The following is a 55,586-nucleotide window of genomic DNA, read 5'->3' as shown; positions in this document are numbered from 1 at the left end:
CCACCAGGTTCTTCCCGCCGATGGCCTGCACGACCTCGTCCCGGAAGGCGCGGATGGAGAGGTCCGGCGCCGAAGCCCGGTACTGCGTGGTGGGACGCTGGGGCAGGTCCTTGGTGTACGGCCGGGCGTCGAGCTCCCACTTCTTGCGGCCGCCGTCGAGCAGCTTCACGTCGCCGTGGCCGTAGAGCTTGAAGTACCAGTACGCGTACGCGGCGAACCAGTTGTTGTTGCCGCCGTAGAGGACGACGGTGTCGTCGTTGGCGATGCCCCGCTCGGAGAGCAGCGCGGAGAACTGTTCCTGGTTCACGAAGTCCCGGCGCACCGGGTCCTGTAGGTCCTTCTTCCAGTCGAGCTTGACGGCGCCGGGGATGTGCCCGCCGTCGTAGGCGGTGGTGTCCTCGTCGACCTCGACGAAGACCACCCCCGAGGTGTCCAGGTTCTTCTCGGCCCAGTCGGCAGAGACGAGTGCGGTGTCGCGACTCATCGCATTACTCCCTTGTCAGGTGAGAGATGGGGGGTGAGTCAGCGCGCGGAAGCAAGGAAAAGAGGTCGCACGCGCGCCGACCCGACGAAACGGATCACGGTTTGCGTACGGCGCCACTGCCGGGCGAGGGAAAGGCGAGTGGCCCCGTCAGCGGACGGGGCAACACAGGCAGGCGGCCACGCGGCACAGGTCGACCGCGCGCCTCTTGGTGAGCAACAGGCTCATGGGAACCGACCCTACCAGCGGTTCCAGGAGCCGGAACACCACCGACCACCATCCGGGAAGGAGTCGGCGGTCACAGTCCTCCGGAGCTCAGCGGCACATCGCTTGCCCCGGTGGTGACGACCAGGCCCTCGGAACGGGGTTCCACCTTCTGCACCTGGAGCCCCATCGGCAGGGCGGGCACCTTGAGATCGAGCGCCAGGTTCTTGGCGTAGTCGTCGATGAGGTTGCGCACCAGCGGCACGTCGGGCAGTCCCTGCGCGGTGACGTCGGTGAACCGCACCTGCACGACGCCGTCCCTGACCTCGAGTGTCGCCGTACCCGAGACGTTGAAGGTCTGGCCGAGCGCCTCGACCGGCGCCGAGCCGACCAGCTTGCCGTCCTTCTCGCTGATCGTGATCCCCTCGCGGCCGATCAGCTCGGCGAGGTCGGCGTAGCCGATCGTGCCGGTGCCGGTGACCGTGCCCGCCACGATGTCGCCCTTGCCGGAGCGGATGGTGTCCAGCGGCGCGGTCACGTCCTTCGCCCGGATGTCGAGCTCCGGCATCTTGACGGTCTTGCCGTTGCCGGCCGGGCCGGAGTAGTTCTTCAGCAGGATCTTGATCTCCTGATACTCACCCGCGAGCACCTGGGTCAGGAACGGCACCCCGGCCACCGTCACGTCCGGCTTCTCCGACGTCGCCCCCCGGTCGCTGACCTGCCGGGCGACACGATCGCCGATCTCCTTCTCCGCGTACGAGGCCGCGACCCGGTCCGCCACCACGAAGGCCGCGGCGAGGATGGCCAGCAGCACCAGGAAGGTGATCAACAGCCGCCGGCCCCAGCGCTTGCGCGGCCGTGTCGACTCGTGCACGTCTGCCACTGGTCCTCCTGGGGCCGGCTAGGAAAGGAAGAAGTAGGTCAGCGCATACGTGGCCGGCAACGACAGCGCGAACGCGCCCAGCGGCCCCTGCATGTGCCGCGCCACCCAGAACGTCGGCGCGTCGCCGGCCATGCTGCGGCCGGCCTCGGAGTAGTTCACGGCGAGGTCGACGAGCCCGGCGATGCCCGCGGCGGCGAAGCCCAGCACCGCGCCCTTGCCGGGGGTGAGCGGCAGCACCAGCACGCTGCCCAGCCCGGCGGCGGCCAGCGTGCCGAGCATCGCACCGAGCACGATGCCGGCCGCACCCCGCGGCACCTGGGCGGCGATCCGCGGCTTGGGCCAGACCGCATCGGTGAGATGCGCGACCAGCAGCGCGATGCCGGCCGCGGTGAGGCAGACGAGGATGGCCTGGGTGCCTACCGGCCGCCGGGTCAGCACGATGAGCAGCGCGAACGACACCACGCCGAAGACGATGAGGAAGGTGCCGCCGAGCGCGTCGCGCAGCCGCATCCGGTCCCGGGCGCGGATCGCCTGCCCGACCAGGGCCACGACGAAGGCGCCCCCGGTCACGTACAGCAGGGGCAGCATGCTCGCCGGCTCGCTTCGGACCGCGAGCCAGTCGGCGAACCCGCCGGCCGCCGCGCAGACGCCCGCCACCACGCCGGCGGCCGGCGGGCGGACCGCCATGGTGAAGGCCAGGACGTAGAGGAGCTGCACCCCGAAGACCACGATCGCGTACGACAGCCGCGCGTCCGGACCCGACGACTGCGCGCCGAGGATCAGGCCGACGCCGAGCAGGGCGGCGAACCCGGCGATGGCCACCGAGAGCTTCCGGCGCACCGGAGCGACGGGGATCTCCTCGTCGAACTCCTCGTCCTCGTGTTCCTCCCGCTTGCCGAATTCGGGCTCCTTCTCCGGGGCGCCCGCATAGAAGCCGGACGAGGAGCGGCCGGGCGCGGACCGCGCGATCTCCCGGGAGACGTCGTCGTCCCAGGGGTCGCTGTCGCGCGGAGTGGTGGGGAGCACGCCTGCGATGGTGCCAGACCGGGGCTCGATAGTCCCCATCGCGGGCCCGGTCACGCCCGGCCGTCGAGGGCATTCGTCACATCATTCGCCCGGCTCGGACGCCGAGGTCGGGGCCCCGGATCGGTTAAGGTGATCCCAGCCCACCCGTCGGTGACGCCGGGACGAGACCCTTCCGGTCGCGCGCGTCCTGCTGCTGCGAGACCGGGTCACCCGAAGCGGCCTGGCGCCGCGAGGATCGAGGTGAGTGTGGAAATCCTCCTGTTGGTGACGGCCCGCGCGGGTGAGCCCTCCGCCGTGCTCCCCGCCCTGGACCTGCTGCCCCACTCCGTGCGCACCGCGCCCCGCGACGTGCGCACGCTGGTGTCGGGTCCCAGCCCCGACGCCGTGCTGATCGACGCGCGGACGGAGCTCTCCGAGGCCCGTGCCACCTGCCGGATGCTGCACGCGACCGGCAGCGGTGTGCCACTGTTCGCGGTGGTCACCGAGGCGGGCCTGATCGCCCTGAACGCGGACTGGGGCGTCGACGACGTCATCCTGGCCGGTGCCGGGCCGGCCGAGGTCGAGGCCCGGCTGCGCCTGGGCGTCGGCCGGCTGAACAACGCCACCGCCGCCGGCGGCGGTTCGATCCGGGCCGGCGAGCTCACCATCGACCCCGACACGTACGCCGCGAAGCTCAAGGGCCGCCCGCTCGATCTCACCTACAAGGAGTTCGAGCTGCTCAAGTTCCTGGCGCAGCACCCCGGCCGGGTCTTCACCCGCGACCAGTTGCTGCGCGAGGTCTGGGGCTACGACTACTTCGGCGGCACCCGCACGGTCGACGTGCACGTGCGGCGGCTGCGCGCCAAGCTCGGCTCGGAGTACGAGTCGATGATCGGCACCGTGCGCCAGGTCGGCTACAAGTTCGTGGCGCCGCCCACCGGCCGCCAACTGCCCGACAACGAGCCCGTCTCCCTGCCGGTCTAAGCTCGCGCACCATGACGCACGTCCGGTCCACGAACCGGCTCACCCCCGCCGAGGTGGCCGACGTGCTCGCGCTGGCCACCGCGGCCGAGGAAGCCGACGGGGTCAGCCCGCTCTCCGAGGAGGGCGTGCTCGGCCTTCGTAGTACGACGCACCGGCACCTGCTCGCCCTCGCCGAGGACGGTGATCTCACGGGGTACGCGTACCTCGCCGGAACGGCCGGCGAGCTGGTCGTGCACCCGAAGCACCGGCTGCGCGGGACCGGCACCGCCCTGCTCGCCGCGGCCGGACCGGGCGAGCGGCAGTTCTGGGCGCACGGCGACGAGCCGGCAGCCCGCGCGTTCGCCGAGAAGGCGGGCTTCACCCGTTCCCGGGTCCTGTGGCAGATGCGCCGCCCGCTCACCGACCTGCCCGAAGTGCCCCTCCCCGAGGACGTCCGAGTACGCGCCTTCGTGCCGGGCACCGACGACACCGCGTGGCTGGGCGTCAACGCCCGGGCCTTCGCGCACCACCCGGAGCAGGGCCGCTGGACGCAGGAGGACCTGCGGCTGCGGTTGGCCGAGCCGTGGTTCGACCCGGAGGGCTTCCTGCTCGCGGTCGACCCCGCCGACGGCCGCCTGCTCGGCTTCCACTGGACCAAGGTGCATCCGGCGTCGGCCGGCGAACCGGCGATCGGCGAGATCTACATCATCGGGGTGGACCCCGGCGGTGGGCATCGGCGCGGGCTCGGCGCGGCCCTGAGCGTGGCCGGCCTGCGCCACCTCGCGGGACGCGGCCTGAGCGACGTCCTGCTCTACGTCGACGAGTCGAATCCGGCCGCGGTCGCCCTCTACCGCCGTCTCGGCTTCGAGATCCACACCACCGACGTGCAGTACCACCGTTCCTGACCGACAGTGGTGCACGCCACGCAAAGGCGCGCTAGGTTAACGGAAATGGTCGGACATAGCGGTCAGCCGCCCCGTCGTTCACGTAACGGACAACCGCTCCTCAGTCAAAGGCAACGAACCCGGGCTCAACCGTTCACCCTTCGTTCACTTAGCTCCGGGAAGCCGGTCACCTGGCCCTCCTAACTTTCCGGGTGTGCCGATGAGACCTCGGCCGGCCGGGACTACGGAGCCCGGAGCAAGCTCATCCGAAGGGAACCCCGTGAAGCTCCAGCGGTACTACGTTGCCGGCATTGCCTTGACGACCACTCTCGCGCTCGCCGCGTGCGGTTCCGACAACACCGACACGTCCGCCGCCCCGGGCGCCTCCGCGGCCAAGGGCAACTGCACCGCGGGTCAGTTGACGGCCCAGGGCTCGTCCGCGCAGAAGAACGCGATGGATGAGTGGATCAAGACCTACCAGGGTCAGTGCGGCGCCGACACCAAGATCGGCTACGAGAGCACCGGCTCCGGCGCCGGCATCCAGGCCTTCATCGCGGGCACCGCCGACTTCGTCGGCTCGGACTCCGCCCTCAAGCCGGAGGAGCAGCCGCAGGCCGACGCCAAGTGCCCCGGCGGCCAGGCGCTGCACCTGCCGATGGTGACCGGCCCCATCGCGGTCGTCTACAACGTCGACGGCGTCGAGAACCTCCAGCTCTCCGCCTCGACCCTGGCGAAGATCTTCAGCAACAAGATCACCAAGTGGAACGACCCGGCCATCGCCGCCGAGAACTCCGGCGCGGAGCTCCCGGCCACCACGATCCAGGCGGTGCACCGGTCGGACGAGTCGGGCACCACCGACAACTTCACCAAGTACCTGAGCAAGACCGCCGAGGCGGACTGGACGTTCGGCAACGCCAAGGCCTGGAAGGCGCCGGGCGGCACCGGCGCCCCCAAGTCCGACGGCGTCGCGGCGCTGGTCAAGAGCACTGCCGGCACCATCTCCTACGTCGAGCTGTCCTTCGCCGAGAACAGCGACCTGAAGAAGGCGAAGATCAAGAACGGCGCGGGCGAGTACACCGAGCTGACCGGCGACAGCGCCGGCAAGACCATCGCGGGCGCCAAGATCGCCGGCACCGGCGACGACCTCAAGCTCGACATCGACTACGCCACCAAGGAGGCCGGCGCCTACCCGATCGTCCTGGTCACCTACGAGATCGCGTGCAGCAAGGGCAGCCCGAAGGCCGCCGCCATCAAGGGCTTCCTGAGCTACACCGCCAGCTCGGGCGGCCAGTCGGCGCTCGCCGAGCTGGGCTACGCCCCGCTGCCGGAGTCGGTCCGCGCCAAGGTCGAGGCCTCGGTCGCGAAGATCTCCTGACCCGCAGAACCCCCTTCTAGACGACAGCGAGCGAGCGAATGGGTGACTATCCCTCCCGCTCGGCGGACTCCAGCGCCGGCGTATCGGGTGTGACACACACCCGATACGCCGGCAACGGCGTATCGCCGATCCCTCCCAACGACCGCCCACCGCTGGGTGGCGGGGGTGGCCTGCCCACGAAGGCGCGGTTCTCCATGGAGAGCGGCTTCCGGGGTATCAGCACCGCCGCCGGTGCAATGGTGCTCGTCATCATCGTGGCCATCGCGATCTTCCTGGTCAGCAAGGCGGTGCCCGCGCTCAGCGCGAACACCGAGAACTTCCTGACCTACAAGGCCTGGTTCCCCAACGAGACCGCGCCCCGGTTCGGCATCGCCGCGCTCGCGTTCGGCACCTTGCTGTCGTCCGTCATCGCGCTGATCGTCGCCGTGCCGATCGCCCTGGGCATCGCGCTCTTCCTGTCGCACTACGCGCCGAAGCGGCTGGCAACGCCGCTCGGCTTCACCATCGACCTGCTCGCGGCCGTGCCGAGCGTCGTGTTCGGCCTGTGGGGACGCGACGTCTTCTCCCAGCCGGTGGAGGACCTCTCGGTCTGGCTGAACAAGTACTTCGGCTGGCTGCCCATCTTCGGTGGCGACGGCCCGTTCGGCCGCTCGATCCTGCTGGGCGGCCTGGTGCTGGCGATCATGGTGCTGCCGATCGTCACGTCGCTGTCGCGCGAGGTCTTTCAGCAGACGCCCGGCATGAACGAGGAGGCGGCGCTCGCACTCGGCGCCACCAAGTGGGAGATGATCCGCACGGCGGTGCTGCCGTACGGCAAGCCCGGCGTCATCGCGGCGGTCATGCTCGGCCTGGGCCGCGCGCTCGGCGAGACCATCGCCCTGGCGCTGACCCTCGGCACCACCTTCACCATCTCGTTCAACCTGATCGAGAGCGGCGGCAACTCGATCGCCGCGAACATCGCCAACACCTTCGGCGAGGCCACCGGCACCGGCCGCGGCGCACTGATCGCTTCCGGCCTGATCCTCTTCGCCATTACGCTGGTGGTCAACATGGCCGCGCGGGCGATCATCTACCGCCGCCGCGAGTTCCGGGACAGTGCCGCATGAGCCTGCTTGAGCGTGAGACGCCGGGCGTCGTCATGACGCCGGACAACATCCGGTCGCGGAAACTGCCGGTCGCCGCCGACCTCGGCATCGCGGTCCTGGCCCTGATGCTGTCGGCGGCGGTCGTCCTCGGCCTGGGCATCGGCAACTGGGTGCTCGTCGTCGTCCTCGGCGTCGTCTTCTACCTGACCGGCCTCTTCTTCGGGGCGAGCCGGGTCGAGGGCCGCCGCTCCGCGCGCAACCGCATGTGGCGGGCCGCGATCTACGTCGCCTGCATGCTCGCGATCCTGCCGCTGGCCTCGGTGGTGTGGACGCTGGTCTCCAAGGGCGCCGCCCGGCTGGACGCCAACTTCTTCGGCACGTCGATGAACAACATCGGCGCCCGGGACCCCAACGGCGGCGCATACCACGCGATCATCGGCACGCTGGAGCAGGTCGGCCTCGCCACCCTGATGGCCGTGCCGCTGGGTGTGCTCGGCGCGATCTACCTGGTCGAGTACGGCCGCGGCCGGTTCGCCCTGACGGTCCGCTTCTTCGTCGACGTCATGACCGGCATCCCGTCGATCGTCGCCGGCCTGTTCGTCCTGGCGTTCTGGGTGCTCATCGTCAGCCCGTGGTTCAACAACGGCACACCGCGGTTCTCCGGCTTCGCCGCCTCGCTGGCGCTGACGGTGCTGATGCTGCCCACGATCGTGCGGTCCACCGAGGAGATGCTGCGGCTCGTGCCCGGGCCGCTGCGCGAGGGTGCGTACGCGCTGGGCGTGCCCCAGTGGAAGACGATCGTGAAGGTCGTCCTCCCCACCGCCCTGCCCGGCATCGTCACCGGCATCATGCTCGCGGTCGCCCGCGCCGCCGGCGAGACCGCGCCGGTGCTGCTCGTCGCCGGCGGCGCGGCGGCGATCAACTTCGACCCGTTCGGCGGCAACCAGTCGTCGCTGTCGCTCTTCGTCTACCAGCAGGCCGGCGACGCCTCGAAGTACGCGCCGGACCGCGCCTGGACGGCAGCGCTGACGCTGGTCGCCCTGGTCCTCGTCCTGACCATCGCAGCGAAGCTGCTCGCCCGCCGCAACCGGCTGACCTGAGGTAAAGGTGTCCCCCATGGCCAAGCGCATCACGGCGAGCAACGTCTCGTCCTACTACGGCTCGTTCAAGGCGATCGACAGCATCTCGATGACCGTCGAGCCCAAGACGATCACCGCCCTGATCGGCCCATCCGGCTGCGGCAAGTCGACGTTCCTGCGGTCCATCAACCGCATGCACGAGGTGCTCCCGGGCGCCCGCATCGAGGGCCGGTTGACCATCGACGACCAGAACATCTACGACCCGGACGTCGACGTCACCGCCGTACGCCGCATGATCGGCATGGTCTTCCAGCGCCCCAACCCGTTCCCCACGATGTCGATCTACGAGAACGTGATCGCGGGCCTCAAGCTCAACGGCGTCAAGAAGAAGGCGGTGCTGGACGAGGCCGCCGAGAAGTCGCTGAAGTCGGCGAACCTCTGGGATGAGGTCAAGGACCGGCTGAACCGTCCGGGCGCCGGCCTCTCCGGCGGCCAGCAGCAGCGGCTGTGCATCGCCCGTACCATCGCGGTCGAGCCGCAGGTCGTGCTCATGGACGAGCCCTGCTCGGCGCTCGACCCGATCTCGACGCTGGCGATCGAGGACCTGATGTTCAAGCTGAAGGACCGCTTCACGATCATCATCGTCACGCACAACATGCAGCAGGCCGCCCGGGTCAGCGACAAGACCGGCTTCTTCTCGATCGACAAGACCGGCGATCCGGGCCGCCTCATCGAGTACGACGACACCCAGAAGATCTTCAGCAACCCGTCGGAGCGCAAGACCGAGGACTACATCACCGGCCGCTTCGGCTAGGTCCGCTAGATCCGGACCACCGCGCCGCCGTCGTCGGTCAGCTCCACCCGGGGCATGACCGGCACGGCGGCGTTTCTGCTCGCGGTCGCCGCGACCAGATCCTGCACATTTCCGTACGCGGAAAGCTGGTCCAGTGTCACCCGCGTCGGCGGCAGCATGGCCAGGTCGTCGGCGGCCGCCGGGCTGATCCAGGTGGTCGCCTCGGCCTCGCCGGACACGTCCCGCGCCGTCTGGGCCTCCGGCAGCAGGGCGACGAAGAACCAGGTGTCGAAGCGCTTGGGCTCGAACTCCGGGGTGATCCAGCGCGCCCACGGGAACAGCAGGTCGTCGCGCAGCCGCAGCCCGCGCCGGGCCAGCAGGTCCGTCATGGTGAGCTCCCGGGCCGCCACGGCGCGGCGGTCCGCCTCCCAGTCGTCGCCGGTCACGTCGCCGACCGTGCGGTCCGGTTCGCCGACCGGGCCGGCCAGCAGCACGCCCGCCTCCTCGAACAGCTCGCGCGCGGCGGCGCCGACGACGGCCCGCGCCTGCTCCCCGGGCACGCCGAGGCGGTCCGCCCAGTCCTTGCGTACGGTGTCGGGGCGGTCGCCGGGATCGACGCGGCCACCGGGGAACGCGTGGACCCCGCCGAAGACCATCGTGGCGGCGCGCCTGAGGACGTACACCTCGAAGGTCTCGGGGTGCACGAGCACGACGGTGGCCGCGGCGCGGGCCTCAGCGGGTGTGCCGCGGAAGTCGCGGGCCTTCTGGACCATGGCAGGGGGCAAAGGGATCACACGGCTCACGCCCCGATCCTCCCCCATCCGACCGCCCCGTCCACAACCCAGAACCAGACTGAAGGCGTGTCCGTGCCGCGCCGGGCGATACGGTGGCGACCATGACCACGCGCTGGGGCATCCTGGGCACCGGCGGCATCGCCGCCACCTTCGCGTCCGACCTCGCGCTGGTCCCCGGCGCCGCGCTCGCCGCGGTCGGCTCCCGCAGCCCCGAGCCGGCCGCCGCCTTCGCCACCCGGCACGGCTTCGCCCGCTCCCACGGCTCCTGGGCCGCCCTGGCGGCGGACCCGGACGTCGACGTCATCTACGTGGCGACGCCGCACGCCTTCCACCGCGAGGCGGCGATGACCTGCCTGGCCGGCGGCAAGGCGGTGCTCTGCGAGAAGCCGTTGACGCTGGACCTGGCCACGTCGGAGCAACTCGTCCAGGAGGCGCGCGCCCGCGGGCTGTTCCTGATGGAAGCCATGTGGATGCGCTGCAATCCGGCGATCCGCAAGGCCCTGGCCCTCGTCCGCGACGGCGCCATCGGCGACGTCGTGACCATCCACGCCGACCTGGGCCTGCGCGGGCCGTTCGCGGCCACGCACCGCCTGCGCGACCCCGCCCTCGGCGGCGGGGCCCTGCTCGACCTCGGCGTCTACCTGGCCCACCTGACGCACCTGTTCCTGGGCAACCCGTCGACGACGCAGAGCTGGGCCCGCCTCACCCCGGAGGGCGTCGACGAGACCACCGGCATGCTGCTCGGCTACGACCCGGCCGCGGTGGCCGCCCTGACCTGCAGCATCTCCGGCGCCTCCCGCAACGCCGCCTCCATCACCGGCACACGCGGCCGGATCGACCTGCCGGAGGGCTTCTACGCGCCGAGGTCCTTCATCCTGCACCGCGACGACACCGAGACCTTCGGCTTCCCGTTCGAGGGCAACGGCTTCCAGTACGAGGCGATCGAGGTGCAGCGCTGCCTGGCCGAGGGGCTGCTGGAGAGCCCGCTCGTCCCGCACGCGGCCACGCTGGAGGTCATGACCCTGCTCGACGCCGTCCGCGCCGAGATCGGCGTCGTCTACGGGTCCTGAACCGACGGCTCGCCCTCCCCCGTGGAAGGGCGAGCCGTTCCGCGGGGATCAGGGGACTTCGGGGCGCTTCACGTACGTCCATTCGGCGCCGTCCGCGGAGACCCAGGCGCTGTACTCGTTGTTGTTCGTCGGAATGGTGAAGCCCCCGGGGATGGCGTGCCCGCGGGCGCCGAGCGAGGGCCCCACCCTGGTGAACGTCCGCCCCTGGTCGGTGCTGCGGTAGGTGCCGTGCAGACCTTCCACGATCACGGTGCGGTCGTCGATCGGCAGCACGGTCAGCAGCGGGCCGCCGAGCTCGACCGTCGCGCGATCTTCCCAGGTCCGCCCGCCGTCGACGCTGGCGACCAACTGCATCCTGGTCCGGCCCCTCCGCATGGCGTAGACCGTCTGGCCGTCGACGGTGACCACCGAGGGCGAGCCGTACACCGAGAGCCCGTCCAGGTGCTTCAGGTCCGGCAGCGTCCGCGTGTCCCAGGTCCGTCCGCCGTCTTGGCTGACCTTGAGGACACCCCTTCCGCGGCCGGGGTGCACTGACCAGAGCCCGGCGCCAGCCGGCACGGTGTCGAGGATCGAGCCGAATCGCCCGAAGGGCCGGGGTTCGCGCGGGTTCTCCCTGATCCAGGCCACGTTCCCGGTGGCCGGATCGAAGGCGAACATCCCGTCCCGGCCCTGACGCACCAACCAGCCGAGCGGCAGGTCGTGGACCTCGCTGACCGTCGACCGGTGCCAGGTGACCCCGGCATCGGTACTGGCCCAGTACTCCGGGGTGGGCAGGACCGCGGGCCGGGGGAACCCTTCGGCGGTCGCGATCACGAGAGTGCGGTGCACCAGCACGACGGATGTCGGCCTCTGCTTCTCGTCCACCGGCAGCGGCTGCTTGCGCCAGGTGCGCCCGCGGTCGCTGGTGGCGGCCAGCATCCTCCGGCAGGGTTTGACCGCGCAGTCCTGGTACTCCAGGTAGAGGTGGTCCATGTCGCCGGCCCGCATCTCGGGGTACAGCCCGGTCAGCGGCTTGTCGCGCTCGACAGGGTCTACAACCCACGAATTGAAATCGATAATGCTTTTCGTGGCACCGCCAGAATTGCGAGCAGTACAAATATCAGCCAGACCCGCCAGGATCGGACGAGCTTCGAGTCGCGGAGAGGTTTCCGCGGCTCCCGTGATCCATCGCACATTCCTCGCTCTCACGCATCTTGCTGTCAATCGCCCGACCCACTCTGCCGGTGATGGCGGCGAATGCCAAGACAGCACGGTGGTCACGTCAATTCGCAACGGAGCTCATGCCCTCCGCACCGTCCGTCGACCTGCTCGACACTCGCGATTCAGCACAGAGAGTAATGAATCCGTGCGGAAATGGCGCTCAGGTCCCTTTATGAACACACGCTGAGTGATGTTGACACGGATAGCAAGATCAACATAGATTGATGCGGTCAGTCACATCACCATCGCGGGGGCGAACCATGACTACGGCTTCGAGCAGCGCCGGCCATTCTTCGTGACCGAGATCGCCGGGCTCTCCATCCTTGCTCTCGTCGTATTGTGGAGGATCATCGTCACGGTCAAGGCGGCCTCACGCCGAATCGATGACATCGTGGCCGAATTGGATCGTCCAAGGGACGAGCCCACCGACACGCTGATCGCCACGACTTCGCCGCCTCCTCCGGCAGAAGAGTTATTGCGCTCTCGCTGACCGGTCCTCGTGGAGGTCGAGAACGCCGACGGTCTGCTCGCCACTGCGCTCACCGGTCGGCCGGAAGCCCAGCTTCAGGTAGAAGTCCTCCGGCCCGCCTGCCCGAGGCTCCCAGGTCACGTACGCCCGGCTGCCACCCCGCGCCCGGACTTCGTTACAGACCGCCTCGACGGCGAACCGCCCGTAGCCACACCCCTGCGCCTCGGCCGCGATGTTCAGCCGCCACAGACCGGACCGCACATCCTCGGGATCACGGGCGGGGTCCCACGGGATGTCGAGGAAGGCCATCAGGAAGCCGACCACCCGGTCACCGTCGAGGATCAGGCGCGGCCATGCGTACTCCGCGTACACGTACGCCTCCGCCAGCGACTTGACCACCGGCTCGACCAGATCCTCCTGGTCGGGCCGGACCTTCACCGCCAGCGCCGCCTCGTAGTTCTCAGGATTGATCTCCTCCAGCCGCATGCGGCGGACCATAACGCCCGCCCGCGACCACAGCGACCGGATTACCGGAACCTCCTCACCGCCTGACGAGGCGCCCCCAGGCGATGAACACGAGGAACCCGAACAGCACCACAGGGGTGAGCACCAGCGCACCGCCGTGCAAGATGACCGCCTGCGTGAACGCGGCACCGACCATCAACAGCACCAAACCCACCGCCGCCGGCCCGGCGAGCCGCGGCACCAGCAAACCGACACCGCCGGCCAACTCCACCAATCCGATGAAGTATCGGAACCAGGTCGCGGCCCCCATGTCCTCGAAGGTCTGCACCGCGGTCGCCTCCCCGGCCAGTTTGGGCCCCGCCGAGGCGACGATGAAGAACAACCCGAGGAACACCTGAAACCCCCAGAGCGTCCGGTGCAGCCCCCGGCCGACGGGCGTGGATGCGGATGCGGTAGCAGTCATGGCGTCGTCCTTTGCTACGGGGGTGCCGGCTTCCTCGCCGTTGCGCCCTTCGAGGTACTGACGCCTACTCAGACCCCCGACCCGACGCGAACTCATCGCCCTTCCGGAAACTAGTTCTGCCGTCTCCCACACCTGCCCGCTGTCGCAGCGCCGCCTGCAACTCGTCGGGATCGAGAAACTGAAGGAGACTCTGCGGGAGCTGAACGACCGCGAGCGTTGACCAGACCGAGGCGCTTTCAAGAAGCCACAACGTTTCGAAGAAGGAACCTCTGACGGTTCGCGTTGATATGCTTCGATGGCGTCCGGGAGGTCGGAGCCGGATGACGAACTACACCCGCATGTATCGCTGGGGGCTCACGCCCTGGGAGCGTTACGGAAAGGCCGCCGCCGGCAGCATCGCGGCCCTGTTGGATCGCGAGGAGGCAGAGCGCTCGCGCCCGCTGGGCCGGGCGCTCGATGTCGGCTGCGGTCGCGGCCAGTACACCCCCGAGCTCGCTCGCCGAGGCTGGGAGGCCACTGGCGTCGACTACGTGCCGGCCGCGATCGAGGCGGCCCGGAGCAAGGGCGTCGCAGACGTCACCTATGTCGTGGGGGACGCGACCGACCTGGTGGCCGCCGGTCTGGGGACCTTCGACTTCTTCCTCGACATCGGCTGCTTCCAGGGTTTCGACGCCGGAGGGCGGCACGCGGTGGGGCGGGGCATCTCGGCGCTTGCCAACCCCGGGGCCACGATACTGATGTTGGCCTTCGGCCCGAGCCGCCTGCGTACGTGGGCCGGTGGTGTCTCCCAGGGCGAGGTGACGGCCGCCTTCCCGGGCTGGACGCTCGTCGCGGTCGATCCGGCACAGACCGAGGGGCTGGGCTGGCCGATGAACAGGACCTCTCCGCGGTGGTACCGGCTTTCTCGTTCCTAGGAGGAAGCGGCAGGCCTAGGAAGGAGCGGCAGGCCCCGCCCTCCGTGCGGAGAGCGGGGCCCGTCGTGCGATCGGTCGGCTCAGCCGAAGAGCGGTCGTACGCAGAAGTAGACGATGCAGGCGATCCCCGCCGCTGCCGGGAACGTCGTGATCCAGGCCAGGACGATGTTGCCCGCCACGTTCCAGCGGACCGCGGAGAGGCGCTTGGTCGCGCCGACGCCCATGATCGCCGAGGTGATCGTGTGGGTGGTCGAGATCGGCGCCTTGAGGACCAGGGCGTTGAAGAACAGGACCGAGCTCGCGACCGTCTCGGCCGCGAAGCCCTCCGCCGGGCCGAGGTCGATGATCTTGCGGCCCAGCGTACGGATGATGCGCCAGCCGCCGGCGTACGTGCCCGCCGCGAGCACCGCCGCCGAGGTCCAGAAGACCCACCACGGGATGTGCTTGGCGTCGCTCTGGAAGCCGCCGGTGTAGAGGGCGAGCACGATGATGCCCATCGTCTTCGCCGCGTCCTGCATGCCGTGGCCGATGGACATGGCGCCCGCCGAGATCGTCTGGGCGATCCGGAAGCCGCGGTTGAGCTTGCCGGGGTGACCGCGCCGGAACAGCCACATGATGATCACCATCACGATGAAGCCCAGCAGGAAGCCGACGAACGGCGAGGCCACCATCGGGATGAGCACCTTCTGGATGATGGTGCCCCACTCGACCGTGCCGTGGGTGGCGAAGAGGGTCGCGCCGACGAGGCCGCCGAAGAGGGCGTGCGACGAGGACGACGGCAGACCGAAGTACCAGGTGATGAGGTTCCAGACGATCGCGCCCACCACGCCGGCGAAGACCACGCCGAGGCTGGGGATGCCGAGCGGCAGCTTGACCAGGCCGTCGCCGACCGTCTTGGCGACGCCCGCGCCGAAGTGGGCGCCGACGAAGTTGCCGACCGCGGCCATGGCCAGGGCCACCCGCGGGGTCAACGCCCGGGTGCTGACGCTGGTCGCGATGGCGTTCGCCGCGTCGTGGAAGCCGTTGGTGTAGTCGAAGGCCATCGCGGCGATGATCACCGCGATGACCGCTATGAGCTCAGCGGACAAGGTCTAGGACTCCTTGACCGTGATGGTCTCGACGGTGTTGGCGACGTGTTCGAAGGCGTCGCAGGCGGCCTCGAGCTCGTCGGCGACCTCCTTCATCTTCAACACGGTCAGCGCGTCGTACTCGCCCGAGAACAGCCGCACCAGCAGCATCCGGTACGCCCGGTCGCCGTCGTTCTCCAGCCGGTTGATCTCGATCCAGTACTCCTCGAGACCCTTCATCGTCTTGAGCTTCGGCATCGCGTCGGCCGTGATCTTGGCCTGCTGGTCGAGCACGGTGACCAGCTCGTGCATCTCCCGGGGCAGCGAGGGCAGCTCGGTGAGGCCGTACAGGTAGAGCAGGTTGCCGACCGCCTCCAGGTGGTCCATGACGTCGTCGAGCTGCGAGCCCAGCGAGTAGATGTCCTCGCGGTCGAACGGCGTGATGAACGTGGAGTTGATCTTCTTGTAGAGATCGTGGGTGATCTGGTCGCTGTCGTGCTCGACGTCGGTCAGCCGGTCGCTGACGGACTGCACGTCCACGCCGGGCAGGGCCAGCTCGTTCAGCAGCTCGGTGCCCCGCACGAGGTTCTGAGCAGCCCGGCTGAACAGCTCGTAGAAGGCGCCCTCGGTGGGGCGGAAGGAGAACTTCACGGCGCGAACCTCGTTTGACGGGGTGGACAGGTCTGGCGGATTCCCGGGGAATGCTAGGTAACAGCTCTCACGTTGTGGATCCCGCCTACCCCTGCTCAGCAGCAGTTCAGTGCGCGTTCATCCAGCGTTAACCTTGCCCGTTGATTTTGTGGGTCATTCATACGGTTTGCGCCACGTCTCGGCGTGCCTGAGGCGACGGGTGGCGCACCACCGGCAGCGGCCGGCGTACCGGGTGGCGGCGCAGATGCCGGGCCAGGCCGGCGTGATCGGCGTCGGCGACGACGTCGACCCCCGCCTCGCCCAGCTCGGTCCAGACCGCCTGCCGCGCCCGCCGCGAGCCGGACGGCAGACCCGAGATCCGCACCGTACGGCCGTCCTCGTGCGCCGAGCGCACCAGCGCGTGCAGCAGGTGCCGTTCCTCGGCGGGGATGGGCTCGCAGCCGTCCCAGCCGAACCGTCGGGTCCACTGCTCGCTGACCATCGGCACCAGGGTGGGCGGGGCCGCGGCGGAGCCGATGTCGTCGAACGAGCCGTCGGCGAACGCGTACCGTTCACGCTCCGTCGCGAGCAGCTCGCGCGCATCCACGATGCCCGCCACGGTCACCGTGACCGCGCCCGCGTCCAGGTTTCCGTCGACGCAGCGGCTGAGCAGCGGGGCGTGGTCGCGCAACTGCTGGTCAAGCATCCGGTACGCCCGCAGCAGCGTCTCCGCGTCCCGGGTGGGCCCGGTGAACTCCACGACCAGCCGGAACGGCACCCGCTGGTCCCGGCAGAGCCGGCCGCCCCGGGCCTTGGCGCGAGCGAACAGCGGGCTGAGCACGAGCCGGCGCAGCGTACGCCCGGGGCGCGGCACGCCCGGACCGAGGTAGAGCTCGCCGTGCGGCCCCGGCCGGACCGGAACGGACACTCCGGCGAGCCCGCGCCGCAGCACGTCCGGGAGCGGGTCGACGGCCCGCGTTCCGGCGAGCGCGTGCCCGGCCGGCAGGTACGGGCGGGGGCGGCGGGCCACCGCGATCCCGAGGGTCGTCGCACCGGTGGCTCCGGCGAGTCCGGCCAGGCCGCCCAGGAGGGCCGCCACGTTGTCCGCCACTGTCCCTACCCCCGCCCCTCAGCCGGAAAATTGGGCCAAATGCCCCTATAGCGCAACCACTGTGTCACACGTGACAGCCGTGACCGGGCAATGTCGCGCAGAATTCCTCCATGCCGTCTGCATTTGACCGCGGCGGAAAACCGAAACGAGATCAAGCGGCATTTGACCGCGGCGGAAAACCGAAACGAGATCAGGCGGCAGTGGACGAGTTCGAGACCGAACGACCGCACCTGCTGGCGGTCGCGTACCGAATGCTCGGCAGCCGCGCCGAGGCCGAGGACGCCGTCCAGGAGGCCTGGCTGCGCTACCACCGGTCCCGCGACGCCGGCGACGACATCCGGGACCTGCGCGGCTGGCTGACCACGATCACCGGCCGGATCTGCCTGGACGTGCTCCGGTCGGCGCGGGTACGCCGCGAGGCCTACCCCGGCCAGTGGCTGCCCGAACCGGTCGTCTCCCGGCTCGACGACCCCGCCGAGCGGGTCACACAGCGGCAGGAGGTCAGCCTCGCCCTGCTCGTAGTGCTGGAGAAGCTGTCACCGGAGCAGCGCGTCGCCGTCGTGCTGCACGACGCGTTCGCAGTGCCGTTCGAGGAGATCGCGACCGTGCTGAACACCACCCCCGCGGCCGCGCGCCAGCACGCGTCGCGGGGACGCAGGGCGGTCGCCGACGGCCAGGCCCGCCACACCGCCGGCCTCGCCGAGCAGCGCAAGGTGCTGGAGGCGTTCCTGACCGCGGCGGCCAACGGCGACATACAGGCCCTCGCGGCGGTGCTGGCGCCGGATGTCGTGGCCGTCGGCGACGGCGGCGGAGTGGTCAGCGCCGGCCGCAACGCCATCCTCGGCCGGGACAAGGTGGCACGCTTCTGGGCCGGCATCTTCAACCGGCTGATGCGCGAGGCGTCCAGCGCCGCGGTGGAGCCCGTGCTGGTCAACGGGGACGCCGGGGTGCTGCTCACCGGCCGCTACCCGGACGGGCGCGACCTGCTCGCGGTGCTGTCGGTGGCCGTCGCCGACGGCCGCATCACGGCCGTCTACAACCAGCTCAACCCTGCGAAGCTTGGCTCAGTCGTGGACCGTTGACAGCCATTTACGGTACGCCGAAGCGAATGGCTCGGTGCCGTCGCCGAGGGCCGCGACCAGGCGCCGAGCGGCCGTCCGCGCCTGGGCGACGACCTCGTCGGGATAGCCGAACCGGACCCGGTGGTCCTCGAACTCGTCCTCGTCCCGCAGCTCGATCAGCCCCGAGTCGCGCCGGCGTGAGACGTCGAGGTCCAGGTCGACGATGTGGACCGTGTCACCCTCCCAGCGCGCCGGGGTGGTGATGTCGCAGTAGACCTCGCTGGTGCGCGGCGGCGGGTTGAACATCCCGGTCCACCACGCGCTGTGCGGGATGAGCAGCACGAATGGGATCTGCTCGACCGAGGGTTGTCCGTGATAGACGGAGGAGGTGCCGCGCGTCACACCGACCCAGACACCGAGGTCGTCCTCGTTGAGCCGGCGCGCCGGATAGTCCCGATGGGCGGATCCGTCGAACTTGGTGTAGACCACCCGGACCATCTCGCTCGGCATGACAAGACCCTAGCGGTGCGACGGTTTCGTCGGTGGTGGCGGGTACGGTCTTCGACGTGACTGCCCCCGCCAAGTCCCGCCGCACCACCGCCGCCGCCAGGGACCTGCTCGCCGCCGCGGTCGGCGCAGTCCCCGGTGGCGCCTCCCGCCCAGGTCAGGAGCTGATGGCCACGGCGATCGAGCGGGCCGTGCGGCAGCGCGAGCACCTGCTCGTGCAGGCCGGGACAGGCACCGGAAAGAGCCTCGCCTACCTGACGCCCGCACTGCTCGTCGACGGCCCGGTGGTGGTCTCCACGGCGACGCTGGCACTGCAGAACCAGCTCGTCGAGCACGACCTGCCGCGGCTGGCGGACGCCGTCGAGCCGCTCCTCGGCCGCCGCCCGACGTTCGCCGTCCTCAAGGGCCGCCATCACTACCTCTGCGTGGCGAAACTGGAGCACGCCGACGAGGAGGAGCCGGCCGACACCCTCTTCGACGACGCTCCCGCCCGCGCCACCCAGTGGCTCGGCGAGGCGGGCCGGCTCGGCAAGCAGATCCAGCGGATGCAGGAGTGGGCGGAGAAGACGGCGACCGGCGACCGGGACGAGCTCGACCCGGGCGTCGACGACACCGCCTGGCGGCAGGTCTCCATGCCGGCCCGCGACTGCGTCGGCGCCGCCCGCTGCCCGTACGGTGCCGAGTGCTTCGCCGAGGCGTCCCGGGCCCGGGCCCGCGAGGCGGACATCGTGGTGACCAACCACAGCCTGCTCGCGGTCGACATGCTGGCCGACCGCCACATCGTGCCCCCGCACAAGCTGCTGATCGTCGACGAGGCACACGAGCTGGCCGACCGCGTCTCCTCCGCCGCCCAGGCGGAGCTGACCCCGGAGGCCGTCGAACGCGCCGCGAAACGCGCCCGCCCGCTGATCTCCCCGGCCGCCGGCGAGTCACTGGCGACCGCGGCCGACTCCCTCCTCGTGGGCCTGGCGGACATCCCGGCCGGCCGCCTCACCACCGGCCTGCCCCCGCTGCTGCACCAGGCCCTGCTGCTGGTGGACGCGGCGACCCGCGCGGCGCTCGAGGCCATCGGCGACATCAAGTCGGACGACCCCGACCCGGTCCGCAAGCAGCAGGCCAAGGCCACCCTCGACGAGCTCTCCACGACGACCCAGCGGCTCCTCGAGGAGTCCGACTTCGACGTCGCCTGGGTCGAGAAGAACGACCTGGGCAACGGCCGCCGCGCCCTGGTGGTCGCGCCCCTGTCGGTCGCCGGCACGCTGGCAACCAGTCTGTACGACGACCGCACCGTGGTCGCCACCTCGGCGACGCTGACCCTGGGCGGCCGCTTCGACACCGTGGCCCGGACTCTGGGGCTGCCCGCGGCCGCCGCCGGCGCTCCGGACAAGGGGCCGGCCGGGGCGATCCCGGCCGCTCGTTCCGGCGCCGGCCTGAGCCCGGACGCGCCGCCCGTGTCCGGCGACGGCTGGACCTCCCTCGACGTGGGCTCCCCCTTCGACTATCCGAAGCAGGGCATCCTCTACGTCGCCGCTCACCTTCCCCGCCCCGCCGCCTCGGGCCTGCCGGACGTCGCGGGCGAGGAGCTGCTGAAGCTGATCGAGGCGCTCGGCGGCCGTACGCTGGGGCTGTTCTCGTCGCGCCGCGCGGCGACCCAGGCCGCGGAGCTGGTGCGCGCGAAGACCGATCTCCCGGTCCTGCTCCAGGGCGAGGAGACGCTGCCGATCCTGGTACGCAAGTTCAAGGAGCAGAAGGAAAGCTGCCTCTTCGGCGTGATGTCGCTGTGGCAGGGCGTCGACGTTCCCGGCGAGGCCTGCCAGCTCGTCGTCATCGACCGCCTGCCGTTCCCCCGCCCGGACGAGCCGCTGGCCGCCGCCCGTGCCGCCGCGGTCGACGCGTCGGGCGGCTCGGGCTTCGCCGCGGTGAGCGTGCCGATCGCCGCGGTGCGTCTCGCCCAGGGCGTCGGCCGCCTGATCCGGTCCACGGGAGACAAGGGCGTCGTCGCGGTCCTGGACTCGCGCCTGGAGACGGCACGCGGCTACGGCGCCTTCCTCCGTAAGTCCCTGCCACCGTTCTGGTACACGACCCGCCCCGACGTGGCCCTCGGCGCCCTGCAACGCCTCGCCGGTCGATAGCGGCCCCGCCGCGCATGACGACCTCGAAGCCGCCGCGGGCCGAACGCAACGCGCCATCCTGCGGGGCAGGCGCCGGACAACCATGACCGCCCGCGCCGCGGCGCGAGTAGCCAAGGTCACGCTTGCGAATAATGCTCGGCATCGGCGCCGGAGGACCGGCTATCGTCCGGCGACCATTCCACCGGCCATCTCGCCGGACGAGCACGGAGCACGACAGACATGAATCTCGCACGGGGGCCCCTTCACGCGATGGCGGCGATAGCCGTCCTCAGCCTCGGACTCACCGGCTGCGCCGGCAACGACTCCACGACGACCGGCGCCACCGGTGCCCCGGCCGCGAGCGGCAATGCCTCCGCCGACGGTGCTCGGGCGGACCTGGCCGCCGCGGCGGCCGAGCTACAGAAGGGCAACTTCGTCTTCACCGCCACCGGGCACGAGGAGAAGACGACCGGCACCATGCACCTGCCGAGCCGCAGCGCCTCCCTCGTCGTCACGTCCCCGGACAAGGAGGACGGCGACAGCAAGATGGAGGTGCGGCTCGTCGACGGGAAGCAGTACCGGTTGCTCCTCATCGAGACGCCCGAGCAGGATCGGGTCGACCCCTCGGAGCTGCCACCGGACTTCCGCTCCGTGTATGAGGCGCTCAGTGGCAAGTTCTGGATGCGGATGGACACCACCAAGATCAAGCCGAACGGCCGCAGCCGCGAGATGCGGCTCGACCAGCCCGACATCAGCGGCGCGTCGGCGATGCTGACCACGGTGGTCACCGCCGACCGGACCGGCGAGGTGATCAAGGGAACGGTCGATCTGTCTGCCGTACCGATCCACAACACGCCCTGGGTGCAGTCGGACATCACCGCCATGGGGTCCGCCGCGCAGAAGGTGCCGTTCGAGGCAACCCTGACCGGCCAGCGGCGGCTGACGCGGCTGGCGTTGGATCTGCCCGCCACCACCGACGCGCCGGCACACCGGCGGGTCATCGAGATCAAGGACTACGACGCGGCGAAGCCGACCACCAAGCCGCAGGGCGAGATCCGGGACGCGCCCGACGAGACGTACGACTTGCTCAACCGCTAGTCGCCTGCCATGGCACGATCACCGGTCACCCCACTTCGGCGAGGAAGAGGGGTGACCGTTTCCCGTTCAGGGGCGCACGTCGCCGGCGGTGACCACCACCGCGTCCGGGGGAATCTCCGGGCGCCGGCGGGCCAGCCGGCGGACGCCCGTGTTGAGCACCGCGATCAGCGGCACCGCCACCAGCGCGCCGATGATGCCCGCCAATACCACCCCCGACGCGATGCCGATGATCACGACCAGCGGGTGGATGGCCACCGCCCGGCCCATGATCAGAGGCTGGAGGATGTGGCCCTCGACCTGCTGGACCACGATCACGGCACCGAGCACGATCAGGGCGACGATCCAGCCCTGGTCGACCAGGGCCACGAGGACCGCGACCGCGCCGGAGACGCTGGCGCCGACGATCGGGATGAAGGCGCCGAGGAACACCAGCGCCGCCAGCGGGAACGGGAACGGGACGTCCAGGATCACCAGCGCCAGGCCGATGCCCGCCGCGTCGATGAAGGCCACCAGCACCGTCGCCCGGACGTAGGAGCCGAGCGTCGCCCACGAGGCGTCGCCGGCGTCGGACAGGCTCCAGCGGGCGGCGACGGGGAAGAGGCGCACCAGGAAGCGCCAGATCTTGCGGCCGTCGCGCAGGAAGAAGAATGTCGCGAAGATCACCAGCAGCGCCCCGGTCAGGACCTCGGCCAGGGTGGTGGCGGTCGCGAAGCCGGTCGCCGTGAGCTGTGAGGTGTGCGAGTCGACCCAGTCCCGGCCCGACTCGATCGCCCGGGTGACCTGGTCGTCGTTGAGGTGCAGCGGCCCGTTGCGGGCCCACTCCTGGATCTGCCGGATGCCCGCACTGGCGTTGTCGGCGAGCTCCGGCACCCCGTCGACGAATTGGTTCACCACCAGGGTCAGCGTGCCCGCCACCGCCCCGATCCCACCGATCAGCACCAGGAACGTGGCCAGCGAGGGCGGCAGCCGCAGCTTCAGCAGCCAACCCACCGCCGGGGCCAGCAGCGCCGACAGGAGCAGGGCGATCGCCAGCGGGACCACCACGATGCTGATGGTGCCGATGAAGCGGAGCAGCACCCACCCCACCACGCCGACCACGATCAGCCGCCACGACCAGGCGGCGGCGATGCGCAGGGAATGCGGCACCTCGGCGTCGTCCTTGCTGGCCGTCGAGTGGTGCTCGACGACCGGCGGCGGGGGTTCGTATTCGACCCCGGCGTCATCGGCCGGGCGCTCGACCTCGACCCGGGCCGTCCGCACGGATTCGCGGCCCGCTTCGTACGCCTTGCGAAGGTTGGCCCGTACTCGCTGCAAGCGGCTCAACCGCTCAACCCCCTTGCCCGTCGACACGCGGTTCCCACCGTAGTCGAGACCGGCACGCGTTCCGGCCAGGCACGGGGCGTACCGTCCTTGCCGTGAGCACCGACACCCAGACAGAGGCCGGTCTGCCCATCCGCATGCTGCACGACCGTGTCCTCGTGCGGCTCGACGGCGGCGAGGGGGAACGTCGTTCGAGCGCAGGCATCGTCATCCCCGCCACCGCCTCGATGGGCCGCCGCCTGTCCTGGGCCAAGGCGGTCGGCGTGGGCCCGAACGTGCGGTCCATCGTCGTCGGCGACCGGGTCCTGTTCGACCCCGAGGAGCGCGCGGAGGTGGAACTGCACGGCAAGGAGTACGTGCTGCTCCGCGAGCGCGACGTGCACGCGGTGGCGGCGAGCCGCGTGGAATCCGACGGGACCGGCCTCTACCTTTAGTAACCAGCCGGCGGCGGGCCATAACCGGGTGGCGGGCCATAACCGGGCGGCGGACCGTAATTGGGCGGCGGACCGTAGCCGGGGGGCGGGCCGTAGCCGGGGGGCGGGCCGTAGCCGGGGGGCGGGCCGTAGCCGGGGGCCGGACCGTAGCCGAGCGGCGGCGCGCCGTAACCCGGCGGCGGGCCGTAGCCGGCGTACACCGGCATGGGGGGTGGCATGCGGACCGGCACCGGAACGACCGGCTCGTCCGGCATGCCGACCGTGCGGGTCACGCCGTCCGGGAATGCGATCTGGTAGTTGACGCCGTCCCAGAAGGCCTGCGGCATCCGCGGGTCACGGCCCACGAACACCGACCGGTAGCCGGAGATGTCGGTGAGCAGCTTGCGCTCCTCCTCCTGCGCCCCGCGCAGCTCGGCGGGGCCGCGATGGAGGCCGCGCTGCATGCCGTCGCGCAGCAGGGCGAGCTGCGTCGACGCCGACTGGAAGCCGCGCATGGCCCGCAGGCCCGGCTCGCCCGCGACCCGCTTCGCCCACTGGCGGGCGGAATGCCGGCGGCCCAGGCTGCCCAGCGTCGCCACCTCCGGCGGTGACAACCAGCCGGTCCGTACGTAGTGCGGCAGGATCCGCTCGCTGAGCCGCCCCTCGTAACCACGCAACGCGATCGCGAAGCCCAGCGTCGCGAAGAAGAACGGGACCATGAAGCCGAGGTACCCGTACAGCATGATCAAGGTCTCACCGGTGGCCACCGAGAGCGTGGGCAGCAGGTTGAAGAGGCCGTGCAGGATCATCGCGAGCAGCAGGCCGGCGATCGGCGCGAGCCAGCGCACCCGGCGGTCCGCCGAGCGGGCCGCGACGCCCAGGCCGATACCGGACATCGCGGTGAACAGCGGGTGCGCGAAGCCGGTGAACAGGATGCGCACAATGAAGATCAAGAAGAGGTTCTGCACGCCGGTGGCCGGTCCGTACTGGTCGGCGCCCGCCGCGTAGCCGTGGCCGCCGAGGTAGAGCACGTTCTCCACCATCGCGAAGCCCAGCGCGGAGAGGCCACAGTAGACGATGCCGTCGGTGATGCCGGACCACTCCCGGCGGCGGCGCCAGAACAACAGCATCGGGCCGAGCGCCTTCATCGACTCCTCGATGAAGGGCGCCACGAGGACCGCGACCAGCGCCTCGGGCAGGCCCAGCTTGTCGAAGGCCCACGCGGCCCCGCTGTTGACCCCGATGGCCACGAGGGTGGCGACGGCCGAGCCCCAGGCGAAGCAGAAGAGCAGGTAGCGGATCGGCTCCGGCTCGTAGCGGTCCAGCCACAGGAAGCAGCTAACCAGCACCGGAACCGGCAGGATGGCGGCGGTGAGGCCGACGACCAGGCCGACCGGGCCGTTGCTGAAGCCGAGGATGACCAGCATCGCGATCGCGCAGGCGGCGATGAAGCTGATGATGCCCGCGAGCGGCAGCCAGCGGCGCCACCCGGCCCGGCGGCCCGGCATGGGCGGCAGATGCGCGAGATCCGGCGGCTGATAGCCCTGGCCGAGCGGCATGGCATGCGTGACATCGCCCGAGTGCCTGACATCGCCCGAGTGCCTGACATCGCCCGAGTGCATGGCATCGTCCGACGGCTGGGCCGTCTCGGCGGGAGCGGCGGGATCGGTCACCGGCTGCGCCGGGCCCGGAAACGCCCCGTGTGCCGGGTGCGGCGCCGCATCGGGCGGTCCTCCGGGAACTTCGTCGGCCATGCCGCCAGCGTAGCCACCCCGCCCCGCCCCGGCGGGCCCACGGCCGCGCAAAGGATCAAGACCGCTCCGGTCACGGTGCGATCCCCACCGCCGGGCGTGCCAGGATGGCGGCCGTGACAACTCTTCTCGACCGATGGGTGGCCGCGGCACGGGGCGCCGGAGCGTCCGCCGCGGAGCCGGACCTCGAGGCCGCCGGTGGCTACCTGCTCGGGCGCTGGTCGGAGCCGCAGCGGCAGTACCACGACGTGACCCATCTAACCGCGGTGCTGGACGTGGTCGACGAGTACGCGGACCTGGCCGCCGCCCCGGACCGGGTACGCCTCGCCGCCTGGATGCACGACGCGATCTACGACCCCCGGGCCCTCGGCGACGCCAACGAGCGCGACAGCGCCGAGTTCGCCGAAGGGTTGCTGACGACGCTGGGCACTCCACCGCAGGTCGCGGCCGAGGTGGCGCGCCTGGTCGGGCTGACCGCCGGCCACGCGACCGGGGAGACCGACCCGGACGGCGAGCTGCTCTGCGACGCGGACCTCGCCATCCTGGCCGCCGAGCCCGACCGGTACGCGGCCTACACCGAGGCGATCCGCCGCGAGTACGCCCACGTGCCCGACGAAGCCTTCCGGGCGGCCCGGGCGCAGGTGCTCGTGTCGCTACTGGAACTGCCGGCGATCTACCGCCACGCACCGCTGCACGCGGCATGGGAGGCCCGGGCGCGCGCCAACCTGGAGAAGGAACTCAGGGCGCTGGCCGGCTGAGGAGCTCAGGCCGCCGGCCGAGGAGCTCAGGGCGTCGGCCGGCTGAGGTGCTTCGGGCGGCGCAGCCCGGCCTCCCGCAGGCGGGCGGAGAGCTCGCGGGACGACACCAGGGTGGCGCCGAGCCACAGCGCCATCGCGAAGCGTGACTCCGGGATGTCGTAGTGATCGCGGTCGAACCCGCGCCGGGGCGCGCCGAGCATCTCCGCGAAGACGTGCAGCTCGTCGAACGAGACGTCGCTGACCAGATGGGCCCAGAGGCGTCCCCGGGCCGGCCAGCGCGGCTCGTCGACGAGGATCACAGGTCGACGTGCAGCAGATCCGTCCCACGGTCCGCGGCGTACCCGCGTACGTCCGGAACGCCGAGCCGGGCCGCGTCCGCGGTGAGGTCGTCGGGCATCTTCTGCGACTGCCGTTCCGCCTCGACCCGCGCGAGGTAGTGCTCGATCTCGCGGGTCCGGACGGCCTCGTCCCAGCCCAGCGCGTCACCCATGACCTCGGCGGCGTGCCGGGCCGTCTCGGCGCCGCGGTGCGGGGTCTCGATGGAGATCCGGGTACGGCGGGTGAGCACGTCGTCGAGGTGCAGGGCACCCTCGGCGGTGGCCGCGTACGCGATCTCGGCCGCCAGATATTCGGGGGCACCGGTGAGCGGCGTGGCCAGCTCCGGCTCGGCCGCGATCATGGCGAGCAGGTGGACCGAGAGGGTGCCGTAGCGCTCCAGCAGGTGCTCGACCACCCCGGCCGTGACGCCGTGCCGCCGGGCGGTGTCCTGTCGGTCGCGCCACGCCGCCTCGTATCCGTCCGCGCCCAGCAGCGGGAGCTGGTCGGTGCGCGACGGCCGGTCGATGCCGAGGCGGCGCACCGCCCGGTCGATGACGTCGGCGGCCATCACCCGATAGGTCGTGTACTTGCCGCCGGCGACGAGCAGCAGCCCGAGCATGGGCTCGACCACGGCGTGCTCGCGGGACAGCTTCGAGGTCGAGTCGGCCTCGCCGGAGAGCAGGGGACGCAGGCCGGCGTAGACGCCCTCGATGTCGTCGGTGGTGAGCGGGCGGTCCAGCACCGTGTTGACCTGGTCGAGCAGGTAGCTGATGTCGCGGGCGGACGCGGCGGGGTGCGACCTGTCGAGCTCCCAGTCGGTGTCGGTGGTGCCGATGATCCAGTGGCCGCCCCACGGGATGACGAACAGGACCGACGTGGGTGTGCGCAGGATCAGCCCGGCGTCGCCGGTGATCGCCGAGCGCGGCACGACGAGGTGGACGCCCTTGGAGGCGCGGACCCGCAGGCCCGGGCGGACGCCGACGTCGCTGAGCATGCGTGACATGTCGTCGCTCCACACCCCGGTGGCGGCCACGACGGTGCGGGCGCGGACCTCGATCTCGGGTGAGCCGGGCGCCTCCAGGTCGCGGACCCGTACGCCGACGACCTCGCGCGCCTCGCGGATGAAGCCGGTGACCCGCGCGCTGGTCACCACGGCGGCGCCGAGGCTGGCGGCGGTCCGGGCCAGGTTGACCACCAGGCGGGCGTCGTCGACCTGCCCGTCGTAGTAGCGGATCGCTCCGGTGATGCGGTCCGCGCGCAGGCTGGGGAAGATGTGCCGCGCGCCGTCGCGGGTCAGGTGCCGGTGCAGCGGCATGCCGCGGCCCGAGCCGAATACGCCGGCGAACGCGTCGTACGCGGCGACGCCGAGCCCGTAGTAGAGGCGGTGCCACACGCGGGCGGGCGGCGAGGCCGGCTCGAGCGGCACCAGGATCGGCACCGGCCGCACGAGGTGCGGGGCGAGGCGGCTGGTGAGCAGGCCGCGCTCGGTCAGGGCCTCGTGCACGAGGTGCAGCTCGAGCTGCTCCAGGTAGCGCAGGCCGCCGTGGATCAGCTTGCTGGACCGGCTGGACGTGCCGGAGGCCAGGTCGCGTGCCTCGACGAGGGCCACGCTCAGGCCGCGCGAGGCGGCGTCCAGGGCCGCACCGGCGCCGGTGACACCGCCGCCGATGACGAGCACGTCGAACTGCTCGTCGCGCAGGCGCTTGAGGTCGGCGACGCGGCGGATCGGCGAGAGCCGCCCGGCCGAATACCGGGACACGGAGGGAGAACGCACGGTCCCACCGTAGCGCCGTCCGCGGTCCCATCGGAGAGGGATGTTTCTCAGCTCGATATGAGTTCGAGCATCTCGGCGACGGATCCCGCGGGGTCGGTGACCGGGAACTGGACCGCGCGGATCGTCGTGGTGTCGTCGACGAGCAGCGTCAGGCGCTTGAACCGGTCGGTGCCGGCGGCACGGAAGGTCGGCAGGCGCAGGCTCGCGGCAAGCTTGCCGTCGGTGTCCGACAGCAGCGGGAACGGCAGCTTCGCGTACGCCGCGAAGGCCTCGAGCTGATCCGGCCGCTGGGTGCTGACCCCGCGGATCTCGACGCCGTGCGCGGCGAAGTCGGCGGCCCGCGCGGCATAGGTGGCCGATTCGAGGGTGCAGCCGCCGGCCCCGGGGATGTCGCCCCAGCCGGGCGGATATTCCTGGGTCCCGGGGGCGTAGGCGCCGGGGAAGAAGTACAGCACCGTGGGCGCCTCGACCGTCAGGTGCGCGATCCGGCGGCCCACCAGAGCGTGCACGCGCTGCGCCTCGGCGGACGTGGGGGCGGCCGTCGCGGTCAGCGAGCCGTCGCCCATCACGTGCCGGGTGCCCCAGTCCTGCAGGGCGATGAGTACGGGCAGCAGCCCCTCGCCCTTGGCCGTCAGCAGGTAGTCGTAGCGGGGCGGATGCTCGGAATACGCCACCCGCCGCAGCACGCCGTGCTCGACCAGACCGCCGAGACGCTCGGTGAGCGCGCGACGGCTCATGCCCAGCTCCCGGTGCAGCGCGTCGAAGCGGGTCACCCCGCCGGCGATGTCGCGGACGACCAGGAAGGTCCACCAGTCCGACAGCACGCCGAGCGCCTGCGCGATGCCACAGTCCGCATCCGCCAGATCGACTCGTCGCACGCCGGCCAGTATAGTCCGTTCCAAAATGAAACTGACTCGATCGGGATGGGGAACCGTGAGCGTCTTCTGGCGGTGGTGGGCGGCCGGCACGACCAGCGGCCTGGGGTCGGCCATCGGGGGCGTGGCACTGCCACTGACGGCGCTGGCGGCTCTCGACGCCACCCCGTTCGAGATGGGCCTGATCGCCGCCGCGCGGTATGCCGCGTGGATCGTCATCGGGCTCCCGGCCGGGGTGATCGTGCAGCGCCTGCCGCTGCGCGGCGCCCAGGTCGGCGCGGACCTCGCGCGGGCGGCCGCGGTCGGCTCCATCCCGCTCGCCTGGTGGGCCGGACAGCTCACCATCGCCCAACTCGTCGTCGCGGCGCTGGTGATCAGCTTCGCGAACGTGATCTTCGACGTGGCGAACTCGACGTTCCTGCCGGAGATCGTGGACCGCGACCAGCTCCAGTCCCGCAACAGCCTCGCCTCGGGCACGCACGCCACCACCGAGCTGGGCGGGCCCTCCCTCGGCGGCGTCATCGTGCAGACGCTCGGCGCCGTCCCGACGCTGCTGGTCGACGCGGTCAGCTACCTGGTGTCGGCCCTCCTGCTGCGGACCCTGCCGGCCCGGCGGACCGCGCGGCCGGACCGGTGGCCGCCGGTCGGCGCGATGATCCGGGAGGGGTTCGCCTACGTCGTGCGGCACCCCGCGATGGGGCCGGGCATGTGGGCCGCCACCGCGGTCAACTTCGTCTGCGGCGCCCAGCTCGCCCTCTACCCGCTCTACCTGGTACGCGACCTGGACGCCGCCCCGGGACTGGTCGGCGTCCTGCTCGCCGCGGACGGCGTGGGCACCCTCATCGGCGCCGCGCTGACCACCCGGTTCACCGATGCGGCCGGCACCGCCCGCGGCCTGATCATCGCGGGATTCGTCGCCGTCGCCGGCGCGTTCGCAGTGCCCTGGGGCACGGGCACCGCCGCGTACGCATCCTTCGTGCTGGGCAATCTCGCCTTCTCCGCCGGCGTCGTGGTGCTGAGCGTGACGACCCGGACGTACCGTCAGCTCGCGAGCCCGCCAGAGCTGCTGAGCCGGGTGATGGCGACGGTCCGGTTCGTGTCCTGGGGCGCCATCCCGGTCGGCGGCCTGGTCGCCGGCGCGCTGGCCGGGCCGCTCGGCACCCGCGCCACGCTGCTCGCGCTCGCCGCGGTCACCGTCTGCGCACCCCTGGTCTGGCTGCTCTCGCCGGTCCGCGGCCTGCGCGACCTCCCCCTCCCGCAGCAAGAGGTTGTCGTTCGCTAGCAACGGCAAACGGGCCGCCCCCGAAGGGACGGCCCGTTTGAGGTGTAGCTGGTGGACTCAGAAGTCCATGTCTCCGCCGCCCGGAGCGCCGGCCGGGGCGGCCGCCTTCTCGGGCTTGTCCGCCACGACCGCCTCGGTCGTGAGGAACAGGGCGGCGATCGACGCGGCGTTCTGCAGCGCCGAGCGGGTGACCTTGGCCGGGTCGATGATGCCCGCGGCCAGCAGGTCCACGTACTCGCCGTTGGCGGCGTTGAGGCCCCAACCGGACTCGAGGTTGCGGACCTTCTCCACCACGACGCCGCCCTCGAGGCCGGCGTTCACGGCGATCTGACGCAGCGGGGCGTCGAGCGCGACCTTGACGATGTTGGCACCGGTGGCCTCGTCGCCGGACAGGTCCAGCTTGTCGAACGCGGTCTTGCCGGCCTGCACCAGCGCCACGCCACCGCCGGGCACGATGCCCTCCTCGACGGCCGCCTTCGCGTTGCGCACGGCGTCCTCGATGCGGTGCTTGCGCTCCTTGAGCTCGACCTCGGTGGCCGCGCCGACCTTGATGACCGCCACGCCGCCGGCCAGCTTGGCCAGGCGCTCCTGCAGCTTCTCGCGGTCGTAGTCGGAGTCCGACTTCTCGATCTCGGCGCGGATCTGGTTGACCCGGCCCTGGATCTGCTCGGCGTTGCCGGCACCGTCGACGATCGTCGTCTCGTCCTTGGTGATGACGACCTTGCGGGCCTGGCCCAGCAGGCTCAGGTCGGCGGCGTCGAGCTTGAGGCCGACCTCCTCGCTGATGACCGTGCCGCCGGTGAGGATGGCGATGTCGTCCAGCATGGCCTTGCGGCGGTCACCGAAGCCCGGGGCCTTGACGGCGACGGACTTGAAGGTGCCACGGACCTTGTTGACGACCAGGGTCGCCAGGGCCTCGCCCTCGACGTCCTCGGCGATGATGATCAGCGGCTTGCCGCCCTGCATGACCTTCTCGAGGACGGGCAGCAGGTCCTTGACCGCGGAGATCTTGCTGTTCGCGATGAGGATGTACGGGTCGTCGAAGACGGCCTCCATCCGCTCGGCGTCGGTCATGAAGTACGCCGAGATGTAGCCCTTGTCGAAGCGCATACCCTCGGTGAGCTCGAGCTCGAGCCCGAAGGTGTTGCTCTCCTCGACGGTGATGACGCCTTCCTTGCCGACCTTGTCCATGGCCTCGGCGATGATCTCGCCGACCGTGGAGTCACCGGCGGAGATGGAGGCGGTGGAGGCGATCTGCTCCTTGGTCTCCACGTCCTTGGCGAGCTGCGAGAGACCCTCGGAGACGCTGGCCACGGCGGCCTCGATGCCCCGCTTCAGGGCCATCGGGTTCGCGCCGGCCGCGACGTTGCGCAGACCCTCACGGACCAGCGCCTGGGCGAGGACGGTCGCCGTCGTCGTGCCGTCACCGGCAACGTCGTCGGTCTTCTTCGCGACCTCCTTGACCAGCTCGGCGCCGATCTTCTCGTAGGAGTCCTCGAGCTCGATCTCCTTGGCGATCGACACACCATCGTTGGTGATGGTGGGCGCGCCCCACTTCTTCTCGAGCACGACGTTGCGGCCCTTGGGGCCGAGCGTCACCTTGACGGCGTCGGCGAGCTGGTTCATGCCCCGCTCGAGGCCGCGACGAGCTTCCTCGTCGAATGCGATGATCTTGGCCATACGGCTGTGTCCTCCTGGACGTTCGCGGTGCCGGGCCTGCTCGGCCCCGCCCTCCGCACGGTGAGGAAACGCTGCGGACGTCACCACCTGGCGATGCGACGTCCTCAGGTCGAGCCGGATAGCCCGCGACGACCGGTCCCGTGCCCCGGCACCGATGGCGGCGCCGTGGCCGCGACCCCACCGTCCCGACCTGCTGGCACTCACATGTCGCGAGTGCCAAGGACTTGTTTAGCACTCTCGTGGGTCGAGTGCAAGGACAACGACCACCCGCGGGGGCCCCCGGAGGGGTCGGGCGGACCCGCCGGGATTCCGCGTCCCGCTTGCCTGGTCCGGCGTCACCGGGTAGGCAGGCAGCATGACCAGCACGCTGGCGCCGGCACTGACCGTGCACCGGGTGACACCCGGCGACGCGGCCCGGATGCGCGCGCTGCGGCTGGAGATGCTTGCCGACAGCCCGCTCGCATTCCTCGAGACGCTGGCACAGGCGGCGGCCCGGCCGCACGCCGACTACCGACGCCGGATCGTGCAGGCGTCGTCGGGGGTGCAGCTCGCCCAGTTCGTCGCCGACCCGGCGCCTCGACGCGGCGGGAGCACGAGGCCGGGCGACCGGCTGATCGGACACGCCGGCGGCACGGTGCTGCCCGAGGATCCGGCCGCGACGGTGGTCTTCGCGGTCTACGTCACACCGACGCACCGCGGCCGGGGAGTGCTCGCCTCCCTCGTGGAGGCGGTGGCCGAGTGGTCACTCTCGGCGGGTCGGCGGGAGCTCATGCTGGAGGTCGTGATCGGCAACGACCGGGCGGTCCGGGCCTACGAGCGACTGGGCTTCGAGGACACCGGGGTGCGGGTGCCGCACCCGGTCGTCCCCGGGCTGCGGGAGCTCCAGATGCGCCGCCGGGCATGACCACCGGGCCGTCCCGCCGGTGGCCGCTGGCGCGGTCCCTGCTCACGGCGGTCAACGGCACCACAGTGGCCGGCCTGGCCGTCGCCGTCCTCACCGGTGCGAGGATCCGCCGCGGGCGCGACGGCATCCTGGTCGCCGAGGGATACCGGCGCAGGCTGCCGCCCGCGACCTGCTTCACCGTCGGTTCGGTGATCATCACCCGCAGGACCGCGGAGTGGCTGCTGCACGAGGACCGCGCCGACCTGCTGGCCCACGAGAGCCGGCATGCGGGTCAGTACGCCGTCCTCGGCCCGCTGTTCTGGCCCGCCTACTGGGCGGCGTGCGGCTATTCGTGGATGGCGACGGGCAGTTACGGCAGCCGCAACGTCTTCGAGCGGCACGCCGGCCTCGACAAGGGCGGTTACGCGGAGGCGGCACTGCGTCCCTGGATCAGCAAACTGCTGCGGAAACGCTGAGAATTTGGTCGGGAGGACGCGCGCACAGCGCCTCCGGCACTGGGTCGTTGGGCCCCGAGAGATTGTCGCCAAGCTCGAAGGTGGGGCCACGTACGGCGTCGCGTCCTCCCGCGTAGAGCATCCTGCCGACCTCGAGATCCTCGCGCAAGCCCTCGCGGGAAGGAATTCCTGACGTACGGCAGATAGCTAGCTACACACTGTTATCCAAGCAGCCCGGCATCGCGCGCGCCGCGCAGCGAGGGCTTGATCCGGTGGGTCGGGCCGACCAGCTCGGAGACCGCGTCGATGGTCTTGAGGCCCTCGCCGGTGTTGTAGACGACCGTCTCCTTCTCGGGGTCGAGCTTGCCGCTCTCCACGAGCTTCTTCAGCACCGCCACGGTCGTGCCGCCGGCCGTCTCCGCGAAGATGCCGGTGGTCCGGGCGAGCAGGCGGATGCCTTCGCGGATCTCGTCGTCGTCGGCGTAGTCCATCCAGCCGCCGGTCCGCCGGACCGCCTCGATCGCGTACGCGCCCGCCGCCGGGTCCCCGATGTTCAGAGACTTCGCGATGCCGGTCGGCTTGACCGGAACGATCTGGTCGGTGCCGCCGTGCAGGGCGACGGCGATGGGGTTGCAGCCGGCCGACTGGGCGCCGAAGACCGTCCAGCCTCCCTCGGGCGCCTCGACCAGGCCGATCTCGACCAGCTCACTGAAGGCCTTGTCCACCTTGGTGAGCAGCTCCCCCGACGCCATCGGGATGACCACCTGGGCGGGGATGCGCCAGCCGAGCTGCTCGGCCACCTCGTAGCCGAGGGTCTTGGAGCCCTCGGCGTAGAACGGGCGCACGTTGACGTTGACGAACGCGGTGTCCTCGAACTCGTCGGTGTCCACGAGCTCGCTGCAGAGCCGGTTGACGTCGTCGTACGAGCCCTCGATCGCCACCAGGTCGCCGCCGTACACCGCCGAGGTGATGACCTTGCCGGGCTCGAGGTCGCTCGGGATGAAGACGATGCTCGGCACTCCGGCGCGGGCGGCGTGCGCGGCCACGGAGTTGGCCAGGTTGCCCGTGGAGGCGCAGGCGAAGCGGGTGAAGCCGAGCTCCCGGGCGGCGGTGAGGGCGACGGAGACGACCCGGTCCTTGAACGAGTGGGTCGGATTGGCCGAGTCGTCCTTGACCCACAGCGGCGCGCGCAAGCCGATCTCCGCGGCCAGGGCGGGCGCCTCGACCAGCGGGGTCAGCCCCGGGTCGAGGGTGACCCGGGTGGACGGGTCCTGGCCGGCGGGCAGCAGGGCGGCGTAGCGCCAGATGTTCTGCGGGCCGGCCTCGATCCGCTCCCGGGTGACGGTGGCGAGGGCGGCGGCGTCGTACGCGACTTCCAGCGGTCCGAAGCACTCGTAGCACGCGTGCTGGGCGGCGAGGGGGAACTCCGTGCCGCAGCCGCGGCAGACGAGGGCGCGGGCGGGGCTGGTGGCGGGGGCGTCGACGGTCGACGTCATGCGAGGCTCCTTCTCATCTTTCCCGGGCACGGTCGGCGGCTCCGGGACGGAATTAGCACCTGCCGCGCGCTGGCCTCGTCATCGAGTCGAGCGCGGTGGTTGCCGGGGCGTCATCGGGCCGTATCCCTCAGCCCCTCTGGATGAGGTATTCAGTTGTGTTACCGCCACCTTACGTGGCCGCTTCGGTAAGCCGAGGGGAACGTCCCAGGTTGTGAGCACTTGGGGTGGCGCCGGGTGCATAGGGTGACGAAGGTCATTCCCACTAGGCGGGGAGGTTCGGCTTGAGCGCCGTCCTTGAGATCCAGGGTCTGCAGAAGACCTACCGCAGCCGCAAGGGGGTACGCCGGGCGCTCGACGGCTTCGACATGGTCGTCGAGGCGGGACAGGTGCACGGGTTCCTCGGCCCCAACGGCTCCGGCAAGACCACCACACTGCGGACCCTTCTCGGCCTGATCCGGCCCAACGGGGGCCGGATGGCGATCCTCGGCCGCGAGGTGCCCGCGGCGCTGCCCGAGGTCGCCGGCTCGGTCGGGGCGATCGTCGAGAGCCCGCAGTTCTTCGCCAACTTCACCGCGCAGGACACGCTGCGGCTGCTGGCCGACGCGGGCGGCGTCGAGCCGGCCCGGGTCTTCGAGGTGCTGGAGCTGGTCGGGCTGCGCGACCGGGCCACCGACCGGGTCAAGACGTACTCGCTCGGCATGAAGCAGCGCCTCGCCGTGGCGTCCGCGCTGCTCAAGAACCCCAAGCTGCTGATTCTCGACGAGCCCGCGAACGGTCTCGACCCCGGCGGCATCCGCGAGATGCGCACGCTGATGCGCAACCTCGCCGAGTCGGGCATGACCGTGGTGCTTTCCAGCCACATCCTGGCCGAGATCCAGCTCATCTGCGACTCGGTGACGATCATCGCGGCCGGGCGGCGGGTGGCGGCCGGGGCCGTCGCCGACGTGCTCGCCCAGCACGCCTCGTCGTCCGTACGCGTGCGCCTGGAGTCGGCTGCCGACCTCGCGGCCTCGGCCGGGGCCCTGCGTCAGCTCGGCGCCCAGGTCACCGTCGAGAGCGACCACCTCATGGTGAGCGGACTCGACCGGCCCAGCGCGATCACCCGGGTCCTCGCCGGCAACGGCGTCTTCGTCTCCGAGCTCAGCCCGGTCTCGGTCGACCTGGAGAGTGTCTTCCTCGAGCTCACCGGCACCGCGCCGGTCGAGGGCGAGCACCGGCAAGTGGATCAGACGGTCATGGCCCCGGCGGGTCCGGCGCAGGGTGGGTGGGGACATTGAGCCTGTACACAGCGGAGACTCGCCGGTTCACCAAGCGCCGCTTCACCCGCTTCTTCGTCCTGGGCCTCCTCGTCGTGCTCGCGGCGATCGCGGTCGGCATGTTCTTCACCAACGAGAAGGCCACCCCCGCGGTGGTCGCGGCGGCCGAACAGGAGGCCGAGCGCGCATACCAGAATGACCTGGTCATGGCCGCCGAGGGGAACAAGGCCTGCGCGGCGCAACCGAGTTCGGGCTGCATGGAGTGGACACCGTCCCGGGAGGACTACCGGGCCGAGCACTACATGCCGTCCACCTTCGATTTCCGCGAGCACTTCGGACCGATGGCGACAACGCTCGCCGCGCTCCTCGCCGTGGCGGCGTTCGTCCTCGGCGCGTCCTTCGTGGGCGCGGAGTGGAACAGCGGCGGCATGATGAACCTCCTGCTGTGGCGGCCGCAGCGGCTCAAGGTGCTGACCACCAAGCTGGCCGCCCTGCTCGCCACGCTGACCGGATTGACCGTGGTGCTCTCCGCGGTCTGGACCGGCGCCTTCGCGGCGATCGCGAGCCTGCGGGGCTCGCTGGACAGCATGACGGCGGGGGCGTGGCAGTCGATCCTGCTCATGGAGCTGCGCGGGCTGGTGCTCGTGCTCGCCGCCGGCGCGATCGGCTTCGGGCTGGCGTCGATCGGCCGGCACACGGCCGTGGCCATGGGTGTCGCGATCGGCGTCGTCGTGCTGTTCCAGTTCGGGCTCGGCACGGTGCTGTCGCTGGCCAAGGTCAAGTTCCTGGAGGCGTACCTGATCCCGTCCTGGATGATCGCCTGGATGGACAAGTCCATCGAGCTGCAGGACTGGAACGCGCCCTGCCTCAACTCGCCGACCGGCTGCGAACCGCCGACGATGACCCTCACCTGGCCGATGGCCGGCGGCGTGTTCGCCGCCGTGGTGGTCCTCGTGCTCGGCACTGCAATGTGGACTATGCGTAACCGGGATATCACCTGAGGTAACTTCGCGGGAAGGCGCGCGGCGGGCATCGCCGACTGCCACTATGGTGGCGTTCCCCTCCGCGCGGCCTTCCACCACTCCGAGGTAACCCATGCAGCCCGACGCCGCCCTCAACGAGCAGCAGCACGTGCCGGCCCCTCGCGACGCCGAGGAGGCCGGCCTCGGCACCGACGTCCCGCAACCGCCCGCCCTGACCGACCGCGAGCAGCAGATCCTCGCCTTCGAGCAGAAGTGGTGGAAGCACGCCGGCTCCAAGGAGCAGGCGATCCGTGACACCTTCGAGCTCTCGTCGACCCGCTACTACCAGATCCTCAACGCCCTGCTGGACAATCCGGCCGCCCTGGCACACGACCCGGTCCTGGTCGGCCGCCTGCGCCGCCTCCGCTCCACCCGGGCCCGCACCAGACGCCGCTGATCGGCGTCCTGCCCGCGAACGGCGCTCAACGGCGCTCCAGCCGGCGACGCGTCTCGTCACACGCGGGCCGCCGGCCCGGCACGTCCTCGAACGGGACCCCGTCGGCGGTCAACCGGATCCGCACCCAGCTCATGAGCGCGCTAACCGGCCGCGCGGGTGGCGGCGTACGCCTCGAGCCAGGCCACCTGGGCCGGGTCAAGCGAGGCGCGGACCCGCTTGCGGGCCGTCGCCACGTGGCCGGCGGTCACCGTCGTCGCCTCGAGGGACTCGCGCATGGCGGCCAGGGCCGCCTCGCGGATCAGGGCCGCGCAGTCCGCCGCCGAGAAGCCCTCCAGCTCCGCGCCGAGCACGTCGAGATCCACGGTCTCGTCCAGCGGCACCGACCTCGACGACGCCCGCAGGATCGCCGCGCGGGCGTCGCCGTCCGGCGGTGGCACGAAGACCAGACGCTCCAGGCGGCCGGGGCGCAGCAGTGCCGGGTCGATCAGGTCCGGGCGGTTGGTGGCGCCGATGACCACGACGTTGCGCAACGTCTCCACGCCGTCCAGCTCGGTCAGCAGCGCGGCGACGACGCGGTCGGTCGTGCCGCCGTCGGTCGCCTGGCCGCGGGTCGGTGCCAGGGCGTCCACCTCGTCCAGGAACACCAGGGTGGGCGCGGCCTCGCGGGCACGGCGGAACAGCTCCCGCACCGCGCGTTCGCTGTCGCCGACCCACTTGCTCAGCAGCTCGGCGCCCTTGACCGACAGGACGTTGGCTTTGCCCGTACCCGCGATGGCCTTGACCAGATAGGTCTTGCCGCAGCCGGGCGGGCCGTAGAGCAGCACGCCGCGCGGCGGTTGGACGCCGAGGCGCGCGAACGTGTCCGGGTAGGTCAGCGGCCAGAGCACCGATTCCGTGAGCACCTGCTTCACGTCGGTCAGGTCACCGACGTCATCGAGGGTCACCTGGGCGACCTCGAGCGTCGACTCGGCCATCGACGTCGGCCGGACCACGTCCAGCGCGGCCTCGAAGTCGGCCATGGCCACGGTGGGCGACTCCGCGTCCTTCTGCCGCAGCGCCGCGCGGACCCCGGCCTCGCGGGCCAGGGCGCCGAGATCGGCGGCGACGAATCCGGGGGTGCGCCCGGCGACGTCGTCCAGCCGCACGTCCTCGGCCAGCGGCATCCCGCGGGTGAGCACGCGCAACTGCTCCCGCCGCATGGCCTCGTCCGGCAGCGGCACGGCAAGCTGCACCGCCAACAGGTCGGGCGCGCGCAGCGACGGGTCGACGGCCTCCGGCCGGCTGGTCGTGCAGACCACCGCCGCCCCGCCGCGGACCAGCTCGGACAGCACCTGCCGGAAGACCGTGGCGAGCGGGCCCGCCTCGTCGCGGGGCGCGAGGGCCTCGACGTCGGCGACCAGCAGCACCGCCGGGCCGCCGGCCCGTACGTCGCGCGCCAGCGCCCGCAGCCGGGTCGCGGCGGCGTCGTTCGTCAGTGCCGCCAGCTCCGGCGCCCACACCGGCAGCACGGTCGCCCCGACGCTCGCCGCGACGGCGCGGACGAGCGCCGACTTGCCCGAACCGGCCGGGCCGGACAGCAGGACGCCGAGGGAGACGGTGGTGCCGAGCCGGCCCAGCACCTCACCGTGGTGGAAGCCGAGGTCGAGCAGCTCGGTCAGCTCGTGCGCCTGGGCGCGCAGCCCCGGCAGGTCGTCCAGGCTCGGCGGCGCCGTGTGCGGGTCGGTGGACGCCGGCTCGGTACGGTCCGGCTCGGCCGTGGGCGTGGCCGGCGACGACGACGGGCCGTCCCGCCAGCCCACGACCGTGTCCATGGTGACCAGCGCGGCATCGCCGTCCGCGACCTCGACCACCTGGAGCAGAGCGCTGGTCCAGGCGTAACCGACCCGGTTGGCGAGGCTGCGCCGGGCCGCCTCGACCAGCGACCGGTGCGACGCCTCCGGCAGCACGTCCTGCGGCAGCAGGGAGACGTCGTCGCCCGCGCTGACCACCTTGCCCAGCAGCGCCAGGCGCAGCATCTCGGGCGAGACCAGCGCCACGATCTCGACCGGGCCGGAGAGGGTCACCCGGCGCGCGCCCACGACGGGCACGGGGGTGACGGTCACCTGAGCGCCGTCCCGCAGGCCGAGGTTGCCGATGGTGAGGTCGTCGGCGTAGAGCAGCGCACGGCTGGCACCCGCCTCGGCCCGGGCGGCGATGCCCGCGGTGGTGCGACGGCCGGTCAGCCGCAGCGGGTCGCCCGGGTTGACGGCGAGCGCGGCCATCACCTCGGGGTGCAGTCGTACGATGCCCCGGCGTGCATCGAGAGCCGCCGGCCGCTGGGTCACGGTCAGCGTGAGATCGTCTGGCACCGCGGGGCCTTCCGTCGGGACGAGGGGGACTAGGTTGACACGCTATCGCCGTCAGTCGCCCCGGGGAGGCACCGCACCATGAGGCTCCGCCACGCCGCGCCCGTTCTGGCCGCGCTGACCCTGCTCGGCCTCGCCGCCTGTGGCGACGACCCGGACGACAAAGGCACGCCGCCTCCGGTGCCGCCCGCCGTATCCGTCGGCGCCTCCCCGGCCGCGGCTTCCGGTGGCACGCCAGGGGCTTCCGGCCGCCCGGCATCGCCACAGGACGCCCCGACGGAGGGCACGTCCTCGCAGCGGCCGCCGAAGAAGGACGGCGGGGCTCTCCAGGGCCCGGTGGGCAGGAGCGTGGCGCCGCGCTAGCGGCGCGGAACCGGGTTCACAGCTCCCGCTCAGCGGCCCGCCGCTAGCGTGGGGCCCATGCGTGCCCTGATCAAGCTGCGTCGTGCCCTGCCCCGCCCGACGCGGCGGAGGGTCGTCGGGGGCGCCGTGATCCTCGTGCTGGTGGCCGCCCTGGTGACCTGGGCGGTCCTGCCCGAGCGCCGGTCCTGGACGGCGAGCGACCAGCGCGTCACCGTGCTGTCCGGGCCCTCGGGCACCGAGCCCGTCGCCCTCGACACCCGGTTCTACCTCCCCAAGGGCCGCGACGGGAAGGTGCCGGCGGTGTTGCTGGCCCACGGCTTCGGGGGCACGAAGAACTCGGTCAGCGCCGACGCGGAGTCCCTGGCCGACCGCGGGTACGCCGTGCTGACCTGGACGGCCCGCGGCTTCGGCGCCAGCGGCGGGCAGATCCACCTGGACAGCCCCGACCACGAGGTGAAGGACGCCCAGCGGCTGCTCGACTGGCTCGCCGCGCGCCCGGAGATCCGCACCGACGCGAGCGGTGACCCCCGGGTCGGCGTCGTCGGCGGCTCGTACGGCGGCGCCCTCGCCCTCCTCCTCGCCGGCCGGGACCCGCGCGTCGACGCGATCGTCCCGCTGATCACCTGGAACGATCTCGGCACCGCGTTCTTCCCGCAGTCGGCCACCGGCGTCACCGACCCCGGCGTGTTCAAGAAGGCCTGGGCGGGTCTCTTCTTCGGCAACGCGGCGCCGACACAGTCCGGCTCGTCGTCCGGCTCGCCGTCGGGCTCGTCGTCGGGCTCGTCGTCGCGCAGCGCCTCGTCACCGTTGCCGACCGGGCGGCCCGCCGAGGGCGGCGACCCGGCGTGCGGGCGGTTCGCCGCCTCCGTCTGCGCGGCGTACCTGAAGATGGCCACCACGGGAACGCCGGACGCGGAGACCGCCGCGCTGCTGCGCCGCTCCAGCCCGGCCTCGGTGCTGGACCGGATCAAGGCACCCACCCTGCTGATCCAGGGCGCGGTCGACACCCTCTTCCCGCTCTCCGAGGCGGACGCCAACGCCCGCGGCATCGCGCAGACCGGCACGACCGTCCGCGTCGCCTGGTTCACCGGCGGACACGACGGCGGTTCGGGCCCCCAGACGGACCAGGACCGGACCAAGTTCCTCACCGCACAGTGGCTGGACCACTACGTCAAGGGCGAGGGCGAGGCACCGGCGACGAGCTTCACCTACTCGCGGGTCGCCGGGTTCAGTGCCCTCGACCGCGGGTTGGTGACGAACGGATACTCCGACCCCGTCTACCCCGGCCTGGGCGGGACCGGCCGCACCGAGGTCACCGTCCGCGGCTCGGCGCAGCCGATCGCCAACCCGCCGAACGGCAATCCGGGTGCCCTGTCCTCGCTGCCGGGCGTCGGCGGGCAGGTCAGCACCTTCCTCGGCCGGTTCGCGGGCGACCTGCCCGGCCAGCACGCGACGTTCGACTCCGCGCCGGTCGCCGACGCGATCGAGGTGGTCGGGGCGCCGACCGTACGGTTGCGGATGGCCTCGCCGACCGGCACAGCGACGGTCTTCGTCAAGCTCTTCGACGTCGACCCGAAGGGCACCGCGACGCTCAGCGGCGGGCTGGTCGCGCCGGTCCGGCTGACCGGGCTGCCGGCCGACATCGCCTCGGCCCGCCCGGTCACCGTGACGCTGCCGGCCATGGTGCGACGCATCGACGCGGGCCACACCGTACGGGTGGTCGTCGCCACCTCGGACCAGGCGTTCCTCACCCCCGCCCCACCCGCGGTCTACACAGTCGCGGTGGAGCCGGCGGTGAGCCTGCCCACGGTGGTGGGCTCGCCGATCGCCAACCCCCAGGTCGTCTGGCGCTGGGTGCTGCTCGGCGTGCTGGGCGTGATCGTGCTGGGTCTCGCCGCGGTGCTCGTGCTGCGCCGCCGCCGGGAGATCCCGCCGGTCGCCGAGTTCGCGGACACGCCGCTGGTGGTCCGCGACCTGCGCAAGGCCTACGACGACGGGTTCGTCGCCGTGGAACGGGTCGGCTTCCGGGTCGAACGGGGGCAGGTCGTGGGCCTGCTGGGCCCCAACGGTGCCGGAAAGACCACCACCCTGCGCGTGCTCATGGGCCTGACGATGCCGACCTCGGGCGACGCGCTGGTGTTCGGGCGGCCGCTCGTGCCGGGCTCGCCGATCCTGTCCCGCGTCGGCGCGCTGGTCGAGGGGCCGGGCTTCCTGCCGCACCTCAGCGGCTACGAGAACCTGAGGGCGTACTGGCAGGCGACCGGAAGGCCGCTCGAGGACGCGCGCTTCGAAGAGGCGCTGGAGATCGCCGGGCTGGGCGACTCGGTGCACCGGCGTACCAAGAACTACAGCCACGGCATGCGCCAGCGCCTGGCGATCGCGCAGGCGATGCTGGGGCTGCCCGAGCTGCTGGTGCTGGACGAGCCGACGGACGGCCTCGACCCGCCGCAGATCGCCGAGATGCGCCGCGTGCTGCGCCGCTACGCCACCGATGGACGGGCCGTCCTGGTCTCCAGCCACCTGCTGGCCGAGGTCGAGCAGACCTGCACCCACGCCGTGGTGGTGAACAAGGGACGCATCGTCGCGGCCGGCCCGGTCGACGACATCGTCGGCGAGTCGCCGTCGGTGCAGCTCTCGGTCTCCGACGTGGTGGCGGCGACGACCGTGCTGGAGGGACTGGACGTGCGCTCGGTGACGCCCGACGGCGCTTCGGACCTGATCGTCGACATGAACGGCACGCCCCGCGAGGAGGTGGTGGCCTCCCTCGTGCGCGCCGGCGTCGGCGTGGACCGGGTGGTGCCGCGCCGCCGCCTCGAGGACGCGTTCCTGGCCCTGGTGGGCGACAACTCGCGGGGAAGTGGAGACCGATGAGCAGTGCGGCTACCGGCTACAAGGCGTCGGCCACCCTGCCGCTGCGGGCCGAGATCAGGCGCCAGGCGACGCGGCGGCGTACCCATCTGGCCCTGGGCTTCATGGTCCTGCTACCGCTGATCATCCTGCTCGCCTTCGAGTTCGGCGGGGGCGACGACGATGACAACGGCGGCGGCTCGTTCGCCTCGCTGGTCGACCTGGCCACCTCGGGCGGTCTGAACTTCGCGCTGTTCAGCATCTTCGTCTCGGCCAGCTTCCTGGTGGTCGTGGTCGTGGCCCTGTTCTGCGGCGACACCGTGGCGTCGGAGGCGAGCTGGGGAAGCCTGCGCTACCTGCTCGCGGTCCCCGTGCCTCGCGCGCGACTGCTCGGCGTGAAGCTCGTGGTGGCGCTCGGCTACTCGCTGACCGCGCTGCTGACGCTGGGCGCGACGGCGCTGCTGGTGGGCACCCTGCGATACGGCTGGCATCCGCTGGGCAGCACGGTCGCGGCGGAGATCCCGGCCGGCGAGGGCGTGCTGCGGCTCCTGGCGATCCTGGGTTACCTGGCGGTGACGCTGCTCGGCGTGGCCGGGCTCGCCTTCCTGCTGTCGGTGCTGACGGACGCCGCGTTGGGCGCGGTCGGCGGCGCGGTCCTGCTCTGGATCCTGTCGAGCATCCTCGACCAGATCACGGCGCTGGGCTCGCTGCGCAACTTCCTGCCGACCCACTTCAGCGACGCCTGGTTGGGCCTGCTGTCCACCCCGATGCAGACCGACGACGTGGTCAAGGGCGCGATCTCGTCGGTGTGTTACGCGACGCTGTTCTGGTCGGTGGCCTTCTACCGCTTCACCCGCAAGGACGTGACCTCGTGAGCGTCGCCCGCAACGGAAAGATCGAGATTGCGTACGAGGTGTTCGGCCCGCCCGACGGTGAGCCGCTGCTGCTCGTCAGCGCCACCGAGGCCCAGATGGTGATGTATCCGCAGGACCTCTGCATGGCACTGGTCGGCGCCGGTTTCCGGGTGGTCCGCTTCGACAACCGGGACGCCGGACTGTCCACCCACCTCGTCGGCCGGCCCGCGCCCGCACCCTTCCTGGCCGCGCTGCGCCCTTCCATGGCGCCGTACCGGCTGACCGACATGGCCGCCGACGCGATGGCGGTGCTGGATGCGCTGGGCTGGGAGTCCGCACACGTGGCCGGCTCGTCGATGGGCGGCATGATCGCGCAGACCGTCGCGATCGCGTGTCCGTCCCGGGTCCGCAGCCTGACCTCGATCTCCTCCACGCCGTCCGTGCGTGTCGGCGCCCGCCCGCCGCTGAAGGTGCTGCGTGCCATGACGAAGCTGCTGGCCCGGCCGGTGCGCAGCGCGGAGGAGGCCGGCGAGCGCGAGGTGGCGATCTACCGGCTCATGGGATCGCCCGGCTATCCGCTGGACGAGGCCATGGCCCACGGAATCGGTCGGGAGGCGTACGAGCGCCACCCCACCGATCCCATGAGCGGCCGCCGACAGCGCGCGGCGGTCGCCGCGTCGGACGACCGGCGCCCCGCGCTGTCCCGGTTGCGGATGCCGGCCCTCGTGATCCACGGGGACGAGGACGTGATGATGCGACCCCGGGCGGGACGCGCGACGGCCGAGGCGATTCCGGGTGCGCGGCTGGTCTCCTACCCGGGCATGGGCCATGACCTTCCGCGGGCACTCTGGCCCGCGGTCGTCGAGGAGCTGCGCAAGCTGGCCGCCTGATCGCTAGGCGCAGACGACGTGGACGCCGGCGTCACGGAAGGACTGGATCACGGAGCTCGGGGCTCCGGAGTCGGTGACGAGGGTTTCGACCTGGCCGATCGGGCAGATGCGGGCGAACGCGTGCCCGCCCAGCTTGGACGAGTCCGCGATCACCACCACCCGCTTGGCCCGGGCCACCATCAGGCTGTTCATCGCCGCCTCGCCCTCGTGGTGGGCGGCCGCGCCGAGGTCGACGTCCAGGGCGTCGACGCCGAGCAGCACGATGTCGAGGGTGACCTCCTTGAGGAGGGCGCCGCCGAGCGGGCCGACGAGCTCGAAGGACTGCGGGCGGACCACGCCGCCGGCGACCACGATCTTCATGCGGGAGCGGACGAGCAGCTCGTTGGCGATGTTGAGGGCGTTGGTCACCACCGTGAGCTGGGCGCCCTCGCCGCTGGTGTTGAGGTCGGGACGGACCGCCAGGGCGCGGGCCACCTCGGTCATGGTGGTGCCGCCGTTGAGGCCGACGACGGTGCCGGGGACCACGAGGTTGGCCGCCGCCTCGCCGATGCGCTGCTTCTCCGCCGAGTGCTTGGCGCTCTTGTAGCGCAGCGGCAGGTCGTAGGAGACCCCGTTGGCCACCGCGCCGCCGCGGGTACGGGTGATCATCTGCTGCTGGGCGAGCTGGTCGAAGTCACGGCGGATCGTGGCCTGGGAGACGTCGAGGCGGTCCGCCGCGTCCTCCACCGTGACGCGGCCGCTCTCCGCCAGTAACTCCAGCAGGGCATTCCACCGCGCGTACCGGTCCACCCGATCTCCCTGCTGCTCGTTTCGTGATAAGAGTGTGCACATTAGTGCGCGAAACGTCGCCTAGCAAAGAGCGTACCTGCGCGATCCCATCGCGGAGGTTGCGTTGCCGCCGATAGTCCACGCAGAATAGCGCTCGAAAGACCCGGAAACCGAGCGCTTATGCGCAGCCCAACGGCCCGATGGGGGAACTGCCATGAGTCACGTCAAGGTGGAGATCGCGAGTCAACCGGACTGCTGGCGGCAAGCGGCCAAGATGGCGGACTCGGCCGGGCTTCCCCTGCCGGGCGAGCGGGTCGCCGTCTCCGGCTGTGGCACGTCCTGGTTCATGGCCAAGGCGTACGCGGCCATGCGCGAGGCCGAGGGCCACGGCGACACGGACGCCTTCCAGTCCTCGGAGTTCCCGCTCGGCCGCCGCTACGACCGGGTGCTCACGATCAGCCGGTCCGGCACCACCACCGAGGTCGTCCGGCTCCTCGACGCCGTGAAGGGCCGCAGCCGGACGACCGTGATCACCGCCGACGGCGGATCGCCGGCCGCCGCGGCCGCCGACGAGGCCATCGTCCTCGACTTCGCCGACGAGCTGTCCGTGGTGCAGACCCGCTTCGCCACCAGCGCGCTGGCGCTGCTGCGCGCCCACCTGAACTACGACATCGAGCCCGTGGCGGCGGACGCAGAGGTGGCCGTGCGGCTGCCGCTGCCGGTGCACCCCGCGCTCGCCAAGCAGATCACCTTCCTGGGCCGGGGCTGGACCATCGGCCTCGCCGAGGAGGCCGCCCTCAAGTGTCGGGAAGCCGCCGGCTGGTGGGCCGAGGCGTATCCGGCGATGGACTACCGGCACGGCCCGGTCTCGATCGCCGCGCCCGGCCGGGTGGTCTGGGCGTTCGGCGAGATCCCGGCAAACCTCTGCGAGGAGGTCGAGAGCACCGGCGCGGCGTTCGTGCACAGCCGCTACAACGGCGGATACGCCGCGCTCGGTAACTGGCGCGGCGGCGGGCGCACCGGGCTCGACCCCATGGCCGACCTCGTCGTGGCGCAGCGCGTGGCCGTGCTGCTCGCCACCAGCCAGGGCCTGGATCCGGACCACCCCCGCAATCTGACCCGCTCCGTGGTTCTCGCATGACTGCCCTGACATGACCGCCGGGTGCGACGTCGTCGTGGCGCTGGACGTCGGCGGCACCGGCATGAAGTGCGCCCTGGTGCGCCCGGACGGCACGGTGCATCACGCCGAGCGGCATCCGACGCTGGCCCAGCGCGGCCCGGAGGCGGTCACGGCCACCATCCTCGACGTCGCCGCCGGGCTGGCCGGCCGGGCGCGCTCGGACGGGCTGCACCCGGTGGCCGCCGGGGTGGCGGTTCCCGGCGTGGTCGACGAGGAGTCGGGCACCGCCGTGTGGTCCAGCAACGTCGGCTTCCGGGACGTACCGCTGCGGGATCTGGTGGCGCACCGGCTCGGGCTGCCCGCGGTGCTCGGCCACGACGTCCGCGTCGGCGGACTGGCCGAGGCGCGCCTCGGCGCCGGCCGCGACCAGCGGCACGTGCTGTTCATCGCGATCGGCACCGGGATCGCGGCCGCCCACGTGGTCGACGGCCGGGCGTTCGCCGGCGCGCACGGCGCGGCCGGCGAGGTCGGGCACATCATCGTGCGCCCGGGCGGGCCACTCTGCGGCTGCGGCGCTCGCGGCTGCCTCGAGTCGATCGCCTCGGCCGCCGCCGTGGGCCGCCGCTACGTCGGCCTCTCCGGCGAGGAGGGGGTCACGGCGTACGACGTGGCGAAGCGCGCGGTGGCGGGCGAGGAGCTGGCCAACCGGGTCTGGACGGAGGCGGTCGAGGCCTTCGCCGACGGACTGCTCACCGCGCAGGCGCTCTACGACGCCGGGATCGTCGTGCTGGGCGGCGGCCTGGCCGAGGCCGGAGAGGCGCTGCTGGCCCCGCTGCGGACGGCACTCGCCGCCCGCACCACGTTCCATCGGATGCCGCGGATCGTGCGGGCGGCGCTCGGCGATGCCGCGGGCTCCCTCGGCGCCGCGCTGCTGGCCCTGGACTCCCTGGAGAACCCCACGTGACGGAGAAGATCCGCGGCCGGGTCGTCCGGCCGGGCGCGGTGGTGCCCGGCATCGTGGAGGTGGACGGCCCCACGATCCTTTCCGTTGCGGAGCACGCGGACGCCGGCGACGACATCATCCTTCCGGGCTTCGTGGACCTGCACTGTCACGGCGGCGGGGGGCACACCTTCACCCGGGGCGACGCCGGGGAGGCGGCGAAGGCCGCCGCGTTCCATCTACGGCACGGCACCACGACGATGCTGGCCAGCCTGGTCAGTTCGCCGTACGAGCTGATGCGCGACGCGACCGCCGCCTACCTGCCCTTGGTGGATCGAGGGGTGCTCGCCGGCATCCACTTCGAGGGGCCGTACCTGAGCGCCGCGCGGTGCGGGGCGCAGAACCCGGAGTTCCTGCGCGAGCCGTCCCTGGAGGAGCTCGGCGCGCTGGTCCGCCTCGGCGCGGGCGCGGTCCGCATGATGACGATCGCCCCCGAGCTGCCCGGCGCGCTGGACGCCATCCGCTATCTCGCGGCGCAGAACGTGGTGGCCGCGGTCGGGCACACCGACGCGACGTACGAGCAGACCCTGGCCGGGGTGGCGGCCGGCGCGACGGTCGGCACCCACGTCTTCAACGGCATGCGGCCGCCGCACCACCGCGAGCCGGGCCCGGTCGTCGCCCTGCTGGACTCCCCCGCGATCGTCTGCGAATTCGTCGCCGACGGCATCCACCTGCACGACGGGATGCTGCGGTTCGCGGCGCGCGCGACGCCGCACCGGGGCGCGCTCGTCACCGACGCGATGGACGCCGCGGGGATGCCCGACGGGAGTTACGAGCTGGGCGGCCAGGAGGTCGCGGTCACCGACGGGGTGGCCCGGCTGGTCCGCGACGGCTCGATCGCCGGCAGCACGCTGACCATGGACGCGACGTTCCGGCGGGCGGTGGCCGCCGGCCTCGACCTGCCCACGGCGGCGGCGATGGCCGCGACCACCCCGGCGCGGGCGCTGGGCCTGAGCGACGAGCTCGGCGCGCTGGAGGCGGGGCTGCGCGCGGACCTGGTGGTGCTCTCCGCGGACCTGCGGGTCAAGCGGGTGATGCGGGCCGGGGAGTGGATCTAGCTTCGAGCCCCCACGGCACGCGGGCCAGCACGCGGGCCAGGACCAGGCCGAGCAGCAGCCCCGCCACCGAGTCGGTGATCCAGTGGAACCCGAGGTACGTCGTCGTGATGAAGACGATCGTCGGCGGGGCGACCCGCAGAGCCAGGCGGGCCCGGGCGGGCAACGGCTCGCTCAGCAGCAGGCCGAGCAGCAAGGCGATGACGAAGTACCAGACCACGGCGTTGGCCACGTGGCCGGACGGGTAGCTCATCGCGCTCGTCCCGGAGGCGTCCGGATTGAACAGGATCTCGCGGTTCGGGCCCTTGAACGCCGGGGCCGCCCGGTCCAGCCAGATCTTCAGCGGGCCGATCGTCGCGTACGTGAGCAGGAAGGCGCCCGCGAAGACCAGCAGCGGTCGCACGGACCGCAGCCGCCGCGCGGCCAGCAGGGCCAGGACGACGGCGACAGGCATGAGCACCTGGCCGCCCTGACCGAGGTAGTTGAGCACCCGCAGGGTCCAGTAGAGCGGGCGCGGCCGGTGCTCCGCCAGCCAGTCGGCCACGCCGACGTCCAGCGCGAGCAGGTGACCGCGGGCCAGCGCGACGGTCAGCAGCGCGAACGCGGCGAGCAGCACGAGATCCACCCACCACGCCCGCACCCGCATGCCGACCACGCTACCGGCCGGCCTCAAGATCAGATGTACGACTTGATCCTCTTGTACAGCAGATCGGCGCGGACACCGGAGTTGGGGCAGCCGCCGAAGTGGTGCAGGGCCACCACCTTGTCGGTCTTGCGGGACAGCACCGGGCTGCCGCTCGAGCCGCCCTCGGTGTCGCAGTAGTAGGACACGTCGGAGTCCTGGGCGTACCCGTCGAAGGCGTTGTCGGCGACCGCGCAGGTGCCCGCCTTCTCGCCTCGGCGGCCGGCGATGCGCGTGGGCTCGCCCGCCGGGTGCTGCGGGACGTACAGCTCCTGTCCGCGCGCCGGACGGCCGGTGTCGAGGGTCAGGAAGCCGAACTTACGCACCGCGGCGAACTTCTCGACGGTGAAGAGCGTGTAGTCGTAGACATGGTTGGTGGCGATGACCTTGTCGCCCCAGACCTTGGTCGGCCGGAACACGTCGTAGCCGCCGCACTTGGCGCACTGGTAGTTGAACCACACCTCGGTCTCGTACGCGTCGTCCGAGTTGTCGAAGCAGTGGTTGTTGGTCATCATCCGGTTCTTGGTGCCGATCCGCCAGCCGGTGCAGAGCTCGGTGCCGTTGATCAGCAGCCGCGCGATCGCCTTGGAGCGGGTGTAGGCGACCGGGTCGGCCGGCCGGTAGCAGACGGCGTCGCTGCTCTCGTCGCCGCCGCAGACCGACTCCTCGCGCCCGGTGCGGTTCGGGTTCCGCACCTCCTCCTGCCTGGTGTTCGCCTGCTCCTGCTTCGAGAAGCCCTTGGCCACCTGGTCGACGTGCACGCCGAGCCGGCCGAGCAGCGAGCTCAGCAGGGCGCCGCCGCCGCGGTGCACCTCGAGCACGGCGGTGTCGCCGGTGATCGACATGGCCCACCGGTCGTTCGGGGCGGCGGTGTCGAGCAGCTTCGGCGCGTCGTAGCGGTAGGACTCCTCGCCGGACGCGTCCGAGACGGTCACGTAGTCGCCCGGCAGCATCGTCATGCGGCTGAAGTGCAGCTTCACGTACGAGGCGCCGGGGTAGCGGAAGACCTCACGCTTCGGCGCCCGGTAGCCGAGCAGCTTGTCGACGCTGAGCAACTCGCCGATCTTCTGCCGGCCGTCCTCGGGGGTCTTGATCGCCGACTCGTGGTCGCGCGGCCCGCCGCCCCGGGACTCGCCCGCCGTCGTGGCCCCGACCGCGTCCTCGCCCGCGGCCTTCTTCCCCGCGCTCGTCTCGCCGACGGGCTGCTGCACCGCGACGGGCGTCGGAGCGGCGACCGCGGGTTCCTGCCACGTGCCGACCGTCCGGCCCTCGTCAGCGGTCTGCGTCCAGGCCACGCTACCGGCCGTACCGACCAGGGCCAGGGCGGCGCATGCCCCGGCGACGATGCTCACCGCGCGTCGCAAATCCACTCCTGTCCCTCAAAGCCACATCGCTGACATAAGAAAACAATCGGGCGATCTCGCTTCTGTGTAACGAGCCACCTGCGGCGGCGACGCGCCGTCCCGACCGTGCAGACTGGGTCCGTGCGTATCACCTCGGCCCTCGTCGACCCGGCATTGCTGGACCTGCCGTGGCATCTGCCGCTCGAGGACTGGCCCGCGGACCACCTCGTGGCGCTGCCCCAGGGCATCTCGCGGCACGTCGTCCGTTTCGTCAAGCTCAACGACACCGTGTACGCCCTGAAGGAGACCCGGGAGCGTATCGCCGAAAAGGAGTACGACCTGCTCCGCGCGCTGGAGCGGATCGACTTCCCCGCGGTGAAGGCGGTCGCGATCGTCACCGACCGGGTCGACTCGCTCGAGACGGTGCTGATCACCCGGCATCTGCAGTTCTCGCTGCCGTACCGGGCGCTGTTCTCGCACGTGCTGCGCCCGGAGACGATGAACCGGCTGCTCGACGCGCTCGCCGCGCTGGTCGTCCGGATGCACCTCACCGGCTTCTCGTGGGGTGACTGCTCGCTGTCCAACACGCTGTTCCGCCGGGACGCGGGCGCGTTCGCCGCCTACCTCGTCGACGCCGAGACCGGCAACCTGCATCCCCGGCTCTCCGAGGGCCAGCGGAGCGAGGACATCGAGATCCTGAGGCTCAACATCTTCGGCGAGTGCCTCGACCTGCAGGCTGCCGAGCTGCTGCACGAGGCCATCGATCCGGAGGCCGTGGTCGACGACATCGTGGCCCGCTACGAGCGGCTGTGGCACGAGGTCACGTACGAGCAGGAGGTTCCCCGCGACGCCCGGCACGACATCGAGGGCCGCATCCGCCGGCTCAACGACCTCGGCTTCGACGTGGCCGAGGTGGCCCTGTCCACCGTGGACGGCGGCTACCGGGTGCGCCCCAAGGTGGTGGACGCCGGCTACCACACCCGCCGGCTGCTGCGCCTGACCGGACTCGACGCGGAGGAGAACCAGGCCCGGCAGTTGCTCAACGACCTGGACGCGTACCGGGCCGAGAGCGACCTGACCGACGAGCAGCAGGCCGCGCACCGCTGGCTGACCGAGGTCTTCGAGCCGGTCGTCCGCGCGGTGCCGGCCCACCTGCGCCGCAAGCTGGAGCCGCAGGAGATCTTCTCCCAGATCATCCAGCACAAGTGGCTGCTGTCCGAGCGCTCGGGCCGCGACGTGGGGATGGGACCGGCGGTGCAGTCGTACCTCACCGACGTGCTGGCCCACAAACCCGACGAGCAGGCCGTCCTCGGCGTCGAGATCGTCTAGGGCGCCTGGTCCAGCATCAGCGGCTCCGCGGGCGGGGTCGCCCGCTCGACCAGGGCCCGCAGTCCCGCGCGGCGGGCGACCACGAAGATGCGGTCGCCGGTGACCAGCACCCGGCGAGGGTCCGGAGCCCAGTCGACCCGCTCGGAGCCGGGGTCGGCCACGCCGATCACCCGTACGCTCAACTCCCGGTCCGCCTGGCCGAGCGGCGCACCGTCCAGCGGGGAGCCGGCCAGCACCCGCACCGCGGCGACCAGCAGAGCATGCCGGTCGACCGGGATGGTGGCGAGCACATCGCGCTCCAGCATCGCCGCGGCGAAGGCGGGGGCCGCCAGCCGGGACACGCTGCGCGAGATGTCGATGCTGAGGGCGGTCTGCACCCGCCGGGCGAAGTCGTCGTCGAAGAGCCGCAGCACCACCCGCAGATCGGGTCGTGCGGCCCGCGCGTTCAGAGCGGCCTGCAGGTTCGTGACGTCGTCGGTCGATACCACGACCAGCGCCTTGCTCGTCGCCACCGAGGCCGCGCGCAAGGTCTCCTCGAGCCCGGCGTCGCCGACGATCAGTGGCACACCCAACTGCTCCGCCACCTTCGCGCCGCGCGCGTCCGAGCGGCGGTCGATCGCCACCACGTCGAGCCCGAGATCGACGAGCTGGCGCAGCACCCGGGTGCCGACGTTGCCGAGCCCCACCACGATGATGTGGTCCTGGCGGTCGTCCGGGACCGCGCCGCGGGACAGCGCCAGCCGCGCGTTGACCATGCCCTCGACCACCGCCGCGGTAATCAGCGGCAGCAGCGCGAGCCCGGCGATGGTGAGGACGAGCTGGGCGGCCTGCGCCACCGCGTTGCGCTCCTCCTCCACATCGGACGAACCGACCGCGGTGAGCAGCGTGACGTAGATGGACTTCCAGAAGCCGTCGACGTTGTCGGCCTGGGCGAGGACGGCACCCGCGATCGCCGTCACCACCAGCGTGATGATGACCGCGATGCCGAGCTTGCGGCTCATCGCGGCACGCAGCGCCCGGCCGAAGGCGGCGACCGGATGGCGGCGACGCTTGCGGGCACTGGCCAGCCGCTGGGCGGCGAGGGTCTGGCCGGCGGCCCGCCCGGTCGCCTCGGCGAGGACGAGATCCGTCGGCCGCCGCGCCTCCGGCGGCGGCTCCGCGGGAAGGACGTCGACCTTTCCGGCACCGTCCGCGGCGGTCAGGGCGCAGATCACGTGCTCCGGGCGTACGTCCGCACGCCGCGCGACGTAGACCGTGCGGCCCGGGAGCCGGACGTGGGTCGGCGCCACCTCGCCCAGCGAGGCGGCGACGAACGCGGGGGCTGCCATGGCCGCGTCGGAGAGCACCGCGCAGTCGGCGAAGAGGCGGCGGACGCCGTACCCGAGCCCGGAGTTGAACATGCGGATCACCAGCCGCAGGTCCGGCTCGACCGCCTGGGCGCAGAGGGCGCCGTGCAGGTTGACCACGTCGTCGGGCATGACCAGAGCCAGCGCCGCGGCACCCGCGAGCCCGGCGACGCGGAAGGTGCGCTCGTCGAGGCGCTCGGCGCGCACGATCCGGACCCCGCGCAGGGCGCCCAGATCCGGCACGTCGGCCCGCAACCGCGGCGGCACGACGACGGTCAGCCGGATCCGGTGACCGGTGTTCGCCAGCTCCTCGGCGAGGGTGTAGACCAGCGCGTCCGCGCCGCAAACCACGAAGTGCGGCCGGGTGTCACCGTTGCGCGGGAGACCCTCGCGCAGCCGTGACACCAGCGATCTGCGGAACACCTCGCGGGTGGGATCGCCGGCCATGGCCGCATCGTAGTCAGCCGGAACCGCTCGCAGGGCCCGCTCGTTGCCCCTTCTGAGGCTTTCATCCCTATCTTTCGTCCCCATCGCAGGAGGAGATCGAATGCGCAAGTGGTTCTATGCCGGGGCGGTGGTCGGCAGCCTGCTGCTCGGCGCGGCACCCGCGCACGCCGACGACGTGGCACCGTCCCCGGTAGGCGACCTGACCGGGCTGACGTCCACAGCGGACGCCGGACAGGGACTCGGCCAGGGGCTCGGCCTCAACCCGGCGGGCGGCGGCCTGGGCCTGGTCAACCCGCTCGGCGGCGGCAACCTCGTCGCGGTCAAGCCGGGCAACAACTCGGCCGACCTCAGCGACGTGACATCCCGCGTGTCCCCCCAGTCCGTCCGCTCCCTCCGCGAGGCCGACGAGCCCGCGGACCGGATGCCGGCCACCGGCGTACCGGCCGAGGACCAGCCGGGCGCCGGCGTCGTCGGCGGGGTGCTCCCGCAGACCGGAGGCGGCCTGCCCACCGACGCCCTCGCCGATCAGCTCCTCGGCGGTCTGCCCCTGCTCGGCGGCCTGCCACTCCTCGGCGGCCTGACCCCGGACGGGCGCGCCACGGCCGTGGCACCGCAGGAATCGGAGCCGTCCACGAGCGAGCTGCCGCTGCTCGGCGGCCTCGGCGGCCTCGGCGGACTGCTGCCGGTCTTCCAGACCCCCGACGACATCCGCACCCTCCCGGCGACCAGCGGCCTCCCGGCCGGCGGCACCGACGTGAGCCCGACCGCCCTCAACGGCGACACGGCCGGCGACGACCAGGTCAAGGACCAGCGGGTGCACGAGGAACCGGTCGACGACGAGGCCCGCAGCTTCTCCGGAGGCGGCCGCCCGGTCGCCGGCGAGGACGCCCGGTTCCGCTGACCCCGGACCCGAAGAGCCCGTCCCCCGGCGTTGTGGGACGGGCTCTTCGCATATCGGACGGCATCATGAGCGGATGCAGACGTTCCTGCCGTACCCGGACTTCGTCGCGAGCGCTCCCCACCGATCTGGTCGACCTTCTGAACCCGGAGCTAGGTCGAACCGTCGGTCACGTCCCAGGACAACAGGAGGAAGGGCTCCTCCTCGTTCGCGCCCGCCCTGCGGTACGTCCGCTGCGCGGCCTCGTTGTCGTGCTCGGTGCCGACCCACATGCCGTAGCAGCCGCGTTCCCGCGCGATGTCCGCAAGCGCCTGGACCAGTGCGGTGCCGATGCCCTGAAGCCGGGCATGCGGCGCGACGCCCAACTCGTAGAGGAACATTTCCGTGCCCTTGTCGGGATGGGTCATCTCCACCCCGGAGACCATCCCCACCGCCCGGTCCGCATCGTAGGCGAGCAGCAGGTGATGACCGGGAGCGGCGAGGAACTTCTCGGTCGCGTCGGGCAGCGGCGGACCGTCGAAGAGATCGGCCGCCCGGAGCACCTCGGCGGCATCCGTGATCCGCTCGATACGCATGGCGACACCCTAGCGACGGAAGCATGGGAGCCACCGATCGGGAATCGAACCGACGACATCCTCGGGTGGGTCAGTCACCGAAGAGGGCGTGCAGGCCCGCTGTCATGTCTCCGGCGTAGCCGACCAGGCCGACCGGCAGCTCCGGCCGCAGCCGGCGCAGCGCCGCCACCTCGTCGTGGCTGAACGCGCCGCATAGCTCCACCAAACCGCGCACGGCCAAACCACACACCGCCAAACCGCGCACGGCCCGTCCCGGCGGCACGCGCACGCCGCATTCCCGGAGCCGGGCCCCGGCAAGGTCGACCGGGCTGCTCATGCCGTCCAGCGGCGCC

The 55,586-nt window shown here is 71.7% G+C and carries 56 protein-coding genes and 1 riboswitch (2 of these 57 only partly in view); of the genes, 29 read left to right on the top strand and 27 right to left on the bottom strand.

What is annotated here, in order from left to right; genetic code table 11:
* From EDD30_RS22570 to EDD30_RS22560, 4 genes are all read right to left on the bottom strand, one after another.
* On the bottom strand, positions 1-484 hold the 5' portion of the coding sequence (locus EDD30_RS22570; protein WP_071809592.1) for a sulfurtransferase. Its footprint begins 365 nt before the window's first position; only the first 484 of its 849 coding nucleotides appear in the window; the start codon lies at positions 482-484; its stop codon lies beyond the left edge, outside the window.
* A 147-nt stretch (positions 485-631) separates the two neighbouring features.
* Positions 632-709, bottom strand: a complete 78-nt coding sequence (locus tag EDD30_RS41800) for an Ms5788A family Cys-rich leader peptide (RefSeq protein ID WP_342353765.1) — start codon at positions 707-709, stop codon at positions 632-634.
* A 70-nt stretch (positions 710-779) separates the two neighbouring features.
* Entirely contained in the window at positions 780-1,568 is a 789-nt protein-coding gene (locus tag EDD30_RS22565; RefSeq protein ID WP_071809593.1) for an LmeA family phospholipid-binding protein, read from the bottom strand.
* 18 nt (positions 1,569-1,586) lie between these two features.
* Positions 1,587-2,633, bottom strand: a complete 1,047-nt coding sequence (locus tag EDD30_RS22560) for a hypothetical protein (protein ID WP_211278053.1) — start codon at positions 2,631-2,633, stop codon at positions 1,587-1,589.
* Between the two features lie 207 nt (positions 2,634-2,840).
* On the opposite strand from EDD30_RS22560, the gene EDD30_RS22555 reads away from it, so the two are divergent.
* From EDD30_RS22555 to pstB, 6 genes are all read left to right on the top strand, one after another.
* Positions 2,841-3,557: a winged helix-turn-helix transcriptional regulator gene (locus tag EDD30_RS22555; protein ID WP_071809595.1), complete on the top strand. Its 717-nt coding sequence runs from the start codon at positions 2,841-2,843 to the stop codon at positions 3,555-3,557.
* Between the two features lie 11 nt (positions 3,558-3,568).
* Positions 3,569-4,441 (top strand): mycothiol synthase, encoded by an 873-nt coding sequence (gene mshD, locus EDD30_RS22550; RefSeq protein ID WP_071809596.1) that lies wholly within the window; start codon positions 3,569-3,571, stop codon positions 4,439-4,441.
* Between the two features lie 259 nt (positions 4,442-4,700).
* Entirely contained in the window at positions 4,701-5,795 is a 1,095-nt protein-coding gene (pstS, locus tag EDD30_RS22545; RefSeq protein ID WP_071809597.1) for a phosphate ABC transporter substrate-binding protein PstS, read from the top strand.
* 38 nt (positions 5,796-5,833) lie between these two features.
* Positions 5,834-6,901 carry a phosphate ABC transporter permease subunit PstC gene (pstC, locus tag EDD30_RS22540; RefSeq protein ID WP_071809598.1) on the top strand — a complete coding sequence of 356 codons (1,068 nt, stop codon included), beginning with the start codon at positions 5,834-5,836 and terminating at the stop codon, positions 6,899-6,901.
* A complete protein-coding gene (gene pstA, locus EDD30_RS22535) occupies positions 6,898-7,980 on the top strand; it encodes a phosphate ABC transporter permease PstA (RefSeq protein ID WP_071809599.1) in 1,083 nt (360 codons plus the stop codon). Before pstC ends, pstA begins: the two co-directional genes overlap by 4 nt.
* A gap of 16 nt (positions 7,981-7,996) precedes the next feature.
* Complete coding sequence (gene pstB / locus EDD30_RS22530) at positions 7,997-8,773, top strand: phosphate ABC transporter ATP-binding protein PstB (protein WP_071809600.1); 777 nt, start codon at positions 7,997-7,999, stop codon at positions 8,771-8,773.
* 5 nt (positions 8,774-8,778) lie between these two features.
* On the opposite strand, the gene EDD30_RS22525 is transcribed toward pstB, so the two are convergent.
* The gene (locus tag EDD30_RS22525; RefSeq protein ID WP_071809601.1) at positions 8,779-9,573 is read right to left on the bottom strand and encodes an NUDIX hydrolase; all 795 of its coding nucleotides are present in this window, start codon (positions 9,571-9,573) and stop codon (positions 8,779-8,781) included.
* A gap of 74 nt (positions 9,574-9,647) precedes the next feature.
* On the opposite strand from EDD30_RS22525, the gene EDD30_RS22520 reads away from it, so the two are divergent.
* A complete protein-coding gene (locus tag EDD30_RS22520; RefSeq protein WP_071809643.1) occupies positions 9,648-10,616 on the top strand; it encodes a Gfo/Idh/MocA family protein in 969 nt (322 codons plus the stop codon).
* A gap of 48 nt (positions 10,617-10,664) precedes the next feature.
* On the opposite strand, the gene EDD30_RS22515 is transcribed toward EDD30_RS22520, so the two are convergent.
* A complete protein-coding gene (locus EDD30_RS22515) occupies positions 10,665-11,603 on the bottom strand; it encodes a sialidase family protein (protein ID WP_071809602.1) in 939 nt (312 codons plus the stop codon).
* A gap of 508 nt (positions 11,604-12,111) precedes the next feature.
* Here EDD30_RS22515 and EDD30_RS38405 point away from each other — a divergent pair.
* On the top strand, positions 12,112-12,306 hold the full coding sequence (locus EDD30_RS38405) for a hypothetical protein (protein WP_143163047.1): 195 nt from the start codon (positions 12,112-12,114) through the stop codon (positions 12,304-12,306).
* On the opposite strand, the gene EDD30_RS22510 is transcribed toward EDD30_RS38405, so the two are convergent.
* Entirely contained in the window at positions 12,289-12,771 is a 483-nt protein-coding gene (locus tag EDD30_RS22510) for a GNAT family N-acetyltransferase (protein ID WP_211278054.1), read from the bottom strand. The genes EDD30_RS38405 and EDD30_RS22510 overlap by 18 nt on opposite strands.
* A 55-nt stretch (positions 12,772-12,826) precedes the next feature.
* Entirely contained in the window at positions 12,827-13,213 is a 387-nt protein-coding gene (locus EDD30_RS22505; RefSeq protein ID WP_071809604.1) for a DoxX family protein, read from the bottom strand.
* A 320-nt stretch (positions 13,214-13,533) separates the two neighbouring features.
* On the opposite strand from EDD30_RS22505, the gene EDD30_RS22500 reads away from it, so the two are divergent.
* A complete protein-coding gene (locus EDD30_RS22500) occupies positions 13,534-14,127 on the top strand; it encodes a class I SAM-dependent methyltransferase (RefSeq protein ID WP_211278055.1) in 594 nt (197 codons plus the stop codon).
* Positions 14,128-14,207: 80 nt separating this feature from the next.
* On the opposite strand, the gene EDD30_RS22495 is transcribed toward EDD30_RS22500, so the two are convergent.
* The 3 genes from EDD30_RS22495 to EDD30_RS22485 form a co-directional block, all read right to left on the bottom strand.
* Positions 14,208-15,215 carry an inorganic phosphate transporter gene (locus tag EDD30_RS22495; RefSeq protein WP_071809605.1) on the bottom strand — a complete coding sequence of 336 codons (1,008 nt, stop codon included), beginning with the start codon at positions 15,213-15,215 and terminating at the stop codon, positions 14,208-14,210.
* Positions 15,216-15,218: 3 nt separating this feature from the next.
* A complete protein-coding gene (locus tag EDD30_RS22490; RefSeq protein WP_071809606.1) occupies positions 15,219-15,845 on the bottom strand; it encodes a DUF47 domain-containing protein in 627 nt (208 codons plus the stop codon).
* A gap of 157 nt (positions 15,846-16,002) precedes the next feature.
* The gene (locus tag EDD30_RS22485) at positions 16,003-16,935 is read right to left on the bottom strand and encodes a PI-PLC domain-containing protein (protein WP_071809607.1); all 933 of its coding nucleotides are present in this window, start codon (positions 16,933-16,935) and stop codon (positions 16,003-16,005) included.
* A gap of 200 nt (positions 16,936-17,135) precedes the next feature.
* On the opposite strand from EDD30_RS22485, the gene sigJ reads away from it, so the two are divergent.
* On the top strand, positions 17,136-18,017 hold the full coding sequence (sigJ, locus tag EDD30_RS22480) for an RNA polymerase sigma factor SigJ (RefSeq protein WP_071809608.1): 882 nt from the start codon (positions 17,136-17,138) through the stop codon (positions 18,015-18,017).
* Here the strand turns inward: sigJ and EDD30_RS22475 are convergent.
* Positions 18,000-18,506, bottom strand: coding sequence for a DUF402 domain-containing protein (locus EDD30_RS22475; protein ID WP_071809609.1), 507 nt, complete (start codon positions 18,504-18,506; stop codon positions 18,000-18,002). The genes sigJ and EDD30_RS22475 overlap by 18 nt on opposite strands.
* Positions 18,507-18,670: 164 nt before the next feature.
* Here EDD30_RS22475 and EDD30_RS22470 point away from each other — a divergent pair, with 164 nt between their 5' ends.
* Both EDD30_RS22470 and EDD30_RS22465 read left to right on the top strand, forming a co-directional pair.
* Entirely contained in the window at positions 18,671-20,635 is a 1,965-nt protein-coding gene (locus EDD30_RS22470; protein WP_244945633.1) for an ATP-dependent DNA helicase, read from the top strand.
* Between the two features lie 219 nt (positions 20,636-20,854).
* A complete protein-coding gene (locus tag EDD30_RS22465; protein ID WP_143163048.1) occupies positions 20,855-21,712 on the top strand; it encodes a hypothetical protein in 858 nt (285 codons plus the stop codon).
* Positions 21,713-21,778: 66 nt separating this feature from the next.
* Here EDD30_RS22465 and EDD30_RS22460 read toward each other — a convergent pair whose 3' ends face one another.
* Complete coding sequence (locus EDD30_RS22460; RefSeq protein ID WP_084557766.1) at positions 21,779-23,026, bottom strand: AI-2E family transporter; 1,248 nt, start codon at positions 23,024-23,026, stop codon at positions 21,779-21,781.
* 143 nt (positions 23,027-23,169) lie between these two features.
* Here EDD30_RS22460 and EDD30_RS22455 point away from each other — a divergent pair, with 143 nt between their 5' ends.
* Positions 23,170-23,466, top strand: a complete 297-nt coding sequence (locus EDD30_RS22455) for a GroES family chaperonin (protein ID WP_123678849.1) — start codon at positions 23,170-23,172, stop codon at positions 23,464-23,466.
* Here EDD30_RS22455 and EDD30_RS22450 read toward each other — a convergent pair.
* Entirely contained in the window at positions 23,463-25,004 is a 1,542-nt protein-coding gene (locus EDD30_RS22450) for a PrsW family intramembrane metalloprotease (protein WP_244945632.1), read from the bottom strand. The genes EDD30_RS22455 and EDD30_RS22450 overlap by 4 nt on opposite strands.
* A gap of 308 nt (positions 25,005-25,312) precedes the next feature.
* Here EDD30_RS22450 and EDD30_RS22445 point away from each other — a divergent pair, with 308 nt between their 5' ends.
* On the top strand, positions 25,313-25,954 hold the full coding sequence (locus EDD30_RS22445) for an HD domain-containing protein (RefSeq protein WP_394328327.1): 642 nt from the start codon (positions 25,313-25,315) through the stop codon (positions 25,952-25,954).
* 26 nt (positions 25,955-25,980) lie between these two features.
* On the opposite strand, the gene EDD30_RS22440 is transcribed toward EDD30_RS22445, so the two are convergent.
* The 3 genes from EDD30_RS22440 to EDD30_RS22430 all read right to left on the bottom strand — a co-directional run bounded on the left by EDD30_RS22440 (position 25,981) and on the right by EDD30_RS22430 (position 28,924).
* Complete coding sequence (locus tag EDD30_RS22440; protein ID WP_071809614.1) at positions 25,981-26,253, bottom strand: DUF4031 domain-containing protein; 273 nt, start codon at positions 26,251-26,253, stop codon at positions 25,981-25,983.
* Positions 26,250-28,031: a glycerol-3-phosphate dehydrogenase/oxidase gene (locus EDD30_RS22435; protein ID WP_170047699.1), complete on the bottom strand. Its 1,782-nt coding sequence runs from the start codon at positions 28,029-28,031 to the stop codon at positions 26,250-26,252. Before EDD30_RS22435 ends, EDD30_RS22440 begins: the two co-directional genes overlap by 4 nt.
* 62 nt (positions 28,032-28,093) lie before the next feature.
* The gene (locus EDD30_RS22430) at positions 28,094-28,924 is read right to left on the bottom strand and encodes a winged helix-turn-helix transcriptional regulator (RefSeq protein WP_071809616.1); all 831 of its coding nucleotides are present in this window, start codon (positions 28,922-28,924) and stop codon (positions 28,094-28,096) included.
* Between the two features lie 25 nt (positions 28,925-28,949).
* Between EDD30_RS22430 and EDD30_RS22425 the strand changes: the two genes are divergently transcribed.
* Positions 28,950-30,203 carry an MFS transporter gene (locus EDD30_RS22425; protein ID WP_071809617.1) on the top strand — a complete coding sequence of 418 codons (1,254 nt, stop codon included), beginning with the start codon at positions 28,950-28,952 and terminating at the stop codon, positions 30,201-30,203.
* Between the two features lie 57 nt (positions 30,204-30,260).
* Here EDD30_RS22425 and groL read toward each other — a convergent pair whose 3' ends face one another.
* On the bottom strand, positions 30,261-31,883 hold the full coding sequence (groL, locus tag EDD30_RS22420; protein WP_071809618.1) for a chaperonin GroEL: 1,623 nt from the start codon (positions 31,881-31,883) through the stop codon (positions 30,261-30,263).
* Positions 31,884-32,238: 355 nt separating this feature from the next.
* On the opposite strand from groL, the gene EDD30_RS22415 reads away from it, so the two are divergent.
* On the top strand, positions 32,239-32,787 hold the full coding sequence (locus EDD30_RS22415) for a GNAT family N-acetyltransferase (RefSeq protein WP_071809619.1): 549 nt from the start codon (positions 32,239-32,241) through the stop codon (positions 32,785-32,787).
* The gene (locus EDD30_RS22410; protein WP_071809620.1) at positions 32,784-33,242 is read left to right on the top strand and encodes a hypothetical protein; all 459 of its coding nucleotides are present in this window, start codon (positions 32,784-32,786) and stop codon (positions 33,240-33,242) included. The genes EDD30_RS22415 and EDD30_RS22410 overlap by 4 nt, the downstream gene beginning before the upstream one ends.
* 200 nt (positions 33,243-33,442) lie before the next feature.
* Here the strand turns inward: EDD30_RS22410 and thrC are convergent, their stop codons facing one another.
* Entirely contained in the window at positions 33,443-34,717 is a 1,275-nt protein-coding gene (gene thrC, locus EDD30_RS22405; RefSeq protein ID WP_071809621.1) for a threonine synthase, read from the bottom strand.
* 10 nt (positions 34,718-34,727) lie between these two features.
* Positions 34,728-34,864, bottom strand: a riboswitch (SAM riboswitch).
* A 134-nt stretch (positions 34,865-34,998) separates the two neighbouring features.
* Between thrC and EDD30_RS22400 the strand changes: the two genes are divergently transcribed.
* The 3 genes from EDD30_RS22400 (at position 34,999) to EDD30_RS22390 (ending at position 37,392) form a co-directional block, all read left to right on the top strand.
* A complete protein-coding gene (locus EDD30_RS22400) occupies positions 34,999-35,994 on the top strand; it encodes an ATP-binding cassette domain-containing protein (protein ID WP_071809622.1) in 996 nt (331 codons plus the stop codon).
* Positions 35,991-36,974, top strand: coding sequence for an ABC transporter permease subunit (locus tag EDD30_RS22395; RefSeq protein WP_071809623.1), 984 nt, complete (start codon positions 35,991-35,993; stop codon positions 36,972-36,974). Before EDD30_RS22400 ends, EDD30_RS22395 begins: the two co-directional genes overlap by 4 nt.
* Positions 36,975-37,068: 94 nt before the next feature.
* Positions 37,069-37,392, top strand: a complete 324-nt coding sequence (locus tag EDD30_RS22390) for a DUF3263 domain-containing protein (protein WP_071809624.1) — start codon at positions 37,069-37,071, stop codon at positions 37,390-37,392.
* Positions 37,393-37,532: 140 nt separating this feature from the next.
* Here EDD30_RS22390 and EDD30_RS22385 read toward each other — a convergent pair whose 3' ends face one another.
* Complete coding sequence (locus EDD30_RS22385; protein ID WP_071809625.1) at positions 37,533-39,740, bottom strand: AAA family ATPase; 2,208 nt, start codon at positions 39,738-39,740, stop codon at positions 37,533-37,535.
* A gap of 78 nt (positions 39,741-39,818) precedes the next feature.
* On the opposite strand from EDD30_RS22385, the gene EDD30_RS38400 reads away from it, so the two are divergent.
* From EDD30_RS38400 to EDD30_RS22370, 4 genes are read left to right on the top strand one after another with little or no spacing between them, the layout of a single operon-like run.
* Positions 39,819-40,100 carry a hypothetical protein gene (locus EDD30_RS38400; protein WP_143163049.1) on the top strand — a complete coding sequence of 94 codons (282 nt, stop codon included), beginning with the start codon at positions 39,819-39,821 and terminating at the stop codon, positions 40,098-40,100.
* Positions 40,101-40,157: 57 nt separating this feature from the next.
* Positions 40,158-42,971 carry an alpha/beta fold hydrolase gene (locus tag EDD30_RS22380; RefSeq protein ID WP_071809626.1) on the top strand — a complete coding sequence of 938 codons (2,814 nt, stop codon included), beginning with the start codon at positions 40,158-40,160 and terminating at the stop codon, positions 42,969-42,971.
* A complete protein-coding gene (locus EDD30_RS22375; RefSeq protein ID WP_071809627.1) occupies positions 42,968-43,822 on the top strand; it encodes an ABC transporter permease in 855 nt (284 codons plus the stop codon). The genes EDD30_RS22380 and EDD30_RS22375 overlap by 4 nt, the downstream gene beginning before the upstream one ends.
* A complete protein-coding gene (locus tag EDD30_RS22370; protein WP_071809628.1) occupies positions 43,819-44,691 on the top strand; it encodes an alpha/beta fold hydrolase in 873 nt (290 codons plus the stop codon). The genes EDD30_RS22375 and EDD30_RS22370 overlap by 4 nt, the downstream gene beginning before the upstream one ends.
* Positions 44,692-44,694: 3 nt before the next feature.
* On the opposite strand, the gene EDD30_RS22365 is transcribed toward EDD30_RS22370, so the two are convergent.
* The gene (locus tag EDD30_RS22365) at positions 44,695-45,480 is read right to left on the bottom strand and encodes a DeoR/GlpR family DNA-binding transcription regulator (RefSeq protein ID WP_071809629.1); all 786 of its coding nucleotides are present in this window, start codon (positions 45,478-45,480) and stop codon (positions 44,695-44,697) included.
* A 193-nt stretch (positions 45,481-45,673) separates the two neighbouring features.
* Between EDD30_RS22365 and EDD30_RS22360 the strand changes: the two genes are divergently transcribed.
* Genes EDD30_RS22360 through nagA form a run of 3 tightly spaced genes read left to right on the top strand, consistent with a single transcriptional unit; the run spans position 45,674 to position 48,637 of the window.
* Complete coding sequence (locus tag EDD30_RS22360) at positions 45,674-46,600, top strand: SIS domain-containing protein (protein WP_071809630.1); 927 nt, start codon at positions 45,674-45,676, stop codon at positions 46,598-46,600.
* Between the two features lie 10 nt (positions 46,601-46,610).
* Positions 46,611-47,543 carry an ROK family protein gene (locus tag EDD30_RS22355; protein WP_071809631.1) on the top strand — a complete coding sequence of 311 codons (933 nt, stop codon included), beginning with the start codon at positions 46,611-46,613 and terminating at the stop codon, positions 47,541-47,543.
* On the top strand, positions 47,540-48,637 hold the full coding sequence (nagA, locus tag EDD30_RS22350; protein ID WP_071809632.1) for an N-acetylglucosamine-6-phosphate deacetylase: 1,098 nt from the start codon (positions 47,540-47,542) through the stop codon (positions 48,635-48,637). The genes EDD30_RS22355 and nagA overlap by 4 nt, the downstream gene beginning before the upstream one ends.
* On the opposite strand, the gene EDD30_RS22345 is transcribed toward nagA, so the two are convergent.
* Together EDD30_RS22345 and EDD30_RS22340 are read right to left on the bottom strand one after the other, a co-directional pair.
* Entirely contained in the window at positions 48,603-49,280 is a 678-nt protein-coding gene (locus EDD30_RS22345; protein ID WP_071809646.1) for a phosphatase PAP2 family protein, read from the bottom strand. The two genes, nagA and EDD30_RS22345, sit on opposite strands and share 35 nt — an antisense overlap.
* Positions 49,281-49,309: 29 nt before the next feature.
* Complete coding sequence (locus tag EDD30_RS22340; RefSeq protein WP_342353745.1) at positions 49,310-50,686, bottom strand: trypsin-like serine peptidase; 1,377 nt, start codon at positions 50,684-50,686, stop codon at positions 49,310-49,312.
* A 114-nt stretch (positions 50,687-50,800) separates the two neighbouring features.
* Here EDD30_RS22340 and EDD30_RS22335 point away from each other — a divergent pair, with 114 nt between their 5' ends.
* Entirely contained in the window at positions 50,801-51,988 is a 1,188-nt protein-coding gene (locus EDD30_RS22335; RefSeq protein WP_071809636.1) for a DUF4032 domain-containing protein, read from the top strand.
* On the opposite strand, the gene EDD30_RS22330 is transcribed toward EDD30_RS22335, so the two are convergent.
* A complete protein-coding gene (locus EDD30_RS22330; RefSeq protein ID WP_084557778.1) occupies positions 51,985-53,781 on the bottom strand; it encodes a potassium channel family protein in 1,797 nt (598 codons plus the stop codon). The two genes, EDD30_RS22335 and EDD30_RS22330, sit on opposite strands and share 4 nt — an antisense overlap.
* A gap of 100 nt (positions 53,782-53,881) precedes the next feature.
* Between EDD30_RS22330 and EDD30_RS22325 the strand changes: the two genes are divergently transcribed.
* Positions 53,882-54,682, top strand: coding sequence for a hypothetical protein (locus EDD30_RS22325; RefSeq protein WP_123678461.1), 801 nt, complete (start codon positions 53,882-53,884; stop codon positions 54,680-54,682).
* Positions 54,683-54,831: 149 nt separating this feature from the next.
* Here the strand turns inward: EDD30_RS22325 and EDD30_RS22320 are convergent, their stop codons facing one another.
* The 3 genes from EDD30_RS22320 to EDD30_RS22310 form a co-directional block, all read right to left on the bottom strand.
* Positions 54,832-55,254 carry a GNAT family N-acetyltransferase gene (locus EDD30_RS22320; protein ID WP_071807862.1) on the bottom strand — a complete coding sequence of 141 codons (423 nt, stop codon included), beginning with the start codon at positions 55,252-55,254 and terminating at the stop codon, positions 54,832-54,834.
* A 70-nt stretch (positions 55,255-55,324) separates the two neighbouring features.
* The gene (locus EDD30_RS39290) at positions 55,325-55,468 is read right to left on the bottom strand and encodes a hypothetical protein (protein ID WP_170047503.1); all 144 of its coding nucleotides are present in this window, start codon (positions 55,466-55,468) and stop codon (positions 55,325-55,327) included.
* 117 nt (positions 55,469-55,585) lie between these two features.
* Position 55,586: a 1-nt sliver of a response regulator gene (locus tag EDD30_RS22310; protein WP_211277911.1), read on the bottom strand. The gene runs 689 nt beyond the window's last position; only 1 of the gene's 690 nt is visible here; its start codon lies beyond the right edge, outside the window — the gene reads right to left on this strand; its stop codon straddles the right edge of the window (only 1 of its three bases is visible, at position 55,586).

Source organism: Couchioplanes caeruleus, from assembly GCF_003751945.1.
GTDB classification, from domain to species: Bacteria; Actinomycetota; Actinomycetes; order Mycobacteriales; family Micromonosporaceae; genus Actinoplanes; species Actinoplanes caeruleus.
Note: the sequence above shows the minus strand (reverse complement) of the source record. Positions and strands in the feature narration are given on the sequence as shown.

Excerpts from the sequence above, each read along its gene's own strand:
- EDD30_RS22410 (WP_071809620.1), top strand. The coding sequence starts at position 32,784 with ATGACCACCGGGCCGTCCCGCCGGTGGCCGCTGGCGCGGTCCCTGCTC.
- EDD30_RS22325 (WP_123678461.1), top strand. The coding sequence starts at position 53,882 with ATGCGCAAGTGGTTCTATGCCGGGGCGGTGGTCGGCAGCCTGCTGCTC.
- EDD30_RS38400 (WP_143163049.1), top strand. The coding sequence starts at position 39,819 with ATGAGGCTCCGCCACGCCGCGCCCGTTCTGGCCGCGCTGACCCTGCTC.
- EDD30_RS22330 (WP_084557778.1), bottom strand. The coding sequence starts at position 53,781 with ATGGCCGGCGATCCCACCCGCGAGGTGTTCCGCAGATCGCTGGTGTCA.
- mshD (WP_071809596.1), top strand. The coding sequence starts at position 3,569 with ATGACGCACGTCCGGTCCACGAACCGGCTCACCCCCGCCGAGGTGGCC.
- EDD30_RS22320 (WP_071807862.1), bottom strand. The coding sequence starts at position 55,254 with ATGCGTATCGAGCGGATCACGGATGCCGCCGAGGTGCTCCGGGCGGCC.
- EDD30_RS22455 (WP_123678849.1), top strand. The coding sequence starts at position 23,170 with ATGCTGCACGACCGTGTCCTCGTGCGGCTCGACGGCGGCGAGGGGGAA.
- thrC (WP_071809621.1), bottom strand. The coding sequence starts at position 34,717 with ATGACGTCGACCGTCGACGCCCCCGCCACCAGCCCCGCCCGCGCCCTC.
- EDD30_RS22510 (WP_211278054.1), bottom strand. The coding sequence starts at position 12,771 with ATGCGGCTGGAGGAGATCAATCCTGAGAACTACGAGGCGGCGCTGGCG.
- EDD30_RS22375 (WP_071809627.1), top strand. The coding sequence starts at position 42,968 with ATGAGCAGTGCGGCTACCGGCTACAAGGCGTCGGCCACCCTGCCGCTG.
- EDD30_RS22345 (WP_071809646.1), bottom strand. The coding sequence starts at position 49,280 with ATGCGGGTGCGGGCGTGGTGGGTGGATCTCGTGCTGCTCGCCGCGTTC.
- pstB (WP_071809600.1), top strand. The coding sequence starts at position 7,997 with ATGGCCAAGCGCATCACGGCGAGCAACGTCTCGTCCTACTACGGCTCG.
- EDD30_RS22415 (WP_071809619.1), top strand. The coding sequence starts at position 32,239 with ATGACCAGCACGCTGGCGCCGGCACTGACCGTGCACCGGGTGACACCC.
- EDD30_RS22355 (WP_071809631.1), top strand. The coding sequence starts at position 46,611 with ATGACCGCCGGGTGCGACGTCGTCGTGGCGCTGGACGTCGGCGGCACC.
- EDD30_RS22360 (WP_071809630.1), top strand. The coding sequence starts at position 45,674 with ATGAGTCACGTCAAGGTGGAGATCGCGAGTCAACCGGACTGCTGGCGG.
- EDD30_RS22470 (WP_244945633.1), top strand. The coding sequence starts at position 18,671 with ATGGCCACGGCGATCGAGCGGGCCGTGCGGCAGCGCGAGCACCTGCTC.
- pstA (WP_071809599.1), top strand. The coding sequence starts at position 6,898 with ATGAGCCTGCTTGAGCGTGAGACGCCGGGCGTCGTCATGACGCCGGAC.
- EDD30_RS22560 (WP_211278053.1), bottom strand. The coding sequence starts at position 2,633 with ATGGGGACTATCGAGCCCCGGTCTGGCACCATCGCAGGCGTGCTCCCC.
- EDD30_RS22450 (WP_244945632.1), bottom strand. The coding sequence starts at position 25,004 with ATGCCGCTCGGCCAGGGCTATCAGCCGCCGGATCTCGCGCATCTGCCG.
- EDD30_RS22380 (WP_071809626.1), top strand. The coding sequence starts at position 40,158 with ATGCGTGCCCTGATCAAGCTGCGTCGTGCCCTGCCCCGCCCGACGCGG.
- EDD30_RS22425 (WP_071809617.1), top strand. The coding sequence starts at position 28,950 with ATGAAACTGACTCGATCGGGATGGGGAACCGTGAGCGTCTTCTGGCGG.
- EDD30_RS22525 (WP_071809601.1), bottom strand. The coding sequence starts at position 9,573 with ATGGGGGAGGATCGGGGCGTGAGCCGTGTGATCCCTTTGCCCCCTGCC.
- EDD30_RS22520 (WP_071809643.1), top strand. The coding sequence starts at position 9,648 with ATGACCACGCGCTGGGGCATCCTGGGCACCGGCGGCATCGCCGCCACC.
- EDD30_RS22500 (WP_211278055.1), top strand. The coding sequence starts at position 13,534 with ATGACGAACTACACCCGCATGTATCGCTGGGGGCTCACGCCCTGGGAG.
- EDD30_RS22465 (WP_143163048.1), top strand. The coding sequence starts at position 20,855 with ATGAATCTCGCACGGGGGCCCCTTCACGCGATGGCGGCGATAGCCGTC.
- groL (WP_071809618.1), bottom strand. The coding sequence starts at position 31,883 with ATGGCCAAGATCATCGCATTCGACGAGGAAGCTCGTCGCGGCCTCGAG.
- EDD30_RS22515 (WP_071809602.1), bottom strand. The coding sequence starts at position 11,603 with ATGCGGGCCGGCGACATGGACCACCTCTACCTGGAGTACCAGGACTGC.
- EDD30_RS41800 (WP_342353765.1), bottom strand. The coding sequence starts at position 709 with ATGAGCCTGTTGCTCACCAAGAGGCGCGCGGTCGACCTGTGCCGCGTG.
- EDD30_RS22475 (WP_071809609.1), bottom strand. The coding sequence starts at position 18,506 with ATGCCGAGCGAGATGGTCCGGGTGGTCTACACCAAGTTCGACGGATCC.
- pstC (WP_071809598.1), top strand. The coding sequence starts at position 5,834 with ATGGGTGACTATCCCTCCCGCTCGGCGGACTCCAGCGCCGGCGTATCG.
- EDD30_RS22505 (WP_071809604.1), bottom strand. The coding sequence starts at position 13,213 with ATGACTGCTACCGCATCCGCATCCACGCCCGTCGGCCGGGGGCTGCAC.
- EDD30_RS22390 (WP_071809624.1), top strand. The coding sequence starts at position 37,069 with ATGCAGCCCGACGCCGCCCTCAACGAGCAGCAGCACGTGCCGGCCCCT.